The sequence below is a fragment of the Actinoplanes couchii genome (assembly GCF_016862075.1).
GTDB classification, from domain to species: Bacteria; Actinomycetota; Actinomycetes; order Mycobacteriales; family Micromonosporaceae; genus Actinoplanes; species Actinoplanes couchii.
This window is the reverse complement of record NZ_BOMG01000008.1, coordinates 1-57,671: the sequence shown is the minus strand read 5'-3', so window position 1 is coordinate 57,671 and position 57,671 is coordinate 1. Positions and strand designations below refer to the sequence as shown.

General features: G+C 71.1%; 45 protein-coding genes (1 of these 45 running past the window's edge). 23 read left to right on the top strand and 22 right to left on the bottom strand.

Going from position 1 to position 57,671, the window contains the following annotated elements:
• Nucleotides 1-228, bottom strand: partial view of a PP2C family protein-serine/threonine phosphatase gene (locus tag Aco03nite_RS02325; RefSeq protein WP_203792887.1) — the 5' portion only. 492 nt of this gene lie to the left of the window's left edge; only the first 228 of its 720 coding nucleotides appear in the window; its start codon is at nucleotides 226-228; its stop codon lies beyond the left edge, outside the window.
• A 379-nt stretch (nucleotides 229-607) separates the two neighbouring features.
• Here Aco03nite_RS02325 and Aco03nite_RS02320 point away from each other — a divergent pair, with 379 nt between their 5' ends.
• Entirely contained in the window at nucleotides 608-3,001 is a 2,394-nt protein-coding gene (locus tag Aco03nite_RS02320; RefSeq protein ID WP_203792886.1) for a Tex family protein, read from the top strand.
• A gap of 48 nt (nucleotides 3,002-3,049) precedes the next feature.
• Here Aco03nite_RS02320 and Aco03nite_RS02315 read toward each other — a convergent pair whose 3' ends face one another.
• A complete protein-coding gene (locus Aco03nite_RS02315; protein ID WP_203792885.1) occupies nucleotides 3,050-4,840 on the bottom strand; it encodes a serine/threonine protein kinase in 1,791 nt (596 codons plus the stop codon).
• Nucleotides 4,841-5,015: 175 nt separating this feature from the next.
• Between Aco03nite_RS02315 and Aco03nite_RS02310 the strand changes: the two genes are divergently transcribed.
• Nucleotides 5,016-5,237: a PspC domain-containing protein gene (locus tag Aco03nite_RS02310; RefSeq protein ID WP_203792884.1), complete on the top strand. Its 222-nt coding sequence runs from the start codon at nucleotides 5,016-5,018 to the stop codon at nucleotides 5,235-5,237.
• A gap of 35 nt (nucleotides 5,238-5,272) precedes the next feature.
• Complete coding sequence (locus Aco03nite_RS02305; protein WP_203792883.1) at nucleotides 5,273-5,932, top strand: hypothetical protein; 660 nt, start codon at nucleotides 5,273-5,275, stop codon at nucleotides 5,930-5,932.
• Here the strand turns inward: Aco03nite_RS02305 and Aco03nite_RS02300 are convergent.
• From Aco03nite_RS02300 to Aco03nite_RS02290, 3 genes are read right to left on the bottom strand one after another with little or no spacing between them, the layout of a single operon-like run.
• Entirely contained in the window at nucleotides 5,914-6,513 is a 600-nt protein-coding gene (locus tag Aco03nite_RS02300) for a redoxin domain-containing protein (protein ID WP_239144848.1), read from the bottom strand. The genes Aco03nite_RS02305 and Aco03nite_RS02300 overlap by 19 nt on opposite strands.
• Before the next feature lie 9 nt (nucleotides 6,514-6,522).
• Nucleotides 6,523-7,998, bottom strand: coding sequence for an NADH-quinone oxidoreductase subunit NuoF family protein (locus Aco03nite_RS02295; RefSeq protein WP_203792882.1), 1,476 nt, complete (start codon nucleotides 7,996-7,998; stop codon nucleotides 6,523-6,525).
• Entirely contained in the window at nucleotides 7,995-9,731 is a 1,737-nt protein-coding gene (locus tag Aco03nite_RS02290; RefSeq protein WP_203792881.1) for a translation initiation factor III, read from the bottom strand. Before Aco03nite_RS02290 ends, Aco03nite_RS02295 begins: the two co-directional genes overlap by 4 nt.
• A 392-nt stretch (nucleotides 9,732-10,123) precedes the next feature.
• On the opposite strand from Aco03nite_RS02290, the gene Aco03nite_RS02285 reads away from it, so the two are divergent.
• Nucleotides 10,124-10,939 (top strand): hypothetical protein, encoded by an 816-nt coding sequence (locus Aco03nite_RS02285; protein ID WP_203792880.1) that lies wholly within the window; start codon nucleotides 10,124-10,126, stop codon nucleotides 10,937-10,939.
• Between the two features lie 88 nt (nucleotides 10,940-11,027).
• Complete coding sequence (locus Aco03nite_RS02280) at nucleotides 11,028-11,633, top strand: DUF3455 domain-containing protein (RefSeq protein WP_203792879.1); 606 nt, start codon at nucleotides 11,028-11,030, stop codon at nucleotides 11,631-11,633.
• Here the strand turns inward: Aco03nite_RS02280 and Aco03nite_RS02275 are convergent.
• The 3 genes from Aco03nite_RS02275 to Aco03nite_RS02265 all read right to left on the bottom strand — a co-directional run bounded on the left by Aco03nite_RS02275 (nucleotide 11,606) and on the right by Aco03nite_RS02265 (nucleotide 15,860).
• Entirely contained in the window at nucleotides 11,606-12,214 is a 609-nt protein-coding gene (locus Aco03nite_RS02275) for a hypothetical protein (protein ID WP_203792878.1), read from the bottom strand. The genes Aco03nite_RS02280 and Aco03nite_RS02275 overlap by 28 nt on opposite strands.
• Before the next feature lie 110 nt (nucleotides 12,215-12,324).
• Complete coding sequence (locus Aco03nite_RS02270) at nucleotides 12,325-14,079, bottom strand: glycoside hydrolase family 6 protein (protein ID WP_203792877.1); 1,755 nt, start codon at nucleotides 14,077-14,079, stop codon at nucleotides 12,325-12,327.
• 1,118 nt (nucleotides 14,080-15,197) lie between these two features.
• On the bottom strand, nucleotides 15,198-15,860 hold the full coding sequence (locus Aco03nite_RS02265; protein ID WP_203792876.1) for an HAD family hydrolase: 663 nt from the start codon (nucleotides 15,858-15,860) through the stop codon (nucleotides 15,198-15,200).
• 128 nt (nucleotides 15,861-15,988) lie between these two features.
• Between Aco03nite_RS02265 and Aco03nite_RS02260 the strand changes: the two genes are divergently transcribed.
• Nucleotides 15,989-17,512, top strand: a complete 1,524-nt coding sequence (locus Aco03nite_RS02260) for a sensor domain-containing diguanylate cyclase (RefSeq protein WP_203792875.1) — start codon at nucleotides 15,989-15,991, stop codon at nucleotides 17,510-17,512.
• Between the two features lie 98 nt (nucleotides 17,513-17,610).
• Nucleotides 17,611-18,444, top strand: a complete 834-nt coding sequence (locus tag Aco03nite_RS02255) for a hypothetical protein (protein ID WP_203792874.1) — start codon at nucleotides 17,611-17,613, stop codon at nucleotides 18,442-18,444.
• Nucleotides 18,445-18,501: 57 nt separating this feature from the next.
• On the opposite strand, the gene Aco03nite_RS02250 is transcribed toward Aco03nite_RS02255, so the two are convergent.
• On the bottom strand, nucleotides 18,502-19,644 hold the full coding sequence (locus Aco03nite_RS02250) for an acyl-CoA dehydrogenase family protein (protein ID WP_203792873.1): 1,143 nt from the start codon (nucleotides 19,642-19,644) through the stop codon (nucleotides 18,502-18,504).
• 45 nt (nucleotides 19,645-19,689) lie between these two features.
• Here Aco03nite_RS02250 and Aco03nite_RS02245 point away from each other — a divergent pair, with 45 nt between their 5' ends.
• From Aco03nite_RS02245 to Aco03nite_RS02235, 3 genes are all read left to right on the top strand, one after another.
• Entirely contained in the window at nucleotides 19,690-22,644 is a 2,955-nt protein-coding gene (locus Aco03nite_RS02245) for a glycine--tRNA ligase (protein ID WP_203792872.1), read from the top strand.
• A 31-nt stretch (nucleotides 22,645-22,675) separates the two neighbouring features.
• Nucleotides 22,676-26,224: a hypothetical protein gene (locus Aco03nite_RS02240; RefSeq protein WP_203792871.1), complete on the top strand. Its 3,549-nt coding sequence runs from the start codon at nucleotides 22,676-22,678 to the stop codon at nucleotides 26,222-26,224.
• A gap of 763 nt (nucleotides 26,225-26,987) precedes the next feature.
• Nucleotides 26,988-28,151, top strand: a complete 1,164-nt coding sequence (locus Aco03nite_RS02235) for a glycerophosphodiester phosphodiesterase (RefSeq protein ID WP_203792870.1) — start codon at nucleotides 26,988-26,990, stop codon at nucleotides 28,149-28,151.
• 465 nt (nucleotides 28,152-28,616) lie between these two features.
• Here Aco03nite_RS02235 and Aco03nite_RS02230 read toward each other — a convergent pair whose 3' ends face one another.
• The 4 genes from Aco03nite_RS02230 to Aco03nite_RS02215 all read right to left on the bottom strand — a co-directional run bounded on the left by Aco03nite_RS02230 (nucleotide 28,617) and on the right by Aco03nite_RS02215 (nucleotide 33,071).
• Nucleotides 28,617-28,925, bottom strand: a complete 309-nt coding sequence (locus Aco03nite_RS02230; RefSeq protein ID WP_203792869.1) for a hypothetical protein — start codon at nucleotides 28,923-28,925, stop codon at nucleotides 28,617-28,619.
• A gap of 14 nt (nucleotides 28,926-28,939) precedes the next feature.
• On the bottom strand, nucleotides 28,940-30,184 hold the full coding sequence (locus tag Aco03nite_RS02225; protein WP_203792868.1) for an inorganic phosphate transporter: 1,245 nt from the start codon (nucleotides 30,182-30,184) through the stop codon (nucleotides 28,940-28,942).
• Between the two features lie 192 nt (nucleotides 30,185-30,376).
• Nucleotides 30,377-31,672, bottom strand: coding sequence for an aspartate aminotransferase family protein (locus Aco03nite_RS02220; RefSeq protein WP_203792867.1), 1,296 nt, complete (start codon nucleotides 31,670-31,672; stop codon nucleotides 30,377-30,379).
• Between the two features lie 22 nt (nucleotides 31,673-31,694).
• On the bottom strand, nucleotides 31,695-33,071 hold the full coding sequence (locus Aco03nite_RS02215; RefSeq protein ID WP_203792866.1) for an aminotransferase class I/II-fold pyridoxal phosphate-dependent enzyme: 1,377 nt from the start codon (nucleotides 33,069-33,071) through the stop codon (nucleotides 31,695-31,697).
• 191 nt (nucleotides 33,072-33,262) lie between these two features.
• Between Aco03nite_RS02215 and Aco03nite_RS02210 the strand changes: the two genes are divergently transcribed.
• From Aco03nite_RS02210 to Aco03nite_RS02180, 7 genes are read left to right on the top strand one after another with little or no spacing between them, the layout of a single operon-like run.
• Entirely contained in the window at nucleotides 33,263-34,105 is an 843-nt protein-coding gene (locus tag Aco03nite_RS02210) for a nitrilase-related carbon-nitrogen hydrolase (RefSeq protein ID WP_203792865.1), read from the top strand.
• Nucleotides 34,102-35,505, top strand: coding sequence for a dihydropyrimidinase (gene hydA, locus Aco03nite_RS02205; RefSeq protein WP_203792864.1), 1,404 nt, complete (start codon nucleotides 34,102-34,104; stop codon nucleotides 35,503-35,505). Before Aco03nite_RS02210 ends, hydA begins: the two co-directional genes overlap by 4 nt.
• A gap of 11 nt (nucleotides 35,506-35,516) precedes the next feature.
• The gene (locus Aco03nite_RS02200; protein ID WP_203792863.1) at nucleotides 35,517-36,512 is read left to right on the top strand and encodes a TIGR03842 family LLM class F420-dependent oxidoreductase; all 996 of its coding nucleotides are present in this window, start codon (nucleotides 35,517-35,519) and stop codon (nucleotides 36,510-36,512) included.
• Complete coding sequence (locus Aco03nite_RS02195; RefSeq protein ID WP_203792862.1) at nucleotides 36,509-37,351, top strand: ABC transporter permease; 843 nt, start codon at nucleotides 36,509-36,511, stop codon at nucleotides 37,349-37,351. The genes Aco03nite_RS02200 and Aco03nite_RS02195 overlap by 4 nt, the downstream gene beginning before the upstream one ends.
• Complete coding sequence (locus Aco03nite_RS02190) at nucleotides 37,348-38,106, top strand: ABC transporter ATP-binding protein (protein ID WP_203792861.1); 759 nt, start codon at nucleotides 37,348-37,350, stop codon at nucleotides 38,104-38,106. The genes Aco03nite_RS02195 and Aco03nite_RS02190 overlap by 4 nt, the downstream gene beginning before the upstream one ends.
• Nucleotides 38,103-38,858 (top strand): ABC transporter permease, encoded by a 756-nt coding sequence (locus Aco03nite_RS02185; protein ID WP_203792860.1) that lies wholly within the window; start codon nucleotides 38,103-38,105, stop codon nucleotides 38,856-38,858. Before Aco03nite_RS02190 ends, Aco03nite_RS02185 begins: the two co-directional genes overlap by 4 nt.
• Before the next feature lie 12 nt (nucleotides 38,859-38,870).
• On the top strand, nucleotides 38,871-40,001 hold the full coding sequence (locus Aco03nite_RS02180; protein ID WP_203792859.1) for an ABC transporter substrate-binding protein: 1,131 nt from the start codon (nucleotides 38,871-38,873) through the stop codon (nucleotides 39,999-40,001).
• A gap of 16 nt (nucleotides 40,002-40,017) precedes the next feature.
• Here Aco03nite_RS02180 and Aco03nite_RS02175 read toward each other — a convergent pair whose 3' ends face one another.
• From Aco03nite_RS02175 to Aco03nite_RS02155, 5 genes are all read right to left on the bottom strand, one after another.
• A complete protein-coding gene (locus tag Aco03nite_RS02175; RefSeq protein WP_203792858.1) occupies nucleotides 40,018-40,782 on the bottom strand; it encodes a hypothetical protein in 765 nt (254 codons plus the stop codon).
• A 75-nt stretch (nucleotides 40,783-40,857) separates the two neighbouring features.
• Nucleotides 40,858-41,337, bottom strand: coding sequence for a hypothetical protein (locus tag Aco03nite_RS02170; protein ID WP_203792857.1), 480 nt, complete (start codon nucleotides 41,335-41,337; stop codon nucleotides 40,858-40,860).
• Between the two features lie 21 nt (nucleotides 41,338-41,358).
• A complete protein-coding gene (locus Aco03nite_RS02165) occupies nucleotides 41,359-43,650 on the bottom strand; it encodes a putative bifunctional diguanylate cyclase/phosphodiesterase (protein WP_203792856.1) in 2,292 nt (763 codons plus the stop codon).
• Nucleotides 43,647-45,140 carry a GGDEF domain-containing protein gene (locus Aco03nite_RS02160; protein WP_203792855.1) on the bottom strand — a complete coding sequence of 498 codons (1,494 nt, stop codon included), beginning with the start codon at nucleotides 45,138-45,140 and terminating at the stop codon, nucleotides 43,647-43,649. The genes Aco03nite_RS02165 and Aco03nite_RS02160 overlap by 4 nt, the downstream gene beginning before the upstream one ends.
• Before the next feature lie 146 nt (nucleotides 45,141-45,286).
• A complete protein-coding gene (locus Aco03nite_RS02155) occupies nucleotides 45,287-46,087 on the bottom strand; it encodes a hypothetical protein (protein WP_203792854.1) in 801 nt (266 codons plus the stop codon).
• Between the two features lie 208 nt (nucleotides 46,088-46,295).
• Here Aco03nite_RS02155 and Aco03nite_RS02150 point away from each other — a divergent pair, with 208 nt between their 5' ends.
• Nucleotides 46,296-47,741, top strand: coding sequence for a serine/threonine-protein kinase (locus Aco03nite_RS02150; protein WP_203792853.1), 1,446 nt, complete (start codon nucleotides 46,296-46,298; stop codon nucleotides 47,739-47,741).
• Between the two features lie 109 nt (nucleotides 47,742-47,850).
• Here Aco03nite_RS02150 and Aco03nite_RS02145 read toward each other — a convergent pair whose 3' ends face one another.
• Nucleotides 47,851-48,861 carry a LacI family DNA-binding transcriptional regulator gene (locus tag Aco03nite_RS02145; RefSeq protein ID WP_203792852.1) on the bottom strand — a complete coding sequence of 337 codons (1,011 nt, stop codon included), beginning with the start codon at nucleotides 48,859-48,861 and terminating at the stop codon, nucleotides 47,851-47,853.
• Between the two features lie 78 nt (nucleotides 48,862-48,939).
• Between Aco03nite_RS02145 and Aco03nite_RS02140 the strand changes: the two genes are divergently transcribed.
• From Aco03nite_RS02140 to Aco03nite_RS02130, 3 genes are read left to right on the top strand one after another with little or no spacing between them, the layout of a single operon-like run.
• Nucleotides 48,940-49,944 carry a GlxA family transcriptional regulator gene (locus tag Aco03nite_RS02140; RefSeq protein WP_203792851.1) on the top strand — a complete coding sequence of 335 codons (1,005 nt, stop codon included), beginning with the start codon at nucleotides 48,940-48,942 and terminating at the stop codon, nucleotides 49,942-49,944.
• Nucleotides 49,941-50,912 (top strand): type I glyceraldehyde-3-phosphate dehydrogenase, encoded by a 972-nt coding sequence (gene gap, locus Aco03nite_RS02135; protein WP_203792850.1) that lies wholly within the window; start codon nucleotides 49,941-49,943, stop codon nucleotides 50,910-50,912. The genes Aco03nite_RS02140 and gap overlap by 4 nt, the downstream gene beginning before the upstream one ends.
• 9 nt (nucleotides 50,913-50,921) lie before the next feature.
• Nucleotides 50,922-51,944, top strand: coding sequence for a LacI family DNA-binding transcriptional regulator (locus tag Aco03nite_RS02130; RefSeq protein WP_203792849.1), 1,023 nt, complete (start codon nucleotides 50,922-50,924; stop codon nucleotides 51,942-51,944).
• A gap of 229 nt (nucleotides 51,945-52,173) precedes the next feature.
• Here the strand turns inward: Aco03nite_RS02130 and Aco03nite_RS02125 are convergent, their stop codons facing one another.
• Nucleotides 52,174-52,740 carry a helix-turn-helix domain-containing protein gene (locus Aco03nite_RS02125; protein WP_203792848.1) on the bottom strand — a complete coding sequence of 189 codons (567 nt, stop codon included), beginning with the start codon at nucleotides 52,738-52,740 and terminating at the stop codon, nucleotides 52,174-52,176.
• A gap of 246 nt (nucleotides 52,741-52,986) precedes the next feature.
• On the opposite strand from Aco03nite_RS02125, the gene Aco03nite_RS02120 reads away from it, so the two are divergent.
• Nucleotides 52,987-53,790 (top strand): class I SAM-dependent methyltransferase, encoded by an 804-nt coding sequence (locus Aco03nite_RS02120; protein ID WP_203792847.1) that lies wholly within the window; start codon nucleotides 52,987-52,989, stop codon nucleotides 53,788-53,790.
• A gap of 302 nt (nucleotides 53,791-54,092) precedes the next feature.
• Here the strand turns inward: Aco03nite_RS02120 and Aco03nite_RS02115 are convergent, their stop codons facing one another.
• Nucleotides 54,093-56,285, bottom strand: coding sequence for an MFS transporter (locus Aco03nite_RS02115; RefSeq protein ID WP_203792846.1), 2,193 nt, complete (start codon nucleotides 56,283-56,285; stop codon nucleotides 54,093-54,095).
• Nucleotides 56,282-56,716 carry a hypothetical protein gene (locus Aco03nite_RS02110; protein ID WP_203792845.1) on the bottom strand — a complete coding sequence of 145 codons (435 nt, stop codon included), beginning with the start codon at nucleotides 56,714-56,716 and terminating at the stop codon, nucleotides 56,282-56,284. Before Aco03nite_RS02110 ends, Aco03nite_RS02115 begins: the two co-directional genes overlap by 4 nt.
• A gap of 181 nt (nucleotides 56,717-56,897) precedes the next feature.
• Here Aco03nite_RS02110 and Aco03nite_RS02105 point away from each other — a divergent pair, with 181 nt between their 5' ends.
• Entirely contained in the window at nucleotides 56,898-57,485 is a 588-nt protein-coding gene (locus Aco03nite_RS02105; protein ID WP_203792844.1) for a hypothetical protein, read from the top strand.
• Nucleotides 57,486-57,671 lie beyond the last annotated feature (186 nt).

Sequence of the window (57,671 nt, the reverse complement as noted above, 5' to 3'; positions counted from 1 at the left end):
CGTCTCCAGGGCGGAGATCAGGTCCTGCAGGGGCTCGCCGTTGTCGGGCGCGGTGTCGACGGAGCTGAGGGTCTGCACGACCATGTCGCTCGCCAGCTCACCGGCGGGGAGCCCGCCCATGCCGTCCGCCACCACGAAGAGTCGATTACCGACGAAGACCGCGTCTTCGTTGTTGGACCGGACCAGGCCCTGATCAGTGGCGGCGACCGCCCGGACAGCAAGCGTCATGCTGCAAGAGTGCCAAAGGCCAATTCCGTTGTCTCTAGTACCTCCTACCAAGTGTCGCGGCTTCCGTTTGATACCCCGGACGGCCACACACCCCCGGTAGCCGGATGATCGCGCAGGTCACAGCTCAGCCGGCCCCTCCGAAGGGCCGATCTTCGAGCCTTTCCCCGCCGTACGGCAGCAAAAAAGGTCGTTGATCCGGACCGGGAAGCCACAGTGACATTCGCGACATCGGGGTACGGACGGGCCGCCCTGGGCGGTTCATGAGCGATCCGGGCATCCCCCGCGAGAGGGACGCCGCGACGTGCGGTTCATGATCGCGGGCGGGTGACAGTCCGGGGCGGCGCGACAAGCCGGGGCGGCGTCGGTGACAATCGTCGACGTGACGACAGCTATCCATCAGCGCATCGCCTCGGAGCTCGGGGTACGGGAAGGGCAGGTCACCGCCACGGTCGAGCTGCTCGACGGTGGGGCGACGGTGCCGTTCATCGCCCGATACCGGAAGGAGGTGACCGGCACACTCGACGACGCCCAGCTGCGCACCCTCGAGGAGCGGCTGGGTTATCTGCGGGAGCTGGAGGACCGCCGCGCCGCGGTGCTGGAGTCGATCCGCTCCCAGGGCAAGCTCGACGACGCGCTCGAGCGGCAGATCCTCGAGGCCGACACCAAGGCCCGCCTGGAGGACATCTACCTGCCGTACAAGCCGAAGCGCCGCACCAAGGCGATGATCGCCCGCGAGGCCGGTCTGGAGCCGCTCGCCGATGGCCTGCTCAGCGACCCGACCGTGGACCCTAAGGCGGCCGCCGCCGCGTTCGTCGACGCCGACAAGGGTGTCGCCGACCCGCAGGCCGCCCTGGACGGGGCCCGCGCCATCCTGATCGAACGGTTCGCCGAGGACGCCGACCTGATCGGTGAGCTGCGCGAGCAGATGTGGACCCGGGGCCGCCTGGTGGCGAAGGTCCGTGACGGCAAGCAGACCGACGGCGCCAAGTTCTCCGACTACTTCGACTTCGCCGAGCCGTACGGCAAGCTCCCTTCGCACCGCATCCTGGCGATGCTGCGCGGCGAGAAGGAGGACGTCCTCGACCTCACCATGGAACCGCACCCGGAGGAGGACGAGGGCTACTTCGAGGGCCGCATCGCCGGGCGCAACGGGGTCACCGACCACGGCCGCCCGGCCGACAAGTGGCTGGTCGACACGGTCCGTTGGGCCTGGCGCACCCGGGTCCTGATCCACCTCGGCGCCGACCTGCGGGTGCGGCTGCGCGAGGCGGCCGAGGACGAGGCGGTGCGGGTCTTCGCGGCGAACCTGCGGGACCTGCTGCTGGCCGCCCCGGCCGGCACCCGCGCCACGATGGGCCTGGACCCGGGTTTCCGTACCGGTGTGAAGGTCGCCGTGGTCGACGCGACCGGCAAGTGCGTCGACACCGCCGTGATCTACCCGCACGTGCCGCAGAACAAGTGGGACGAGTCGATCCACAAGCTGGCCGCGCTGGCGTCGAAGCACAACGTCGAGCTGATCGCGATCGGCAACGGCACCGCCTCGCGGGAGACCGACAAGCTGGCCACCGAGCTGATCAAGCGGCACCCGGACGCCAAGCTGACCAAGGTGGTCGTCTCCGAGGCGGGCGCGTCGGTCTACTCGGCGTCGGCGTACGCGTCGCAGGAACTGCCCGGCATGGACGTCTCGCTGCGCGGCGCGGTGTCGATCGCCCGGCGCCTGCAGGACCCGCTCGCCGAGCTGGTGAAGATCGACCCGAAGTCGATCGGTGTCGGCCAGTACCAGCACGACCTGTCCGAGGTGAAGCTGGCCCGCTCGCTGGACGCGGTGGTCGAGGACTGTGTGAACGGCGTCGGCGTGGACATCAACACCGCCTCCGCGCCGCTGCTGACCCGGGTCTCCGGCATCACCGCCGGCCTGGCTGAGAACATCGTGCTGCACCGGGACGAGAACGGTCCGTTCAAGAGCCGTACCGAGATCAAGAAGGTGGCCCGGCTCGGGCCGAAGGCGTTCGAGCAGTGCGCGGGCTTCCTGCGGATCCGCGACGGCGAGGACCCCCTGGACTTCTCCAGCGTGCACCCGGAGTCGTACCCGCTGGTCCGCACGATCGCCGCGGACGCCGGCTCGGACGTGTCGACGCTGATCGGCAACAGCCCGCTGCTCAAGGGCATCCGCCCGGACAAGTTCGTCACCGAGGCGGTCGGCCTGCCGACCATCACCGACATCCTGAAGGAGCTGGAGAAGCCGGGCCGTGACCCGCGGCCGGCGTTCACCACCGCCACCTTCGCCGAGGGCGTCGAGAAGATCGCCGACCTGCAGCCCGGCATGGTGCTGGAGGGCCAGGTCACCAACGTGGCCGCGTTCGGCGCGTTCGTCGACATCGGCGTGCACCAGGACGGCCTGGTGCACGTGTCGGCGCTGTCCGACAAGTTCGTCCAGGACCCGCGCGAGGTGGTCAAGTCCGGCGACGTGGTGAAGGTCCGCGTCCTGGAGGTCGACCCGGTCCGCAAGCGGATCTCGCTGACCATGCGGCTCAGCGACGAGGCGCCCAAGGGCCGCCCGCCGCGCGACGACCGCGGCCAGGGCGCTCAGCGCGGCCAGGGCGGCGGCGGAGGCCAGCGGGGTGGGCAGGGTGACCGCCGGGGCGGCCAGGGCGGCCAGCGTGGCGGTCAGCCCCGCCAGGGCGGCGGCCAGCGCGGCGGCGGCGCCCCGGGCAGCATCGGCAACAACGCGATGGCCGACGCGCTGCGCCGGGCCGGCCTCGCCAAGGACTGAAAGCGGGCGGTCAGCCGGGGCCCCGGAGGCTCCGGCTGACCGCGCGGGTCACAACTTCCAGATGTCGAGGTCGCTGAAGGCGACCTCGTACGGCCCGGGCGCCGGATCGCGCTCGTTGTAGATGCCGAGCACCACCCGGCCGACCGTGATGCCGGCCTCGTCGAGCGGCGCCTCGCCGACCGGGACGCCGTCCCGGAGGATCTGCACCACGTCACCCTTGGCCACGAGCGCGATCCGGGTGGCCACGGCGATCTCGATCGGGCCGCTGGTCAGGGGGAACGTCCGCTTGACCGTGACATCCCGGGACCGGTGCACCCCCAGGTACAGGTTCCGCTCGCAGACCCGGAGCTGATAGCCGGTGTTGCCCTCGTTGCGGAACCAGACGGTCGCGCAGCTGTCCGGCGTGTTCAGCCGCACCGTCACGTCGATCCGCAGATCGGCGGGGAGCTGGTCGGACGGGCCCTTGCACTTGAAGGTGCCCTCGGTGGCCCGCCGGGCGACCAGCCCCTGGGCGGCGTCGAAGTGGCACTCCCCCTCGCCGGCCTGGTCGCTGGGTTTCCAGTACTCCTGCTGCCGCAGCGCGTCCTTGATCCACGGCGCGACCGCGGGCACCGACGGCGCGACGATCAGGGTCGGGTCGGCGGCCTGCTCGGACTGTCCGTCCCGGTCGCGGACCGACAGCGCCAGCATCACCGCGCCGGCGATGATCGCCAGGATCAGGAAACCGACCGCGGCGGGCAGCGCCCAGCGCCGGGCCGGTTCCGGGGGCGGCGGGCCGGGCAGCGGCAGCGGGCCACCGGGCGGCGCCGAGATCGGCACCGTGACGATCGAGTTCTCGTCGTAGCCGACCAGGCCGGGCGGGATGCTCAGGGTCGGCACGGCGGTGGTGCCGGCGGTCGGCGGGCCGGTGACCCCGGTGACGGCCTGCGCCTCGACCGCGGCCGCGCGCAGGTCGGGCTGGTCGGCGAAGGCGGCGGCGGTCGCGGACGGCCGGCCGGACCCGGACACCAGCAGATCGAGCAGCTCCCGGGAACTGGGCCGGTTCTCCGGCTCCTTCTCCAGGGCGTGCCCGACCAGGTCGCGCAGCGGTCCACTGAGGCCGTCCAGCCGGGGCGGCTGGGTCAGGATGCGGGCCGCCAGGGCGGGCGGCGAGTCGGCGTGGAACGGGGTCTGGCCGGTCCCCGCGTACGCCACCACGGTGCCCCAGGCGAACACGTCGGCGGCCGGGGTGATCGGGGTGTCCTCCTCGGACCCGAACCGCTCGGGCGCCATGTACGCCACCGTGCCGACCATCTGGTCGGTGCGGGTGTTGGCGCTGGTCGCCTCCATGGCCCGGGCGATCCCGAAGTCGATCACCTTGGGGCTGCCCGGCGCCAGCAGCACGTTGCGCGGTTTCAGGTCGCGGTGGATCACCCCGGCGCCGTGGATCGCGGTCAGCGCGGTGGCCACCCCGATCGCCACGCCGTGCAGGTTGGCGCTGGTCAGCGGGCCGCGCTGCTCGACCACCTCGGCCAGGGTGGGGCCGTCCACGAACTCCACCACGAGGTAGGGCTGCTCGTGGTCGGGGTCGGCGTCCAGCACCTCGGCGGTGCAGAACGGCGGGACCTGCCGGGCCCGGTTGACCTCGCTGCGGAACCGGCGGCGGAACTCGTCGTCGTGGGCCAGATCGGCGCGCACCACCTTGACCGCGACCAGCACCCCACCGGCGGTGCGCCCGAGGAAGACCGTGCCCATCCCGCCCTCGCCCAGGCGGCCGACCAGCTCGTAGTCGCCGAGGGCACGAGGATCCCGTGGGCGCAGCGGTTGCGTCCGCTCACCCGGCAGTGTGCCGTCGCCCATTCCCGTCCCCCCGAAGCGTGCCGCTCGCACTTTATAGGGCGCTGTCTCTACCCGGGCAGGCGGTCTCATGGAGATCCCCGAGTCGGAGATCGGGGGGAGACCCGATGCGCAAGCACCCGTCCGGAGGACACCATGGAGTCATCAGTTCACACCTAGTGAAGGCAGGGATCACCGAATGAACGCCGTGCACGACTCTCTCGCTCGCCAGGGCCTGGTCCGCCCTCTGCAGGGCCGGATGATCGCCGGCGTCTGCGCCGGCCTGGGCCGCCGGTTCGGCCTCGACCCGTGGATCGCACGACTGCTGTTCGTGCTGATCCTCTTCCTCATCCCGGGCAGCCAGATCCTGGTCTACCCGATCCTCTGGTTCCTGATGCCGAACGAGAAGAACGCCTACTGAGGAACCACGCGCGGGCCGGGCGCGTCCTACCGGCCATGAAGCCTCCAGTCGCAGCGGCCACCCTCGCGGTGGCCGCTGTTCTGCTGTCCGCCTGCGCCTCTTCTTCAGCGCCCTCGACTTCCGCGCCCTCGCCGGGGGAGGCCGTCGAGACCAGCTTCTTCGAGGCGGTCCGGCCCGGCCCGGCGATGGATCTCAAGGCGCCGCCCGCCAGTCTGAAAGCCGCCTACGCCGAGACCACCGCGGTGATCGAGGCCGACGTCACCGGAGTCCGGACGGGTCGTGAGATCGGTGGCATGAGCAGCGTGATCGTGACGCTCGCCCCGGTCCGGGTGCTGCGCGGGGAGCTGCGGCCGGCACTGCCGGTCGGGGTCGAGTTCGGCCCGCACTTCGAACCGGCGGCGGTGGAGCGGATCGCCGCGGAGATGAACGCGTCACCGGCCGGCCGGGGTGTCTGGCTGCTGCGCTGGCAGGGTGAGCCGCCGCCGGCCCGCAAGCCGGGTACCCCCAAGATCGACACCACTGCTGACGTACGCCTGTACCGCACCGTCCACCCGCAGTGCGGCGTCTTCGTCCAGGGCGCCGGCCACGTGGACGCGGCCACCGCGCGCGACGACGGCGAGAGGACCGGCGCCCGGGTCGAGGGCGAGCGTTTCGCCACCCTCGCCGAGCTGGCCGATCACGCCGTGATGGCCTGAACCCGCTGGGTCAGCTGGAGGTCGTCCAGGTACCCCTTGTAGGTCTCCTTGCCGTTCTCGTCCAGGAACACATACCAGCTCTGCTGCACGATCCCGAACCGTTTCCACAGCTTGCCGGGCGCGTCGTTCAGGTGCGGCACGCCCTGCAGCTCGAAGTCGGCGACGAACCGCTTCATCTCGGCGTTCTTGCCCATCCCGGCGATGCCGAGGATCTGCAGACGGTCGCCGTACTCGTCCTTGAGGTCGCCGATCGACTGGGCCTCACTGGCACAGGTGGCGCACCAGGGCGCCCAGAACCAGAGGATCGCCGGTTTGCCGGCCAGACTCGCGGCGTCGAACTTCGCCCCCTCCAGGGTGGTCCCGCTGAAGGTGAGGTTCTTCGGCACGGTCTTCTGCACCGGGGCTGCGCTCGCGGAGGCGGTGCTCCCGGAGGCGGCGACGGCCGGGGACGTGCCGGCCGCCGCCACCTCCGGAGGCGAGGAAGACGCGACAGGTGTGGTGCCACAGGCTGCGGCCGCGAGGGCGGTCGTCAGTGCCATCAGGGCCAGCTTTGGTACGCGTACCGAGTCGCGTTTCCTCATGTCACTCCGTCATTTCGCCGGGGTCGGCTCGGTCAGGCGCAGGGCCAGGGCCGGGCAGACGTTGACCGCCTTGCGCGCGCCGTCCTCGAGCCACGGCGGCAGCGGGGTCTGCGGGAACGCGGGGAACCCGTTGTGGTCCAGCCGGATGATCTCCGGGGCCACCGCCGAGCAGAGCCCGTGCCCGTCGCAGCGCGACCAGTCCAGGGCCAGCTTGCGGGCGCCCTTCTCGGCCGTGTACGGCAGCGGCAGGATGCCGCGGACCGACTTGCCGCAGCCTTCGCCGTTGGCGTGCGCCTCGACGTCGGCCTTGAACACCTCCAGCGCGGACAGCGCGAACCGGCCGGTGCCGTCCGGGTGCGAGCACGCGCCACGGCCCTTGACCAGACCGGCCGCCTGCCGCACCTCCTTGACCGCGTTGCCGCCGAGCGCCACCAGGGTCACCGCGCGGGCCAGGTCGGGCAGGCCGATGCGGCACGGGCCGCACTGACCGGCCGACTCGCCGGCCAGGTACTGCACGACCTGGGCGACCTCACCGATCGGGCACGTCTTCGAGCCGATCGGGATGAGCATGCCGGCGCCCAGGGTGCCGCCGACCTTCGCGAACCCCTTACGGGAGATCTTGATGGTCTTCGCCTGCTCGGCGGTGACCCACTTGCCGTGGTAGCCACCGACCAGCAGTCCCGGGCCGACGTCGGCGCCGCACATCTCCAGCACCTCCATGAGCGGGGTGCCGCTGGGCGCCTCGACCACGGCCGGCGCGGTCGCGGAGCCACCGACGGTGAGCATCACCGTGCCGGGCTCCTCGGGCATGCCGACCGCGTTGTACTCCCACGGCCCGAGCCGGGCCGCGATCGCCAGCTGCGAGTACGTCTCCGCGTTCGACAGCAGGGTGGGCAGGCCCATCACGCCGTTCTCGCTGGACCGGACCTTGCGGCCGGGCGGGATGTGCGCCTCGCCGTTGATACCGCGGACCAGCGCGCCACCCTCACCGGAGATGAACCGGTGGGGCACCACGACGATCCGGGTCGGCGCGGGCATCTTGCGCTCGGCCAGCGCCGCCGCCAGGGACTCCTGGCCGACACCGTCGTCGGCGACACCGATGACGATCTCCTCGGCGTCCAGGGCGGCGGCGGCCAGGGCCGCGCCGTCCAGGATCAGGTGCGGGCCGCGGGTGAGGACGGCCTTGTCCTTCCACGACGGCGGCTCGCCCTCGGTGGCGTTGACGACGATCACCGGCGGGAGCTCCTGCCGGCGGCAGGAGTCGACCACCGCGCGCACCTTGCGGGCGAACGGGAAGCCGGCGCCGCCACGGCCGCGCAGCTCGATCCGGTCGGCGAGACCGATCAGCTCACCCGAGGAGAGGGCCGCGAACCCGCCGTGCACCTCCTGGTGCGCGATCAGGTCGAGACGGCCGTACTCGTCGAATCCGGCGGTGATGCGTGGTGTCCCGACCGCGGTGACCGGGGGAACCTGTTCCGCGCTCAATTCCGGTCACCACGCAGCTGGGAGAAGTACCCGTCGTCGGCGTCGTCCCGGCCACGGCGACCGCCACGGCCGCCCTCCTCCGGCTCGCCGCGGCGGGACCGCCGTGAACCGGTGTCGACCAGGGTCGGGCTGTCGTCGGCCGGGGCGTCGGCGAAGTCGACGAACTCGCTACGGCTGGGCCGCCGCGGCGGCGGCTCCTCGTACCGGGGCTCCTCGTACCGCGCGGACCGGGCGCCCCGGGGGGCGTCGTCGTAGTCCTCGGCACGGCGGCGGCTCGGACGGGCCTCGTACTCCGGCTCCGGCTCCCGGCGGCGCGACCGCGGGGCGTCGTCCTCCTCGTACCGGCGCATCCGGCCACTCGGGGACTCCAGGTCGTCGCGGCGCATCCGGGCGCCGGTCGGCTCCTCCTCCTCGTAACGGCGCATCCGGCCGCTCGGGGACTCGAGGTCGTCCCGGCGCATCCGGGTGCTCGTCGACTCGAGGTCGTCGCGGCGCATCCGGGTGCTGGTGGACTCCAGGTCGTCACGACGGCGCGACCGGGTGGGCGGCTCGTCGTCCTCGTAGCGGCGGCCACGCGGGGCGGGCTCGTCGTACCGCTCCGGGGAACGACCGCCACGGGACCGCGGGGCGGGCTCGTCGTCGTACCGGTAGCGGTCGTCCTCGACGTCCCGGCGCGACATCCGGGTCTGGGTCTCGTACCGCTCGTCGTCCTCGGCGGCCCGGCGCTGACGCGGGGCGGGCGCCTCCAGCTCGGGCTGGCGACGGCCACGGGGCTCCTCCTCGACCACGGCGACCGGCTCGGGAAGCGGTTCCGGGGCGGGTGGGGCGGGCGGCGGGACCGGGGGTGCCGGCGGAGCGTCCATGCTCCAGGACTGGGTGACCTGCCCGCCGCCGCCACCGGCCGGGGCCAGCAGGTCGGGAGCGGGCTCGGCCCGGCGGCCGGCGGCGCCACCCGGGCGGCGGATCGGCGCCGTGGCGGTGGGGACCAGGGTGCCGGTCTCGTTCGACCGGACCGCGCCGACACCTGCCGGTGAGGCGAAGTCCTTGCGCCGGTTGAGGCTGACCGAGAGCCGGACGGCGAGGCCGATGATGACGCCGACCACGCAGAGGATGTAGCTGACGATGACCCAGGTGGCGGCGGGGCGGCCGGCACCGAGACCGTGCAGCAGGGCGATCGGCCAGATCAGGTAGGAGACGGCGTGCAGACCACGCCACATCCACGGCTTGCCGCGGCCGATGAACTTGGCGCGGGCCAGGCCGGACCACATCACCAGGACCATCACCCATCCGGAGATGGTGCCCATGCCGATCCAGCCGTTCACCAGGAACGGGATGAAGACGTCGATGATACCGACCAGGCCGTCGGTGACCTTCGTCCAGACGTGGACGAACAGACCGCCGACCGCGATGACACCGGTGGTGCGGTGCGCGGACTGGAGCAGTACGCGCTGACGGATGCCGAGTACCAGTCGGTCGGTGGCGACCAGCCCGATCATGATCGTGATGGACAGCGACACCAGGGCGACGACGCCCATGTAGTACTTCAGGTACTCGAAAAGGATGTAATAGCCGACGCGACCCGGGCCGGTCATCATCGCCACGGCCCAGACGGCGGCCACGATGCAGATGATGAGTACGGCTACCGCACCTTTGGGGACCGTACGGACACCGGTTGATCCGACGTCTACCGCCGCCCGGGTGGGGGCTGCCTTGTTGTTCTTCGAGCGGGCCATGGACTCCTCGTTTTCCTTGGTGCGGTCACGTCCCGTGGGCGGTGGGACGCCGGCGTCCGTGGGGAACGCCCCGCGCTCAAGCTCTGCGCTGGACCCGGGCCCCCGGCGGTACTTCCCCTGCGTGCCGCGGTCCGTGTCCTCCCCGGATTACGTGCCGGACCCGGGATCGGATGAACACCGTCCGAACTTTTTGCGTAATTGCTTGATCACCCTCCGCGCAGGGCGGCTGAGCTGCGGTAATGCCCGAACGGTTGTTCAGTTAAGGAAAAATTAACGAGATTGCCAGGAGTGACTCAGGTCGCCTTTCCGGGTGTGACCCAGGCCACTGAGTGAACCATTCGCGCTCCGTAGGCGAACTAAGTAATGCAGACGCATGTAGAAGGGGGATCGTCATGCGATACCGGATCGCCGCGCTCACGGGCGCGGTAGTCGCCGGCGCCGTGGTGAGTGCGGTGCCGTTCGCGACGCCGGCCTCGGCTGACGAACGTGGATTCAGCGTGCGGGTGAGCGCGCCGGGCGACTTCACGGCCGGCCGGTCGGCGGAGACGCTGACGGCGGTGGTCACCTCGGACAACCGGCGTTGCCGCAAGGTGCGTTTCGTGCTGCTGATGCGCTCCCGGATCGACGCCGGGCAGTACCGGGTCACCCGGGTCGAGGAGGACGGGCCGTTCGCGACCACCGACCGGACCGAGGGCACCACGACGACCTTCGTCGACAACGACCTGGACCCGGGCACCTCCTGCCGGGGGCGGACGGTGACCGGCCGCTGGCAGGTCGGGTTCGAGGGCCCGGCCGGCGGTGACGTGCAGTTCGAGGTGCGCGCCTTCGACGAGCAGAACACCCTCCTCTCCTCGGCCGGCGCGAACGCCTCGGTCGAGGGCGAGGAAGAGGAAGAGGAGGAGGAGCGCTCCCCCTCCCCGTCGCCGGAGCCCTCCGAGTCCGAGGAGGCACCGGTGGAGGAGGAGAGCGACCAGCCCGCCGCGCCGATCGAACAGGAGCGGACCGCGGACACCGGCGGCAACAACGCCGACGCCGCGCTCATCGCCAACCAGTCGTCGCTGCTCGGGCCGGGCCTGATCGTCGGCGGGATCTGCGTCTTCCTCGGCGTGATGCTGCTGATCCGGTTGCGCTCGCGGGCCCGCCGGACGCAGATGGCCGACCGGGCCGCGCCGACCGGTTTCTACTCCTCGTCGGGTAACTACCGCTAGCGGGTGATTTCACCTGACAACGGGCCTGTCCGGGGCCGGTGGCCGTTAGCGTGAGAGCGCAGCGGCACCGTCCATAGGGGAGGACTCCGTGGCCCTTGCCAGGAAAGACATCAAGGTCGCCGTAGCGGTCGGCGGGCTCGCGCTGGTGTCCGTCGGCGTACCGGCGGGTGTCTCGTTCGCCGGGACCGACCGTGTCCCGGCGCCGGAACGGCCGGCGACCACCCAGGCCGACAACTACGGCGCGGATCCCCGGGTGCCACCCGAACTGGAGCCCCCACCCGGCCACCGGGTGCACGCGGTCCTCAAGGCCCGGGGTGTCCAGGTCTACGCATGCCGGTCCGGCGCGTGGGCCCCGCTCGAACCGGCCGCCTCACTCACCGGGGTCACCATGCGCCCGGTGAAGAAGGTCTCGGTCCTGCACTTCCGGGGGCCGAGCTGGCAGTCGGACCAGGACGGATCCCTGCTGGAGGGCGACCCGGCGTCGGTGGTCCGGGCCCCGTCCGGGCACCGGGACAGCATCCCGCAGCTGCGGATCACCGCGAAGTCCACGCGCGGCGGCGGACTGTTCGGCCGGGTCACCTACGTCCAGCGGCTGGACACGGCCGGCGGGCTGGCGTCCGGGCCGTGCGCCGGGGACGGGACCGTCGCGGTGCCGTACCGGGCGGTCTACCGGTTCTTCACCGCCGACTCCTGATATTCCCGGGCCGCCGCGACCAGGGCCTCCGGGTCGTCGGCGTGGAATCGCACGGTGCTCACCGGCTCGCCCTTCGTCTTGCGGACCGGCAGGACCAGCGGGGCGGTCAGGCGTACGTCGATCGAGGTCTGACTTGCCATGCCGAGAGACAGCACGCCGTCCTCGAGCTGGGTCTGACCGCCCGGCGGCATCGAGCGGCGCCGCACCTCGATCGTGTCGATCGACGCCCAGTCCAGCGGCAGGTCCAGGCTGATGCCGTTGCGGACGCGCAGCCCGGCCGGGCCGACCAGGTGCGGGTGCACGACCATGGTGGCGGCCAGTCCGATCATCCAGATCAGGCCGTAGACGCCGAGGAACAGCGCCGCGTTCGCCACCGGCCGCCAGGGGATCATCAGCTCCAGGATCGGGATCTCGATCGCGGAGACGACGATCAGACAGATCAAAATCATCTTCACCGCGCCGATGTACGGGTGACGAGTCGTGCCCGCCGCGACCGGCACCGGACGGCGGGCGATCCAGCGGAACAGCGCCGCCCAGAGCCGCAGCTCGTAGACGGCCACGAACTTCAGCAGTCTCCACATGCCTAGTACGGTAGGTTGCAATGCAGTCGCATTGCAATAGCCGTTCGGACATGACGGACCGGCCGGCACCCCTGGTGAGGGCACCGGCCGGTTTGTCGCTTGTTGATGCCTTACAGGGCCGGGTAGGCGTTCGCCATCAGCTGCGAGAACTGGGCGGCGAACCAGGCGCCGGAGATCGGGGCGCCGGCCAGCGCGCCCGACATGCTGTTGCCGTTACGGGCGTTACCGGTGTAAGTCGGGTCGCACATCCGGTCGAAGCCCTTGCCCTCGTCGTTCGGGATGAGGGTGCTGGAGCCGTCCGACTCACCCGGCGGCTTCACCCAGACGTAGGCGTCGATACCGGCGGCCGGGGCCGCGGTCGGGCGCTCGCCCAGGCCGGCGCCGGACTGGTTGCACCAGTTGCCGGCGTGGATCCGGCGGTCGATGCGGGACTCGTTGACGAAGGTGTCCACGTTCGTGCTGGTGCTCGCCGCGGTCGGCCGGGCCGAACCGCCCCAGCCGTTGCGGGAGGTGTCGATCAGCATGCCGATGCCCGAGTCGAAACCGATCGAGACCAGCTTCGTCCGGAACGCCTGGGCGAAGCTCAGCTCGTCCACGTACTGGTTCCAGTCGACCCACTTGGACTGCCGCACCGAGGTGCCACCGACGTTCGTACCGACGGTGAAGAAGGTCTCGCGCAGCGCCGAGTAGTTGGCCGTGTTGGTGATGAAGCCGTGCACGTTCTTCACGTTGCCGGACGCCTGGGCGGCCTGCAGCATGATGTCGGCGGTCGGGGCGAAGTTCGAGTCCCAGCCGATCCAGCCGTGGTGGGCGGCGTCCACGTAGTTGTAGGTGTTGGCGAGCGCGCCCAGCTTGTTCAGGGCGTAACCGATGCCCTGGACGTAGCCGCCGTTCGCCTTCATCGTGTCGCAGGCCGCCGTGGCGCCGGGAGCGCTGCCCACGTTGGTGACCAGGTTCGGCAGCGAGTCGATCTCGACGATGTTGATGATCCGCAGCGCCGCGTACTTCGGGTCGGCCTGGATCGCGGCGATCGGGTCGATGTACGCGGTCTTGTACCGCGGCAGTTCGGACGGGCCGAGCTCACCGTTGGAGGCCAGCGCCGCGCAGTCCCGGCCGGGCAGGTTGTAGATGACGAACTGGATGTAGCCGGCGCCCTGCGTCAGCGCCCGGTCCAGGTGGTCCCGCACACCCATCGAACCGTTCGAGCTGCTGCCGTCGGTGCCCTCGATCGCGGCGATCCGGTCGATCCAGACCGCGGTCGGGTTGTTCGAGACCCGGCTGCCACCGGAGACCGACTCCGCCTTGGCCTTCCACTCCGGGTTCACATAACCCCGGGCTCCGGCGTACGGGTTGTCGACCTTGTTGCCGGGCGGCGGGTTGCTCGTGCCCGGCGACGGTGAGGTGCTCGGCGACGTGCTCGTGCTCGGCGACGGCGAGCCGCCGGTCGAGCCGTTGCAGACCGTGCCGTTCAGCGAGAACGACGTCGGAGCCGTGTTCGTCCCCGGGTAGTTGGCGTTGAAGCCGAAGGTGGCGGTGCCGCTGGTGGGCAGAGAGGCCGACCAGGACGGGCCGACCGCGGTGACGTTCGCCCCCGACTGGGTGATCGTGGCGCTCCAGCCCTGGGTGACCGTCTGACCGCTGGGCCAGGCCCAGGTGAGCGTCCAGCCGTTGGTGATCGCGTCACCGAGGTTGGTGACCGTCACGTTGCCGGTGAAACCGCTGCTCCACTGGTTGACCGAGTAGTCGACGCGACAACCGGCCGCGGCGCTGGCACTGGTGGCGACGGCGACGGCCCCCGAGGCGGCGACGACACCGACGGCGGCAGCGGCGGTGAACGCCCTGGCGCGGGTGGGGATGGGTCTCATAGAGAACTCCTCGAGACGGGGACGGCGTGGGAGCACGCCGGGGAACGGGTTCGACGTGGGAGCACGCCGGGCTCGACCGACCAACACATCGGTGGGGATCGTTGGCCGATGTGGACAGCTTCGCATGGGAGCGCTCCCAGCGCAATCATTCAGAAACAGCAAGGCAACTGAGAGTTCACGCCGCCGGGAGGGGTCGCTTTCCAGCACGCCAGCCCCACTCACCGGGCGTCCAGCACCCCACGGCCCCCACGGCCCCACGGACGTCACGGCCCCCACGGCCGTGACGGCCGTCACGGCCGTCACGGCCTGAGCCCACGCCACCCCGGCCACCCCGGCCACCACGGCCACCACGGCCACAGCCCATGGCACCACGAGCAACCGCGGCCTGAACCCAGGCCACACAAGCCACCACGGCCTCACCCCATAAGCCAACACGGCCTGAACGGCCTGAGCCCACGCCACCACGAGCCATCGCGGCCTGAGCCCACGAGCCACCACGCCAATACGGCCTCAACCCCGAGCCACCACCGCCAATACAGCCTCAACCCACGAGCCACCACCGCCAACACGGCCTGAGCCCACGCCGCCACGAGCCATCGCGACCTCACTGCGACGTCAACCCACGCCACCGCCGCGGGCTCGCCGGTCACGGATGCCGGCACCAGCCCGGTCGCCCCTTCCCCGAGGTCTCGTCCCTCCGCGCGGTCTCATCCCTTCGCCCGGTCCGGCCCCCTCGCGATCTCACCGATTCGCGGTTCCATCCCTTCCGCGCCGCCCAGCCCTTTTCAGCCACCCCTCCTCCTCGCGCAGTCCTCCACCCCTCCCCGGCCGCGTCCCCATCCGCTCCGGGCAGCCCCCATCCCTTTCGCACCGCCCAGCCCTTTTCAGGCGCCCCTCCTCCTCCCGCGGTCTTCAACCGTTGCCGCTCGGCGGTTGCCGGTTGCTCACGACGTTAGGCGCTTCTCGGTGGTAGGCCGCTGGTTGTCCACAGCGGCGACTTATCCACAGGGCCGCGCCCGGCCCGGCACGATCGGCGTAACTTCGGAGCCGAAGCCGAAGCGGGACGGGCGCCAGGTCGGGGCGGACTCGACTTCTCGGTGCCGTACGACGGAGAGGGGTCACCAGGTGTTGATCTGGGTCAGGACGTCGGGCAAGGCAGCCGCCGTGGCTGTGGGCAGCAGCAACGTGGCGTGGGGGAAGCGGGACGGGTCGGTGTGAGCGTTGGGGATCGCCACGCACCGGAGGCCGGCCCGGGTGGCGGCCGTGACCCCGTGCGGGGTGTCCTCGAACGCGAGCGCCTCCGACGGCTGCAGACCCAGGCGCTGCAGGGCCAGCAGGTAGACCGCCGGGTCCGGTTTGGGGGCGGCCACCTCGTCACCGCCGGCCAGGACCTCGAAGCGTGGCAGGTCACCGGTCCGTTCCAGGTTCGTGGTGAGCCAGATCCGGGCGGAGCTGCTGGCCACCGCGAGGCGCAGGCCCGCGTCTTCGGCTTCGGCGAGCCAGGTGGCGATGCCGGGGGCCAGGCCGAGTGTCCGGTGCAGTTCGTCGCGGTACGCGGTTCGCCGCGTGTCCCCGGCCGTGCGGTCGAAGGCGGGGCCCACCGCGGCGGCCAGTTCCGCGTACCGCGCCTCGCTGATGTTGCCGCCGTGGTCGGCGAAGAACCGGGTCTCGTCGAGGGTCAGCCCGTGCCACCGCCACAGTTGCCGCCAGCTGTCCAGCAGGGTGGTCTCGGTGTCCATGAGCAGGCCGTCGAAGTCGAAGATGAGTGCTTTGATCCCCATCCGCCGATTCAATCGTGCCGCGGCCGACGGGGCCAGATCGGGCCCGGACCCGGAACCGCACCCGTATTGCGACCTGTGGCATGCGCTCGGCTTCTCAACCGTGGCCCGCGAATGCCGACCCTACTGCCATGAGCGTGGGCAGCGAGATGCACACCGCCGGTCCCGTCGCGGGCGCCGGCGGCGAGTTCGTGACACCGGACCGGCATGGGCTGATGCTCGCCGAACTGGTGGCGTTCATGACCCGGGACACCCCCTCGGCGCAACACGTCCTGGACCTGACGGCCCCGCATCTGCGGGCGATCGCCGGGCTGACCGCCGCGACCGTCTTCGAGCTGGACTCGGAGACCGGCATGATGACGGTCAGTGCCCAGGTCGGCGAGCCGGGCCGACGGGACCAGATGGTCGCCGGCAAGGTGTTCCGTGCCCCGGCCGGCGGCAAACCGGTGGTCTCCGGCGAGCAGATGGCGATCCGGTTGCGTATCGGCGGGCAGACCGTCGGTGTGCTGCTGCTGACCGCCCCGGCTCTGGAGGAGCTGCAGCTCGACACGATCTCGACGATGGCCCTGCACTTCGCGACCACCCTGCAGGGGCTGGCGGCGGAACGGCAGCGGCAGTTCGTCGCGCACAGCAGCTCCACCATCCGGGACATGTTCGAGCAGGGCATGAACGCCGGCGACGTGGAGGCGGCCGCGGAGCTGCTGGCCCGTTCGTGCGCGGCCGCGTTCCGCACCGAGCACGCGGCGTTGCACCTGATCGACGCGGACGGCCTGATCCGGTACGTGCACGGGGTGGGTTTCCCCGACGAGGTGCTGCGGTCGGTGGCCGTGAATCTGCTGGGGCAGCCGGCCGACGAGTCGCCGGTGTGGCGCAACGCCGCCGGGAAGGGTGAGCCGCTGCTGGTCGCCGACGCCGGCTCGACGAAGGTGCGGGCCGGTGGTTTCGTCCAATCGATCGGTTTCCAGTCGTTCATCGCGATGCCGCTGATGTCCGCACAGGGCCCGGTCGGCATGGTGATGTGCGGTGACTCCAGCGGCGCCCGGGACTGGAGCGCCCAGGACCGGATCTTCGCGCAGCAACTCGCCTTCGAGGGCACCCTGATCATGGACAGCGCCCGGATGCGGGAGGCCGCGGCGGCGCACATGAGCGAGCTGACCCGCCAGGCGAACCACGACTCGCTGACCGGGCTGCCGAACCGGAAGATGCTGCTGGACCGGGCCGGGACCGCGGTGGAGATCGCCGCCGGCACCGGTACCCGGGTGGCTCTGTTGCTGCTCGACCTGAACGGGTTCAAGCAGGTCAACGACACCATCGGGCACCATGCCGGTGACGTGCTGCTGCAGTTGGTCGCCAAGCGCCTGCAGGGTGTGGTGCGCCGCCCGGACCTGGTGGCACGGCTCGGCGGTGACGAGTTCGCGGTGCTGCTGACCGGTGATCCGGACGAGAGCACGGCGAACATCGTCGGCAAGCGGATCTGCGAGCGGCTGCGGGAGCCGTTCGACATCGAGGGCGAGCCGGTACGCATCGGCGCCAGCATCGGGGCCTCGCTGTTCCCCGAGCACGGGACCGAGGTGACGCAGCTGATCCGGGCCGCCGACGCGTGCATGTACCAGGCCAAACGCGCTGGTGGCGGGGTGTGCGTGGCCGAGGGGTGACCCGGCCCGCAGTGAACCCGTCATAAGTGACTTAAGGCCTATTCCACCCTGGTAGTTTCCGGTTGAAAGATCATGAAACTACCCCACGGGAGGACAAGGTGGGCGTATCTCGCTGGCTCGTCGCCGGCACCACACTGGCCGTTTCGATGGCCGGTGCGACCCCGGCATGGGCGGCCCCGGACCCGCCGCCCCCGCCTGCCGTCTCGGAGGAGCCCGGAGCAGCGGCGGACGTGCCGGAACCGGAGCCGGAGCCGCAGGCCGACATCGAGTTCACCGCCGCGCCGAAGGAGACCACCCCGGGCGCGACCGTGGTGTTCACCGGTGTCGCCGGGATCATCGACCGGGACAGCGGCAATGCCGGCCGGGTCGATTTCTATTTCGTACGCGGACAGAAGGGCCCCCGGAAGTTCGCGGGGTCGGCCACCGCGAGCAACTCCGGCCGGTTCCGGTGGTCCACCAAGGCCACCGTCTCCGGTGACTACATCGCCGAGTACCGGAACCGGAAACTGGCGATCGTCGCGAACGCCACCGAGTACCTGAGCGTCTACACGCATCGCGCGACCGATCAGAAGCTCTACTCCTGGACGGCCGGCAAGATGTCCTGCCTGCCCGCGTGCAAGACGGTCGGGCCGGAGCAGTTCGTCGACGCGGCGCCCATCCACGTCACGCTGTCGCGGGAGTGTCTCCAGCCGAAGTCCGGTGGCCGGATCGGGTTCGCCGACAGCCAGCAGAACGCCTTCAAGCCCGGTGATCCCGGCTGGCGTGACTTCCCGGAGGGCCAGGGGCCGGCCGAGTTCGACCTGAACCCCGGCCTTACCCGGGGCCGCTTCTACTTCGAGTGGACCAGCGCCCCCGCCCCGGCGGGTGAGCTGACCCAGTGCAACCTGTCGTTCACCGCCACCCAGCGGATCGTCCGCAAGGTATACCTCTGACCGTTCTCCCGCTGGTCGCGGGCCGGTGCGTCCGGTCCGCGACCACGGGCGCCGGGCTCAGACGAAGGCTCCGTGACCGGTGATGGCACGGCCGACGATCAGCGAGTTGATCTCACGGGTGCCCTCGTACGAGTACAGCGCCTCCGCGTCAGCGACGAACCGGCCGATGTCGTACTCCAGCACGATGCCGTTGCCGGCCAGCAGCTCACGGGCCCAGCCGACCACCTCTCGCATGCGGGTCGTGCAGTACGCCTTGGCCAGCGCCGAGTGCTCGTCCTTGTAGATTCCGGCGTCCTGCAGCTGGGCCAGGCGCACGCACATGCCCATCGAGGCGGTCACGTTGCCGACCATCCGGACCAGCAGATCCTGCACCAGCTGGAACTTCGCGATCGGGCGACCGAACTGCTTGCGCTCCCCGGCATAGGCGAGGGCGATCTCGTACGCCGCGAGCATCACGCCGACCGACTGCCAGGCCACGCCCGCCCGGGTCTGCTGCAGCACCCGCGCGGTGTCCTTGAACGAGTGGGCCTCCTGGAGCCGGTCGGCCTCCGGAACCCGCACCCCGGCCAGTTCGATGTCGGCGTTCTGCACGATCCGCAGAGCGATCTTGTTGTCGATCTTGGTGGCGGTGAACCCGGGGGTGTCCTGCTGCACCACGAAACCCTTGACCTGGTCGTCCGCCTCGTCCCGGGCCCAGACCACGATCAGGTCGGCGAAGGTCGCGTTGCCGATCCAGCGCTTACGCCCGTTCAGCACCCAGGTGTCGCCCTCGCGCCGCGCCACCGTCCGCAGGCCGGCGGCCACGTCGGAGCCGCCGGTCGGCTCGGTCAGCGCGAACGCCCCGATCTTCTCGAACGACGCCATCGACGGCAGCCAGCGCTCCCGCTGCTCGGCGGAACCGCACTCCTGGATGCTGCCCATCGCCAGACCGGCGTGCACCCCGTAGAACGTGGCCATCGACGCGTCCGCGTGCCCCATCTCCAGCGCCAGCCAGCCGTCGAGCAGGGAGGACCGTTTCGTCCCGGCCAGACCCAGCCCGGCGAACCGCTTGATCAGGTGGTGCGGGAACTCGGCTCGCGCCCAGTAGTCGTTGGCGATCGGTGTCACCTCGGTGGAGAGGAACTCGCGCACCCGTTTGACGGTGGCGGTCTCCTCATCCGTTAGGAGGTCCTGGAAGGTGTAAAGGTCTCCGGCGAGCATATTTGCGTACCTACCCCCGTGCGGGCGCACCTAGACTTCGGTCCCATGCTCACCATGCAGGACGCACTGGCCCGGTTGACCACGTATTGGACAGATCAGGGGTGCCTGGTCGTTCAGCCGATGAACACCGAGGTCGGTGCCGGAACGCTCAACCCGGCGACTCTCCTGCGGGTGCTCGGGCCGGAACCGTGGCGTGTCGTTTACCCCGAGCCGTCCGTGCGGCCCGACGACTCCCGTTACGGCGAGAACCCGAACCGGCTGCAGACCCACACCCAGCTCCAGGTGATCCTCAAGCCCGACCCGGGCAATCCGCAGGAGCTTTACCTCGGCAGCCTCGCCGCCATCGGCATCGACGTGACCGCGCACGACGTGCGTTTCGTCGAGGACAACTGGGCCGCCCCCGCGGTCGGCGCCTGGGGCCTGGGCTGGGAGGTCTGGCTGGACGGGCTGGAGATCACCCAGTTCACCTATTTCCAGCAGGTCGGCGGGCTCAACCTCGACCCGGTCAGCGTGGAGATCACGTACGGCATCGAGCGCATCATCATGGCGCTGCAGGAGAAGACCCACTTCAAGGAGATCGAGTACGCCCCCGGCGTCAGTTACGGCGAGGTCTTCGGCCAGTCCGAATACGAGATGTCGCGCTATTACCTCGACGACGCCGACATCGAGGCCAACCGGCGGCTGCTGGAGCTTTACGCCGGTGAGGCCCAGCGGATGGTCGACGCGGGGCTGCCGGTGCCCGCCCACTCCTATGTGCTCAAGTGCTCGCAGGCCTTCAACGTGCTCGACTCCCGGGGCGCCGTCTCCACCTCCGAGCGGGCCGCCGAGTTCGCCCGGATGCGGCGGCTCGCCGGAGAGGTCGCCAAGCTCTGGGTGGACCGCCGCACCGAGCTGGGCCTGCCGCTCGGCACGGTCGCCCCGCCCGACGCCGCCCGGCCGGCCGCCGCCGTGCAGACCGCCGACGGCGCGCGCACCCTGGTCTTCGAGATCGGCACCGAGGAACTGCCGCCGGCCGAGCTGCGGTCGGCCCGTGAGCAGGTGAAGCGACTGCTCTCCGAAGGACTCGCGGGCACCCGGCTGGAGCACGGCGAGGTTCGTGTCTTCGGCACCCCACGGCGGATCATCGCCGTGGTCGCGGCCGTCGCCGCCCGTGAGGACGATCACGTGCGCACGGTCAAGGGCCCCAAGGCACAGGCCGCTTACGGCGCCGACGGCGCTCCGACCAAGGCCCTCGAAGGCTTCGTCCGCGGGCAGGGGGTGACGATCGCGGAGGTCACGGTCGAGGAGGTGAACACCGTACCGACAGTGGTGGTCAAGAAGCACGAACCCGGTCGCGCGGCACCCACCGTGCTCGCCGCCGTGCTCGCGCAGGTCGTCACCGGTCTGCGGGCCGCCAAGAACATGCGCTGGAACGACCCGAAGCTGGCTTTCAGCCGGCCGGTCCGCTGGCTGACCGCGCTCTGGGGCGATGACGTGGTGCCGGTGGCGGTCTCCACCCTGGCCGCCGGGCGGCGCACCCGACTGCTGCGCACCGCCGTGCCGCCGCACATCGACGTCGACTCGGCCGAGACCTTCCTCGAGACGCTCGGTGTCAACGGCATCGTCGCCGACCACGAGGACCGGCGGGAACTGATCGTGATCGGTGCGCAGGACCTCGTCTATCCGGACGGGAAGATCGACGTCAAGGGCGAGGCCGCGCTCATCGACCAGATCACCGACCTGGTGGAACAGCCGCTGCCGCTGCTCGGCACCTTCGACGAGAGCTATCTGTCGCTGCCGGACGCGGTGCTCACCACGGTGATGCGCAAACACCAGCGTTATCTGCCGGTGCGGGACGCGGACGGGGCATTGCTGCCGATGTTCGTCACGGTGGCCAACGGGCCGGTCGACGTGGAGCTCGTGCGGGGCGGCAACGAGGCGGTGCTGCGGGCGCGTTACGAGGACGCGGCCTTCTTCTACCGTGCGGATCTCGCGACGCCGATCGCCGAGATGAAAGCCCACCTGAATCGCCTCACCTTCACTGACAGACTCGGCTCGATGGCCGACCGGGCCGACCGGATCTCGTCCCTTGCTCTCTCTATCGCCGAGCGCGTCGGTTTTGGTTCACCTGTTCTAAAGAAGGCCGCTGAGCTGCTGAAATTCGACCTCGGATCGCAGCTCGTCACGGAGATGACCAGTTTGGCCGGCGTGATGGCGCGCGACTATGCTCTGCACGCCGGGGAGGACCGGCCGGTGGCGCAGGCCGTCTACGAGGCGGAGTTGCCGCGCAACACCGGTGACGTGCTGCCCGCGTCGGTGCCCGGTGCGCTGCTGTCGCTGGCCGACCGGCTCGACCTGGTCGTCGGCCTGGCGGCCACGGTCGGCCTGCCCACCGGCTCCAGCGACCCCTTCGCGGTCCGGCGTGCCGTGCTCGGCCTGCTCGCGGTGCACCGCGCCACCCCGGCGCTGGCCGACTTCTCCCTGGTCGAGGGCCTGCGGATGGCGGCCGCGGCCCAGCCGGTGCCGGTCTCCGACGAGGTGCTCACGGCGGCCGGTGAGTTCCTCGCCAAGCGCCTGGAGCAGGTCCTCACCGAAGATCAAAATCCGATTGACCGGGTACGGGCGGTGTTGCCGCACTTCGCGCGTCCCGCACAGACCGACGTGCTGCTCGGACAGCTCGCCACCGCGGTCACCGACCCGGGCTTCCTGGCCGTGGCCGCGGCCGTCCAGCGGTCCCGCCGGATCGTGCCGGCCGGGACGCCCGCCGGGTACGATCCGGCGCTGCTCAAGGAACCCGCCGAACTGGCGCTGCACGAGGCCGTCGTCGCGGTGCCCGCCTTCACCGACGTGTCGTCGTTCGTCGCCGCGACCCAGGGCCTGGTCGGCCCGGTCGGCACCTTCTTCGACGAGGTGTTCGTGATGGCCGACGACCCGGCGTTGCGGGCCGCCCGCCTGGGCCTGCTCGCCACCGTCCGCGACCTCGGCGACGGCCTCCTCGACTGGGATCACCTGCGGCTCTAGAAATGTCGTACCCCGGCTCTAGGGTTCGGTCATGTCCTTCGACTGGGCCGGGATCGACCGGTGCGTGCTCGACGGCGACAGTGGGGCGGCCACCGCCCTGCTGCTCGCCGCGAGCGACGCCGAGCGCCTCGCGGCCTTCAGCGAGCTGACCGCGCGCATCCGGTCGGAGCACGACGTGTGGTGGCGCCGCGGCCGCCACTTCACGCGCATCCACGCCCTCGCGGTGATCGCCTGTGCCCCGTCCGCGGCCCGCGCCGCCGTCCTGCTCCGGCATCGCGACATGGCGAACTGGAACGGCATACCGATCACCGACTTCGTGGCGATCGCCCGCGCCCGGCGGCTGACCTGGACCGCCGACCTCGGGGTCCGCCTCGCCACCAAGCTCCCGGCCGAGGGGGTTCGGCCCCGGGAGTGGGAGTTCCTGACCACCCTGCTCGCCGAGGACCCCGCCGAGCCACCGGTCACCCTCGGTGTCGTCCGCTCCTGGGTCGGTGCGGCCTTCCACAAGGACCGCGACCTGGCCGCGGTGCCCCATCTGGACCTGCTGCTGCCGGCCGCCTTCGAGATCGACGGGGTCGGCGCGTCACTCACCGACCCACGCGTCGCGGAGAGTCTGCTGGCGCTGGTCGTCGACGGGCGGATCGATCGGGAGTGGCTCCTCGGCAGGACCCTGGATCGGCTCGTGCGCGGTGACCGGCCCGGGCATCTCCGGCCGTTCCTGGCTCTGCACGACCGGATCGCTCCTGGTCCGGCCGAGATCAGCGGGCATGCGGCCGACTACGGCCGTCTGCTCGTCTCCGCCCCGCCGGTTGTCGCGGGTTTGGCGCAACGCTCCCTGCGGGTTGCCGACGAGGCCGGGCTACTGGCGGTGGAGGTGCTGCTCCCGGTCAGCGCTGAAACCCTGCTGCGGCCGGAGAAAGGGCTGGTCAAGGCGCAGCTCACCTGGTTGGGCCGGGTCGCCCGGCGGGAGCCTTCCCGGGTCGGGGAGATCGCCGCCACGGCTGCGGTGGCGTTCGGGCATCCGGCCCTTGACATGCAGGAGCAGGCGCTCACGCTGGTTCTGCGCCATCTGAACGACCTCGATCCCGGGGTTCTGGCCGACCTCGCGGTGGCGGCCACCGCTCTTGCTGACGTCCTGCGGCCTCGGGCGGGGGCGCTCCTCATCACTCCCCCGTCGGTTTCGGCTCTCGCTGGTCCTGTTCCGGCGCACTCCTCCGGGGCGGTCGTGGCTGCTTTCACCACCGAGTCCGCCTCCGTCGCCATGTCTGCCATTGCCTCTGGGCCGGCCTCCGTCATGGGGCCCGCACGCGCCACCCTCGCGCTTTCCTCCGCCGTGCCTTCCTCCGCTGCGCCTTCCTCTCGCGGCGTTCCGGGCGCTGGCGGTTTTGCTGTCCCTGTGGACGGGTCCGCCATCGCCGTTGAAGGGGCCGGCGGTCCACAGGTGGCTGGGGTCTCGCTCATGCCGCCGGGCATCGGGAGCGCTGCCGAACTGGCTGAGGAAGTGGTCGCTCTGGTGACGGCCGAGAGTGCGATCGGGTGGGAACGGGTCCTGGACGCTCTGGTCCGGCTGCACGCGGCGGGCGAGCGCGAGACCTTGGCCACGGCCCTGAAACCGGTGATGCACCGGTACGATTCCGCGTTCGCCGATCGGGACGGTGGGCGGCTCGCCTTCCTGGGCGAGACGATCCGTACCGTCATCGGCCACCAGCCACGCCCGGCGATCCGGCGGTTTCTGCTCTCGGTCGCCAAGGCATCCACCCGTGACGTCCTGGATCGTGCCGTCTTCACCGGTCCGGAAGTCGTGCTCACCCTGCGGATCGCTGAACTGGCCGTGAGGTTGTCGCCCTCGTCCGGCACCAACTCCCCACCCTCTTCGGGCGCCACCTCCCCGGCCTCCTCGGGCACCACCTCCCCGGCCTCTTCCGGCACCGATTCCCCGGTCGGGCCGTCCCGCGATCCGCTCCCCTTCCTGCTGGCCACACCTACCCATGTCACCGGCGCCATCGACGCCGACGTCCTGATCACGCGGCTGGCCCGGGCCGAGGCCGACGGCTGGGATCCACCGGCCATCGATTTCGAACAGGCACTGCTCCGGGTCACCCCGACCACCGGCCCAGAAGTCCGTGCCAGGGCCGAGACCTTGAGTTCCCCATCGGGCAGACGCCTCGCGGACTGGCTGGCGGCCGGCGGCCTACCGGCACCGATCAGTACTCGTCACGACCAGACCACCACCGACAGCGTTGGAGAGGTGATCGCTCGCCGGGCTGTGGTCGACTTGCGCCCCGCACACAGCCTCAGCCTCGCAAACGGCCTCAGCCCCACGCACGGACTCGGACCCCCGGGCAACCTTGGAACCTCAGGCGGACTCGGACCCCCGGGCAACCTTGAAACCTCAGGCGGACTTGGAACCGCGAGCGACCTTGGAACCGCGAGCGACCTTGGAACCGCGGGCGGACCTGGAACCGCGAGCGACGTTGGAACCGCGAGCGACGTTGGGCCCGCGAACTGCGTCCGCCCGATAGCCGACCTTCGCTCTGCCCCGGGCACCTCGACGTCTGATTCCGCCGATAGATCTACGGCTGGTTCTCACCCCACCGGCACGGACTCGGCACCGCGACTCTCCAGTCCGGGCATTCCCGACAGCCGAGCGACCCACGCCGGCCCATCGTCCGACGGAGCCGAGGCCGGCCTTCAACCTGCGTACGCCGGCCCGCCACCACCCTCCAAACCGGTCACCAGCCTTCGACCTGCCCTCGGTGATTCGGGGACTCTGCTCTCCGAGCGGGCCGGGAGTGGTTCGGGGATTCTGCTCTCCGAGCGGGCCGGGAGTGGTTCGGAGACTCTGTTCTCCGAGCGGGTCGGGAGCCGGTCGAGGACTCTGCTGTCCGAGCGGGTCGGGAGTGGGAGGCTGGGGCTGGCGGTGTCCACTCTTGTCCGGTCATCGGGGCTCTACCAGGACGGCTACTGGTTCTCGGGGGACAGTGGGCGGATTCTTGCCATGGTGCTGCCGCATCATCGTGAGGTGGCGGCTGCCTGGATGCTGCCGGAACTGGCCGTTCTCTCCGGAGACGACGGGCTGGACGGGGCTCTGCTGCCTGTTCTCGCCGAGGCCTCCGGGCCGGTCGGGCCGGCTATGGGGCTCGCACTCGCCTACGGGCTCGGCGCACGCGGGCACTCCGGGCGGGTGGCAGCGGTCGACGCGTTTCTGCTGCTGGCAGCTGGGAGCGAGCCATTTGCCGAACAGATCGGGATCGCGCTCGGCGACCTGGCGGCCGACGGTACGGTCAAACTTCTCCGGGTCGTCCCGGCACTCACCGAGGCCCATCAGGCGGGAGCTTCGGCTGCGGTCTGGACCGTTGTGCGGACCGCGCTGCCACCGTTGCTGGCCACGGGTCCGCGCGGTCTTCCCGATCTTGTCGAACTGGCCACTCTGGTAGCCGGATCCTTCGACAGCAGCGCCGAGATCGCCGGGCCTGGCGAAACCGACAAAATCGCCGGGCTGGCGGAGACCGCCGCCCGCCGGGGTTCCTCCCGCCTGGTTCGCGAAGCTCGCCGCCTGAGCGAAGTCCTCACACGCTGACCTCAGCGCAGATCTCAGCGCTGGCCTCAGCCCGGATCGGCGGACATGTGGGCCTGCGCAGCCGGTGGAACGGGAGACCACGGCCAAGAGGCAGGGCAAGCAGGTCGCAAGAGGGTCGGCGGCAGATCGAACGGATCGGCGGCAGGACGAGCGGATCGGCGGCAAGTCGGAAGGATCGACGGCAGGACGAGCAGGACGCCGCCCGCCGACGTCCCACGCCATGCGGTGTGGATGGGGTGATGGCGAATCGCGGGGCTCGGAGCTGCGGACATGACCAGGCCTGGAGGTTGTGTAGCGACGGGGATGAAGCGCGGCACCGGGAAGCCGGTGGGCGAGCGTCATCCGGGCCGAGCTTACGATCACGGCGACCACGCCCCGGGCCGGACAGAAGGGCTTGGAGGTTGGTAGCGGTGGAGGTGAACCACGGCACCGGAAAGGGCCGGGACGCTACGCGGTGGCGAGAGTGAAACGCCGCAGCGGGAAAAGCCGGGACGCTACGCGGTGGCGAGAGTGAAACGCCGCAGCGGAAAGAGCCAGGACACTGCGTGGCGGTGCAGGTGAAACGCGGGAGCGGGAGGGGCCGGGACGCTGCGTGGCGGTGCGGGTGAAACGCGGGGGCGTGGGCTGGATGTCCGGGAACGACCATTGACCCGGCGTTTGCGTGGATGCCATGCGATGGTCGTCTGGGGGATGGATCGGTCGCGTTGATTCTGAGCGGATCGCCGGTGACGGACGCCGGCCTGTGGGAACCGTGGAGGACACCGTGGCAGATCGCCGTCAGGTGCTGCGTATCGGGGCTGTCGCCGCCGCCGCTCCGGCTCTGGCCGGGGCCGCCGTCGCGCCCGCCCATGCCGCGACCGGGCCGAACGGGACCGGTGCGGACAGCGCTGCCAGTGCGAACGGCGCTACCGGCGCCGCGGCACAGAAAGGGCACGGGAAGAGCAAGGCGCTCGTCGTCGGGCACCGGGGCGCGTCCGGGTACCGGCCGGAGCACACACTCGCGTCGTACGAGCTGGCGGCCCGGATGGGCGCCGACTACATGGAGCCGGACCTGGTCATCACCAAGGACGGGGTGCTGGTCTGCCGGCACGAGCCGGAGATCGGCGGCACCACCGATGTGGCGTCGCGGCCCGAGTTCGCCGACCGGAAACGGACGGTTTCGCTGGACGGGGTGAGCGTCACCGGCTGGTTCACCCACGATTTCACCCTGGCCGAACTGAAGACGCTGCGGGCGATCGAGCGGATCCCGGCGGTACGGCAGCGGAACACCCTGTACGACGGGCGGTTCGAGGTACCGACCTTCCAGGAGGTTCTGGACCTGCGTAAGCGTCTTTCCAAGGAACTGGACCGGGATCTGGGCGTCTTCCCGGAGACCAAGCACCCCACGTACTTCCGGCGCCTCGGTCTTGAACTTGAGAAGCCCCTGGTCCGGGTCTTGCGACGGAACGGCCTGGACCGGCGGGGCGCCAAGGTGTTCCTGCAGTCGTTCGAGGCGGTGAACCTGCGGATCCTCGCCGACGAGCACCGGGTCGAGGTGCCGCTGGTGTTCCTGAGCAGCGCGGCCGGGTCGCCGTTCGAGGACCCGCGCAGCTACGCCGACTACCTGACCCCCAAGGGCCTCAAAGAGCTTTCGCAGTACGTGGACGGCCTCGGCCCCGACAAGAGCCAGATCATCCCGCGGAACGCCGACGGCACCCTCGGTTCACCGACGTCGCTGGTGCGGGACGCGCACGCGGCCGGCCTGCAGGTGATCCCCTACACGTTCCGGGCGGAGAACTCGTTCCTGCCCACCGAGCTGCGTGTCGGCACCGACGTGGCGGCCTACGGCAAGGCGATCGACGAGCAGGTGACGTTCCTCCGCACCGGCATCGACGGCCTCTTCACCGACAACCCCGACGTGGGAGTCCTCGCCCGCTCTCTCGTCTGATAAACCTATAAATCCCAAAAAACGGACAAAGGGGTTGAGTCCACGGCCTGAAACGCACGAGCGGCGGGCGGCGGGCAGCGGGCCGAGGGCGAAAAGGTGAGCACACGGCCCGGGCTCACGCGAGGGCAGCGGGCAAGAAGGTGAGCCCGGTGAGCCCCCGGCCCTGGCTCACGCGAGGGCCGAGGGCCGAGGGCAAAAAGGTGCGCACACGGCCAGGGCTCACGCGAGAGCGGTGAGCAAGAAGGTGGGCCCCCGGCCCTGGCTCACGCTAGGGCCGCGGGCAAAAGGTGGGCACGCACGAGGGCCGCGGGCAGAGGTTGGCCTCGTGGGCCAAGTGCACGTGAGGGCGGCGGGCGAACGCCGGGCTCACCGACCAGGCAGAGCTGTGGTGGCACTGAACGGTGCGGGCCCGGCACACATGGTGTGCCGGGCCCGCACCGTGTGCAGCGGGAGACCTGGGTCAGGTCACTTGGCGACCAGGGTCGGGTAGATGTGGGAGAAGTCGAGCTTGTAGCCGAAACCGCTGGAGACGATGAAGGTCAGGCCCAGGAGTACGCCGATGATCACGACGGCGAAGAGGGCGTACCCGAGGGCCGTGCCCAGCGGGCGGCGGCCGGCCGGAGCCGACGTCGGTGTGGTGACCGTTGCGGCTCCGGCGCCCCAGGCCAGGGAGCGGATGCCGAGGGCGAACAGGATCGGCAGGCCGGCTCCCAGGGCCAGGCCGGCGATCAGGACCTGCCAGGCGCCGTCGAGGGCGAATCCGAGGTTGTGCATGAGGGGCTCGCCTTTCAGTTCGCCGCGACGGCGGGGACGGACGACGTGGTGGCCGGGGTGCCGGTGGTGGACGGGGAGTCGCCGTCCCAGTCGTCGTTGACGTTCTCGTGGTCGACCTTGCCGGTGCGGGAGCGCAGGTACATGGCCACCGAGGCGATGCACAGCAGGGTGAAGACGACCAGGGCGCCGGCCGTGCCGCCGACCGCGTCGCCGACCCAGAACATCAGCGCGCCGATCAGAGCCGCCGACGGCAGGGTGATCAGCCAGGCCAGGGCCATCCGGCCGGCGACCGCCCAGCGGACCTTGGCGCCGGGGCGGCCCAGGCCGGAGCCGATGACCGAGCCGGTGGCGACGTGCGTGGTGGAGAGCGCGAAACCGAGGTGGCTGGACGCCAGGATGACGGCGGCGGCGCCGGACTGGGCGGCGGTGCCCTGCGGCGGGTTGATGTCGGTGATGCCCTTGCCGAGGGTGCGGATGATCCGCCAGCCGCCGAGGTAGGTGCCGGCCGCGATGGCGAAGGCGGCGGAGACCTTGACCCAGAGCGGGATGTTCTCCAGGTCGCTCCAGTGGCCGCTGGCGATGAGGGCGAGCGTGATGACACCCATGGTCTTCTGCGCGTCGTTGGTGCCGTGCGCGAGGGAGACCAGGGAGGCGCTGCCGATCTGGCCCCAGCGGAAGCCCTGCTCGGTGAAGCGGGCCGCGACCCCGGTGGTGATCTTGAAGATGACCCAGGTGCCGAGGGCGGCGACCGCACCGGCGATCACGGGTGAGATGACGGCGGGCAGGAGGACCTTGCCGACGACGCCGTCGAGTTTGGAGCCGTCGCCGTTCCAGTTGACGCCCGCGATGCCGAGACCGGCGAGGGTGGCGCCGACGAGGCCGCCGAAGAGGGCGTGCGAGGAACTCGACGGCAACCCGAGCAGCCAGGTCAGCAGGTTCCAGACGATGCCACCGACCAGGCCGGCCAGGATGATCAGCAACAGGGTGCTGCCGCCGTCGGCGAGGAGTTCCGCCTTCGGGGCGCCGCTCTTGTCCTGGATCTTCACGACGGCGTTGGTGACGGTCAGCGCGACCTCGACCGAGAGGAAGGCGCCGACGAGGTTCAGGGCACCCGACAGGGCCACAGCCGTTTTCGGTCTGAGCGCCTTCGTCGCGATGGAGGTGGCCATCGCGTTGGCGGTGTCATGGAACCCGTTGGTGAAATCGAAGGCCAGGGCCGTGATGACCACCAGCGCCAAGATCACGGATGTTTCTGTCACGACGTGATCGTGACCGAGTTACGGGCGCACTGCCAGAGCAGAAACGGGACATGTACAAGCTTCCGCTTCCGTTAACCTCCCGTTTTCCATTTTTCAACGCTGCGCAGTCAATCGATCACACAGCGTTGACGTCAACCACCTCTAAATGAACTTTTTTTTAGCTATGCGCCACCTAGAAAACGTACAAACTGCTTATACGGTACGAATCTCCGCCTCGGCCATCGCGACGGCTTCCCGCAGGATTCGCAGCCCCTCGCCCGCTTCCTCCTCGGTCAGCGTGAGCGCCGGACCGATTCTGATCACGTTGCCGTGCAGTCCGCCCTTGCCCACCAGGAGACCGTTCTCGCGGCAGAGGTCGAAAACCCGTACCGTCGCGGCCGGATCTGGATCTTTGGTTCCCGGCCGGACGAACTCGAGACCGATCATCAGGCCCCGGCCCCGCACCGCGGCCACGATCGAGGTGTCCAGCGCGCGCAGCCCGTCGAGCAGGATCGTGCCCACCCGCTTGGCGTTGGCCTGCAGATCGTGGCTGAGCACGTAGTCGAGGACCGCGTTGCCGGCCGCCGCGCTGATCGGGTTGCCGCCGAACGTGGAGAAGCTGATCGCCGGGACCGCGTTCATCACCCCGGCCCGGCCGACCACGCCGCCGAGGGCGTATCCGTTGCCGATGCCCTTGGCGAAGGTGATCAGGTCCGGGACGACGTCGTGCGCCTGGTAGCCCCAGAAGTGGTCACCGGTCCGCCCCCAGCCGGTCTGCACCTCGTCGGCGATCAGCAGGATGCCACTCTCGTCGAGCACCTTGCGGTACGCCCCGAGCAGCCCGTCCGGCCCGTGCACGAACCCGCCGACACCCTGGATCGGCTCGGCGATCAGCGCCGCCACGTCGCCGGCGGTGACCGTGGTGAGGACCTCGCGCAGGTCGTCGACGGCCGCGTCGATCAGGTCGGCGTCGCTCAGCCCGGCCATCCGCCCGCGCAGCCGGTCCGCGGAGGCCAGCCAGTTCACCGAGAACGGGTTGAGCGAGCTGGACGACCAGCTGCGGTGCCCGGTGATCGCCATGGTGCCGAACGACCGGCCGTGGTAGCTGTTCTTGATCGCCAGGATCTGGTTGGACAGGCGCACGTTGGTGGCCATCAGCAGGGCGGTCTCGTTGGCCTCGGTGCCCGAGTTGGTGAAGAAGACCCGGGCGTCCGGGATGCCGGAGACCCGGGCGATCTTCTCGGCCAGCTCGACCTGCTGCCGGATCAGGTAGAGGGTCGAGGTGTGCGCCACACCGGTGTCGACCTGGCCGCGGACCGCGTCGCTGATCTCGGCGACGTCGTAGCCGACCATGTTGGTCAGCACCCCGCCGAAGAAGTCCAGGTAGGAGCGCCCGGTGGCGTCGGTGACCCGCCGCCCGCTGCCGGAGACGATCTCCAGCGCGTCCTCGCCGTAGTAGACGGGCATCCAGCTCGGCATCACCGCGCGGTGCCGGTCGAGCAGGCTCATGGTGGTTCCTTTCAACAGGTGCTTACCGCCAGCCGGGCGGGTGGGCGAGCCCACGCCGGCCGCTGCCGCGGGTGGTCGGGAAGGTGGCCGCCGCGAGCACGTCGGCCAGGTCGTCGTAGCCGTCGGCGACCAGGCCCACGGTGATCCGCAGGTGGTCGCTGTCCAGCGGGGTCACGCAGAACGGGGCTCCGGGCGCCGCCGCGACGCCGTGGGCGGCCAGCGCGACCATGGCGTTCTGCTGGTCCGGGACCTCCATCCAGAGGTTGATCCCGTCCGCGGCGGTGGCTGTCACACCGCGAGCATGCAGGGCTTTCAGGAGCGAGGAGCGGCGTTCGGCGTACGCCGACCGGGCCGCCGTCACCCGCGAGACGGCCGCCGGGTCGGTGAGCAGGTCGACGAGCACCCCCTGGAGCAGGCGGCTGGACCAGCCGGGCCCGAGCAGCCGCCGGTCGGCCAGCGCGTCGATCACGTGGGCCGGACCACCGACGGCGGCCAGCCGCAGGTCGGGCCCGTGGCTCTTGGAGAACCCGGCCACCCGTACGGTCCGCTCCGGCAGGTAGCGCCCGAGGCTGACCACCGGCGCGGTGGCGATGTCTCCGGCGTGGTCGTCCTCGACGATCAGCAGATGCGGCGCCTCCAGGAGGACGTTCGCCAACAACGCCGCGCGGGCGGCGTCGGTGCTGGTACCGGTGGGGTTGTGGGCACGGGGCTGAAGGAAGAGGGCGACCGCGCGGTAGTCGCGGATCGCCTGCCGCAGGGCGTCCGGGACGAGGCCGGCGGAGTCCATCGGCACGCCGATCACGGTGGCGCCGACGGCCTGGAGCAGGTCGAGCAGGGGCGGGAAGGCGGGGTTCTCGACGAGCACGTGGTCGCCGTAGCGCAGCACCGCCCCGGCCACCCGGTCCAGGGCGTCCATCGCGCCGTCCACCACGGTCAGGCGTTCCGGCGGGTACGGCCACCGCTCGCGCAGCAGGGTGTCCAGTTCGGGCAGCACCGGCACGTCGAGGTAGCTGCCGGACCACCTGCCGTCCCCGATCCGCCGTAACGCGCCGCTCAGGTCGGGCAGCAGCAGCGGGTCGGGCACGCCGGTCGACAGGTCCCGGGGCAGGTTCAGCCGGGCGCCGCTGAGCTGGGCGTACCGCAGCCGGGCCCGGGGTGGCAGCGGCCCGGACACGAAGGTGCCGGACCGGCCGCGGGTCTGGATGGCCCCGGCCAGGATCAGGTTGCGCCAGGCCTCGCTGACCGTGGTCGGGCTGACCCCGAGCCCGGTCGCGACCACCCGGACGGTGGGCAGCCGGACACCGGCGGGCAGGTGGCCGGACGTGATGAGCCGGCTCACCGCGGCCGCGATTCCCCGGGCGCTTCTGTCCTGAACCGCCCCGGTGATCAGGGTCAGCAAATTATCGTCTCCGAAACATTCCGTAACGTACGGGCAATTGTTCGCCTCAATGTGTGTCGTTAGTGTCCTACGGCATCCGGCATCGACAAGCAAGACCTGGCGCAGGACCTATGACGAGGAGTAAACACACGATCACAGGCGCTTCGAGGCGCACTGCGCGTGCATGAATTGATCAAAAGAGAGGGGCCGCCATGACGACCGGAGTCGTCCGCGCCGCCCTCGTCCAGACCACCTGGACGGGCGACAAGGAATCGATGATCAAGGCACACGAGGATTACGCTCGTGAGGCCGCCGCACAGGGCGCGAAGGTGATCTGCTTCCAGGAACTCTTCTACGGGCCGTACTTCTGCCAGGTCCAGGACGCCGCGTTCTACGAGTACGCCGAATCGATCCCGGGCCCGACGACCGAGCGTTTCCAGGCGCTCGCCGCCGAGTTGGGCATGGTCATGGTCCTGCCGATGTACGAGCAGGAGCAGCCGGGAGTCCTCTACAACACCGCCGCCGTGGTCGACGCCGACGGTAGATACCTCGGTAAATACCGCAAGAACCACATCCCGCAGGTGAAGGGGTTCTGGGAGAAGTTCTACTTCCGGCCCGGAAACCTGGGATATCCGGTTTTCGACACCGCGGTCGGCAAGGTCGGCGTCTACATCTGTTACGACAGGCACTTCCCGGAGGGCTGGCGGGCGCTGGGCCTGAACGGCGCGCAGATCGTGTTCAACCCGTCGGCCACCAGCCGGGGCCTGTCGTCGTACCTGTGGCAGCTGGAGCAGCCGGCCAGCGCGGTCGCCAACGAGTACTTCATCGGCGCGATCAACCGGGTCGGCGTCGAGGATCTGGGTGACAACGACTTCTACGGGCAGACCTACTTCGTCGACCCGGAGGGCAAGTTCGTCGGCGAGGTGGCCGACACCCACAACCCCGAGCTGATCGTCCGCGATCTCGACCTGAACCTGCTGACCACGGTCCGGGACCGGTGGCAGTTCTACCGGGACCGCCGGCCGGACTCGTACGACGGGCTGGTGGCCCCGTGAGCATCAAGCTGATCAAGGGCGGGACCGTCGTCGGGCCGACCGGGGCGATCCTGGCGGACGTGCTGATCGACGGCGAGACGATCGCCGCGCTGTACGCGCCGGGCCGGGCTCCCGAGGTCGAGGAGACGATCGACGCCTCCGGGAAACTCGTCATCCCGGGCGCCGTGGACGCGCACACCCACATGGAGCTGCCGTTCGGCGGCACGCACGCCAGCGACACCTTCGACACCGGCACCAAGGCGGCAGCGATCGGCGGCACCACCACGATCATCGACTTCGCGGTGCAGCGGACCGGCGAGGTGATCCAGGACGGGCTGGCCGCCTGGCACGGCAAGGCCGAGGGCAACTGCCACATCGACTACGCCTTCCACATGATCATGGGTGGGGTCGACGACGAGTCCCTCAAGGCCATGGACCACCTGGTCGCCAGCGAGGGCATCAGCAGTTTCAAGCTGTTCATGGCGTACCCGGGCGTCTTCTACTCCGACGACGGGCAGATCCTGCGGGCGATGCAGAAGGCCCGCGACAACGGCGCCATGATCATGATGCACGCGGAGAACGGCCCTGCCATCGACGTGCTGGTCAGGCAGGCCCTGGAACGCGGCGAGACGGATCCGATCCACCACGGGCTGACCCGGCCGCAGGAGTTGGAGGCGGAAGCCACCAGCCGGGCGATCTGGCTCGCGTCGGTGGCCGCGGACTGTCCGCTCTACATCGTGCACCTTTCGGCCTCGAAAGCGCTCGACCAGGTGAAAAACGCCCGTGACCTGGGGAAGAACGTCTTCGCCGAGACGTGCCCGCAGTACCTCTACCTGACCCTGGAGGACCAGCTCGGCGCGCCGGGGTTCGAGGGCGCCAAATGGGTCTGCTCGACGCCGCTGCGCAGTAAGCACGAGACGCACCGGGCCGACCTGTGGCAAGGGCTGCGCACCAATGACCTGTCGGTGGTGTCGACCGACCACTGCCCGTTCTGCTTCAAGGACCAGAAGGAACTGGGCCTCGGCGACTTCTCCAAGATCCCGAACGGGATAGGTTCCGTCGAGCACCGGGTGGACCTGCTCTATCAGGGTGTCGTCGACGGGAAGCTGTCGCTGAGCCGCTGGGTGGAGACGATCGCGACCACCCCGGCGCGGATGTTCGGCCTCTTCCCGAAGAAGGGCATCATCGCGCCCGGCTCGGACGCCGACGTGGTGATCTACGACCCGGCCGGGCGGACCCGGATCAGCGCCGAGACCCATCACATGAACATGGACCACTCGGCCTGGGAGGGCTGGGAGATCGACGGAAGGGTCGACACGGTCCTCTCCCGCGGCGAGGTGATCGCGTCCGGCGGCGAGTACCTCGGGCGGGCCGGGCGCGGTCAGTACGTCAAACGCGGCCTCAGCGACTACCTGATCTGAGGAGGACCGACGTGGACATCGGAGTGGTGTTACAGAACGACCCACCGGCCCTCGAGATCGTCGAGTGGGCGAAGAAGGCCGAGGCGGCCGGCTTCAGCCACTTCTGGACGTTCGACTCGCACGTGCTCTGGCAGGAGCCGTTCGTCGTCTACTCGGCGATCCTCGGCGCCACCGAACGGATCGTGGTCGGGCCGATGGTGACCAACCCGGGCACCCGGGACTGGACGGTCACCGCGTCGACCTTCGCGACCCTCAACGAGATGTACGGCAACCGTACGGTCTGCGGGATCGGGCGTGGTGACTCGGCGCTGCGGGTCCTCGGGCTCACCCCGCAGACCCTCGGGCAGCTGCGGGAGAGCGTACTGGCGATCAAGGGTCTGGGTAACGGCGAAAAGGTCACCGTGCGTGGTCAGGAGCTGCAACTCGCCTGGGCCGCGGACAGCCGTTTGGAGGTCTGGGTCGCCGCGTACGGCCCGAAGGCGCTGGCGATCACCGGCGAGGTCGGCGACGGCTTCATCCTGCAGCTCGCCGACCCGGACATCGCCGAGTGGATGATCAAAGCGGTCCGGACGGCAGCGGCCAAGGCGGGACGGGATCCGGACGCCATCAAGTTCTGTGTGGCGGCCCCGGCCTACGTCGGCGACGACATCGAGCACCAGCGGGAGCAGACCCGGTGGTTCGGTGGCATGGTCGGCAACCACGTCGCGGACATCGTGGCGCGCTACGGGTCTTCCGGAGCGCTCCCGCAGGCGCTCACCGACTACATCAAAGCCCGCGAGGGGTACGACTACGCGGAGCACGGACGGGCCGGCAACAGTCACACCGCGTTCGTACCGGACGAGATCGTCGACCGGTTCTGTGTCCTCGGCCCGGTCGAGGCGCACACCAAGAAGCTGGCCGAGCTGAAGGATCTGGGTGTCGACCAGTTCGCGGTCTACCTCCAGCACGACGCCAAGGACGAGACCCTCGCCGCGTACGGGCGGCACGTCATCCCGGCGTTCACGTGAGGCGCGTCCTCTCGGTGATCGCCGGGCTGGTCGCCGCCGCGCTGGTCTGGGAAGGCTACAAGGCGGTCGGCGATCCGGAGGGGACGGTGCTGTTCGGCGTGCGGGTGCTCCCGCGCGCCGACGACCTCTCCATGCCGCACCTGTGGACGGTTCTGCAGCGGCTGGCCGATCCGGAGATGACCGGTGGCCGGCCGGTGTGGCTGGTGGTCGCCGAGGCCTGCCTGTTCACGCTCGGCATCACCGCGGCCGGGTTCCTGGCCGGGGCGCTGATCGGCCTGCTGCTCGCCGCGATGATGCAACGGTTCCAGATCATCGAGCGGGGCCTGCTGCCGTACGTCATCCTCTCCCAGACCGTCCCCCTGGTCGCGCTCGCGCCGCTGATCGCGGGCTGGGGTGGCACCCTGATGCCGGCCTGGGCGACCGTCTCGGTGATCGCCGCCTACCTGGCCTTCTTCCCGGTCGCGGTGGGCATGCTGCGCGGACTGCAGTCGCCGTCCGCCGCCGGCGCCGAGCTGATGCGCAGCTACGCCGCCGGATGGTGGCGGACGCTGGTGAAACTGCGGTTCCCGGCGGCGCTGCCCTACCTCTTCCCGGCGCTGCGGCTGGCCGGGGCGGCGGCGGTGGTCGGCGCGGTGGTCGGCGAGATCTCCACCGGCACCCGCGGCGGCATCGGCCGGCTGATCATCGAGTACTCCCGGGAGGCCACCTCGGATCCCGCCAAGGTCTACACGGCGATGCTCGGCGCGGCGGTGCTCGGCCTGCTCGTCGCCGGTCTCGTCGCCCTTCTCGAACTGCCGTTGATGCGGCACCGGCGCCATGTGGAGGTGGTGACCCTGTGACCGCGGTTTCCGTCGAAGGCCTGACCAAGATCTTCAACCAGGGCCGGTCGGACGAGGTTCTCGCTCTGTCGGACGTGGACCTCACGGTCGGTGACGGGGAGTTCGTCTCCCTGATCGGGCCGTCGGGGTGTGGCAAGAGCACTCTGCTGCGGCTGATCGCCGATCTGATCGAGCCGACCACCGGGAGCGTCACCGTCGCGGGCAAGCCGGCCGCGCAGGCCCGCCGCGATCAGGAGTACGGCATCGCGTTCCAGCAGGCCGGGCTCTTCGAGTGGCGGACCGTGTGCCGCAACGTGGAACTGCCCCTGGAACTGCGCGGGGTGTCCAAGGCCGAGCGGAGGAGCAAGGCCGAACAGATGCTGGAGCTGGTCGGGCTCGCCGACTTCGCCGGGCACTACCCCGGTCAGCTCTCCGGTGGCATGCAACAGCGGGTGGCGATCGCCCGTGCCCTGGCCGTACAGCCGCCGCTGTTGTTGATGGACGAACCGTTCGGGGCCCTGGACGAGATGACCCGCGAACGCCTGCAGTCGGAGCTGCTCGGGATCTGCGCCACCACCGGCAGCAGCGTCGTCTTCGTCACCCACTCGATCTCCGAGGCGGTCTTCCTCTCCGACCGGGTGGTGGTCATGTCCGCCCGGCCGGGCCGGATCACCGCCTCCATCGAGGTCAAACTCCCCTCCCGGGACGAGGTGGGACGGCAGGCTCCGGTCTACTTCGAGAAGATCACTGAGGTACGACAGGCGCTGCGGTCATGAGACGCGTACTGCCGCCGGTGATCTTCGGTGTGATGGCTCTTGTCCTGTGGGAAGTCTTCGTGACCCTGGGGCGGGTCGCGCCCTTCATCCTTCCCGCACCGTCGGCGATCGGGGCGCAGATCCTGGAGCAGCGCGGCAACATCTGGGACGCGGCCCTGGCCAGCGGCACGAACGCCCTGGTCGGCCTGATCGGCGGCACGCTGCTGGCGGTCCTGGCCGCGCTCGCCGCCAGCCGGTCGCGACTGCTCGGCGAGGTGTCGATCCCGTTCGCGGCGGTGATCAACGCGCTGCCGATCATCGCGCTCGCCCCGATCCTCAACAACATGTTCGAGTCGACCAGCAGCCTCCCCCGCCGTCTGGTCACCGGCATCGTGGTGTTCTTCCCGGTCTTCCTCAACCTGCTGCGCGGGCTGCGCGAGGTGAACCCGGTCCATCAGGAGCTGATGCGCACCTACGCGGCGAGCGGCTGGACGTTCGCGGCCAAGGTGCGGCTGCCCGGCGCGCTCCCCCACCTCTTCACCGGCCTGCGGCAGGCGTCGTCGCTGGCCGTCATCGCCGCGGTCGTCGCCGAGTACTTCGGCGGGCTGCAGGACGGGCTCGGCGCGCGGATCACCTCCGCCGCGGCGTTCACCGCCTACCCCCGTGCCTGGGCCTTCGTGGCCGGCGCCTGCCTCCTCGGACTCACCTTCTACCTGGTCACACTCCTGCTCGAACGTGTGGCCATGCCCTGGAAACAACGGCTTCTCAGCTAAGGGGTTCGCGTCTTGAAGTTCTCCCGCATCCTTCTCGCGTCGGTGCTCGCCCTGGGCGCCTGCGGTACCGCCGATACCCCCACCACCCCCGCCCCGGGCGCCAGTGGCGCGCTCACCCCGATCAAGCTCCAGCTGCAGTGGTTCTTCCAGGCCCAGTTCGCCGGCTACATCGCCGCCGTCGACCAGGGCTTCTACCAGCAGCAGGGCCTCGACGTCGAACTGCTCGAAGGCGGCGTCGACATCGTCCCGCAGACCGTGCTGGCCACCGGCAAGGCCGACTACGCGGTGGCCTGGGTGCCGAAGGCGCTCGCGTCCCGGGAGCAGGGCGCCGGGATCACCGACGTCGGGCAGATCTTCGCCCGCTCCGGCACCTACCAGGTCGCCTGGAAGGACAGCGGCATCGGTTCGGCCGCCGATCTCAAGGGCAAGAAGGTCGGGAACTGGGGCTTCGGCAACGAGTTCGAGCTGTTCGCCGGGATGACCAAGGCCGGGCTCGACCCCAGCAAGGACGTCACCCTGGTGCAGCAGCAGTTCGACATGCAGGCGCTGCTGAAGAAGGAGATCGACGCCGCCCAGGCGATGAGCTACAACGAGTACGCGCAGTTGCTGGAGGCCAAGAACCCGGCGACCGGGCAGCTGTACACGGCCGACGACTTCGCGATCATCGACTGGAAGACCGAAGGCTCCTCGATGCTGCAGGACGCGGTCTGGGCCAACACCGAGAAGCTGAGCGACCCGAACTACCAGGCACAGACGGTGAAGTTCCTGACCGCCACCATCCAGGGCTGGGCGTTCTGCCGGGACAACGCCGAGAAGTGCCGGGACCTGGTCGTCGCCAAGGGCTCCAAGCTCGGCAAGAGCCACCAGCTGTGGCAGATGAACGAGACCAACAAGCTGATCTGGCCGGCCCCCGGCGCCGGGATCGGGACGATCGACGACGCGGCCTGGAAGCAGACCGTGGACATCTCGATGACCACCAAGAACCAGACCGGCGACACCGTGCTGACCAAGACCCCGGAGGGACTGGCCTTCACCAACGACTACATCAGCCAGGCGATCGAGCAGGCCAAGGCGGCCGGGGTCGACGTCACCGGATCGGCGTTCCAGCCGGCCACCGTCACCCTCACCGAGGGCGGCGCGTAGGGCCCTCAGGCCCTACCTACACCGGGATGAGACGAGCCGCCAGGGCGACCGCGGTCAGGTCGCCCTGGCGCAGTTTCTCCGCCGCCTCCGCCTCGCCCAGGCCCTCCAGCCGGATCGCGGACGCGTCGACCAGGGCGTCCTCCCCGGCGAGCAGGCGGCGGGCGATCCGGGACTGGGCCGGGGTCAGCTCCGCGTAGGCGCACCGGTCCAGGGCGCTGACCGTCTCGTCGTCCAGATCACCCGTCATCGCCCGCTCGGTGACCACGCCGATCAGCCAGCTCGGCCACCAGCTGTACTTCCCGACGACCAGGCCGGACTGCATCGCGGCGGCCGGCTGGTGCCCGGCGGCCAGCATCCGCACCGCCAGGTTCACGTCGAAACGCTCCATCCGCAGCGCGGCGACGAACAGACGCAGGATCTCCTGGGTCTTCAGGAACGCCTCGGCGGCGTGTGCGGCGTCCCCGAATCGGCCCTGCAGCAGCAGCGCCACCGCGTGCGCCTCGACCAGGGAGAACCCGTCACCGGACCGCTCCTCCAACCGGGCCACCGTGGCGACCAGCCGCTCCGCCGACTCCCGCGCCTGACGGGCGAACTCCTCCGCCTGGGGCCGCTGGAGGTGCCGGACCACCGTGTAGGTGGCCAGCTCGGCCTCCCGGCGCAGCAGCGGCGAGGCGATCCGCGGGTTGATCAGATCGCCGAGCCCCTCGGTCAGCTGGGCGGCGTCGAAACGCTCGGAGGCCTCGGGGAACTGCGCCCACCATGACGCCGGGTGTGAAGTCACGCGACCTAGCGTGACCTATCCACCACCGTCCGGCAAATGATTCGAAGGGGTGGAATCCGTGACCAATGCCATGGTTCACACCTCCCACAGCGGGGCCTCCACCCCGTCCGTGCCGCTCGCCGAGTGCTGCGGGGCGGGCCGCTGAGCCGTCGCGGTACGCCAGCGGCCGGACTCCCGGGCCGCCTCGACCGTGACCAGGTGCACCGGCAGCGGCGGGGCCGGGAACGGGCCGGCGCCCCAGCGCACCCAGATCGCCAGCCGGCCGGCGGCGGCCTCGGCGAGCAGCTTGTCGACGGTGCGCTGCCGGTCGGTGCGGTCCACCTCGATCACCACCGGCTGCTCACCGGGGCGGGCGCAGGCGACGTCGATCACCGAGTGGCCGCGCAGCGGCGGGGGCAGCGGGAAGACACTCGGCGCGCGCCGGTAGACCCGCCAGCCCTGCCAGTCGGCCCACCGGGCGATCTCGCCGGTGATCCGGGCGGTGGCGTCCCCCTCGGACAGGCCCTCGAACGCGAGCCGGCCCAGCCACTCGGACAGAGAGTCGGCGGCTTCCATGGGCCGTACGATATCGGGCTCTCAAGCGGCGGCTCCGAGGTGGCGGGTGGCCAGCAGCTCGGTGATCCGGTCGGCCGGCATCGGGCGGGCCAGGTGGTAACCCTGGCCGACGGTGTAACCCAGCTTGAACAGGCGGTCGGCCTGCTCCTGGTTCTCGATGCCCTCGGCCACGGTGTCCAGGCCGAGAGCGCCGGCCAGCTGCACCACCGCGCGGGCCACCGCCTGCCGGGCGTCCGCCTCCGGGGTGCCCGGCTCGTCGTCCTCGATGTGGTCGACGAACGACTTGTCCAGCTTGACGATCGCCGCCGGGAACGACCGCAGCAGGCTCAGCGACGACTCGCCGGTGCCGAAATCGTCCAGGGCCAGGCGTACGCCCATCGCATGGATCTCGTGCAGGACCTGGGAGACGTGGTGCCCGCGCAGCACCGCCGACTCGGTCAGCTCCAGCGCCAGCCGGGTGGCCGGCAGTCCGGTGTCGGCCAGCGCCGCCGCCACGTCGGCGACGAAGTCCGGGTCGTGCAGCTGCCGTACCGACACGTTCGGCGACACCTTGTCCAGGGCGTCCGGGCCGAACTCGGCCAGCCACGCGGCCGCCTGCCGGCAGGTCTCGCGCAGCACCCACCGGCCCAGCGGCACGATCAGCCCGGTCCGCTCGGCCGCCGGGATGAAGTCGATCGGCGGCACCGTGCCGCGTTCCGGATGCTCCCAGCGGACCAGCGCCTCCACCCCGACGATCCGCCGGTCGGCGAGCGCCACCAGCGGCTGGTAGAGCAGGGTGAACTCGCCGTCGTCGAGGGCCCGGCGCAGGTCGCCGCCGAGCCGTACGTGCGCCGACACCGGGCGTTCCATGCCGTCGGCGTACCGCGCCCAGTTCCCCCCGCCCCGCTCCTTGGCGACGTAGAGGGCGGCGTCGGCGCGGCGCAGCACCTGACCCACCTCGGCGCCCCGTGGCACGGTGTCCAGGCCGGCGCTGAACCGGACCAGCAGCCGCTGCGCGCTGATCGGCATCGCGGTCGCCGCCGAGATCCGCCCGGCCACCTCCTCGCCGGTCGTGCCGGGGGAGCCGCCGGGCAGCAGCACCGCGAACTCGTCGCCGGCCAGCCGGGCCACCTCCGCGCCCGGGCCGGCCGTCTCCCGGAGCACCTGCGCGAACGCCACCAGCAGCCCGTCCCCGGCGTCGTCGCCGAGCGACTCGTTGACCGTCTTGAACTCGTCCAGGTCGGCCAGCAGCACGGTCACCGGGCCGGTCGCCAGCGCGGTCTCCAGGGCCTGCCGGAACAGCGCCCGGTTGGCCAGCCCGGTCAACCGGTCGTGGGTGGCCTCGTGCCGCAGCCGCGCCTCGGACTCCCGGTTCTCCCGCAGCAGGGCGGTGTTCTCCCGCCACACCACGTACTGCCGCAGCGCCACCAGGGCGGTCACCACGACCGCCGCGCAGACCGCCAGCCGGCCCTCCCAGACGCCGGGCGCCCAGAACCCGGGGCGGATCAGCACGTCCACGACCGGCACGTCGACCGCGAGCACCGCCAGGTAGGGCAGCCAGACGTTGCCGGCGCTGACCGGGCGGGTGCCGGTCGCGGCCACCCGCTGGCGGCGGGCGGCGAGCGTGATCAGCAGTCCGCAGACCGGCAGGCAGATCGCGGTGCCGGGCAGGATCCCGCCGGGCCCGCCGAGGACGGCGAGCAGCAGCATCACCGCGATGGCCAGGCCGGTCGAGGCGACCAGGCGGAGCGCCGCCCGGTCCACCGGGCCACCGGCCACGTAGGCCACCTTGGTGATCGAGCCGGCCGTCAGCAGACAGCCCGCCACCAGGGTGGTCACCGCCGCCGGGGTCCACGGATGGTCCGACCACAGGATCGGGGCGATGCCGAGATGCCACAGCACGGCGGTGCAGCCGAGGAACGCGATCGCCCGGTCCAGCCACTGCTTGCCGCGTTCCGGCCAGGTGGTCACGCCGAGCGGCACCTGCCCCACCGCCCACATCGCGACCAGCGCGCCGGCCCCGATCAGCGCGGCCGACGCCGCCGGCATGGTGGCCAGCTCCGGGGCGTCCCGGAACGCGGCGAACGCCAGCACGACGTACCCGGCGGTGAGCAGGTGGCAGCCGATCTCCAGCAGCAGCCAGAACCGGCGGGCCGCCGGGACCAGCGGGGTGCCCCGGCGCATCCGGCCCACGGCCAGGCCGGCGCAGGCCATGCTGACCGGCATGAACAGGTAACCGGCCGCCACGGTGCCGGGAGACGCGATCATCCAGCTCAGGTACCAGAGGGCACCCAGCAGGCAGACGACTCCCGCCGCGACGGGCCGGCCTCTCATGGCGTCAGAGCCCGGCTGCGTTGTTTCTCCTCGTACATCCGCAGGTCCGCGGCGTGCAGCAGCTGGTCCGGATCGGCGGCCGGTCCGGTGGCCAGGCCGATGCTGGCGCCCGGCCGGACCGGGCGGCCGGCGATCTCCGCGGGCCGGAGCAGGGCGGCGCGCAGCCGGGCGGCGATCCGCTCACCCGCCGCGGTGTCCCCCGCGACCAGGACGGCGAACTCGTCACCACCCAGACGAGCCGGCAGGTCGTCCGGGCCGGCGCACTCCCGCAGCAGTCCGGTCACGTGTCTCAGCATGGCGTCACCGGCGGCATGCCCGTACGTGTCATTGATCTGTTTGAAACCGTTCAGGTCGATCAGGAGCACGGTGACGTCCCCGGAGTGCCCGGCCATCGCCGCGGTGAACTCGCGCCGGTTCGCCAGCCCGGTCAGCTCGTCGTGCCCGGCCTGGTGACGCACCTGGTCGAGGAGTTCGGTGAGCCGCCGTTCGCGGTCCCGGATCTCCTCGACCAGACTGTTGTTCTCGGCCAGCGTGACCAGCTGCCGGGCGATCACCAGGGCCACGTTGACCAGCAGCCCGGCCAGGGCGCCCCAGGACGGCACGCCCAGCCCGCGGGTGGCCAGCACCAGCACCAGGGTGATCGCGCAGACCAGGGTGCCGGTGTACGGCAGCGCGCTGTACCGCCGGCCCCGCAGCCCGGACCACTGCCGGTTCAGGCCGGACCGGCCCTGCAGGACCTGGATCCGGGGCGCGAACAACAGCAGGAGGCAGGGAGTGAGCACCAGCGCCGCCTGGGTGCCGAGATCCGCCACGGTGCCGGCTGGCACCACGACGTCGGCCACGGCCAGGGCGATCGTGGACAGCATCAGCGGGACGGCCGCGGACAGACCGGCCGGGGCGTCACCGGTGAGGGCGGCCCGGAGCCCGGCGTACACCGCGCACAGCATCACCCCGCATTCGAACAGGGCCGTCGCGTACGCGCCCGGCCCGGCGCCGGCCCGGCTGACCAGCGCCCAGGCCACCACCACCGAGGCGCTGCTGACGATCATCAGGTCCAGCGTCATCCGGACCCGCTCGCGGCGGGGGCGGCCGGTGGCCCGGTCCGGGCGCATCGCGGCCACGCAGATGGTCGCGATCCCGGCGATCGTGGTGACCGACTGCAGCGGGCTGAGCGCGATCGTCTCGGCGCCCGGATCGCTCAGGGCCGACACGAGCCGCGTCCCGTCGCCGATCAGGTAGAGCAGACCGGCGACCGAGATGGCCCGCCAGAACCGGCGGGCGTACCGGGGCAGACCGGGAATCCGGCACACTCGCCCGGCGAGGTGGAACTGCAGGACGTCCAGGATCACCGCGATCGTCCAGCAGGCCACCAGCTGGGTGCGCGGGGTGCCGGCGCCGGACAGGAAGGCGCCGGTCACCAGCACCGCCGCGACGGTCAGAGCGATCAGTCCGGGATCACGCAGCAGCCTGGCATGCGGCGCCGGCGTCATAGCGCACTCCGTCCTGTGGGGCCTTCCCCGCCAGGTATCGGCCGGATCGCGGCAAGAATTAACGAACACCGCCGGCCGGTACGCCCCGGATGGTGATCGCGGGTGGGGGCGTACCGGCCGGCGGTGGTCCCGGTGACGGCTGGTGCTCAGTTGCCGCCGGGCTCGATCGAGACGGTCGGGGTGGGCGTGACGGTCTTGGTGGCGGTCACCGTGACGGTCACGGTCGGGTTCGGGGCGGCGGTCGTCGGGGTGCCGCCGGGCTCGACCGAGGTGGTGGGGGTGGGCGTGACGGTCCGGGTGGTGGTGACGGTGACGGTGACGCCCGGCTTCGGGGAGGTGGCGGTCGCGGTGGGCGCCGGGGTCGGTGACGTGCTGGGCTTCAGGCCACCGAGGTTGATGCCGGCCTGGATCAGGCCCGCGGTGTAGGTGTCGCCGGTCCGCAGACCACCGACCGTGACCTTCAGGTCCTTGGGCGAGGTGCCCACCTTGATCAGGTTGTCCACGCCCTTGAGCAGGTCGTCGGTGAGCACCTTGGTGCCGTTCGTGACGACCTGGGCGATCTTCGGGACCTTCACCGTGACGTCGGTGCCGATCAGTTCCTTGGTGCCGCCGGTGGTGTCCACGGTGATCGTGCCGGCCGCGAGGTTGACCGCGTCGATCGTGCCGGTGGCGACGAACGGCAGGATCAGGCCGGCGCCGGTCGAGCGGCTCGCCGAGGGGCTGACCGACACCGAGGGGCTGACCGTCGGGTTCACGGTCGCCGTCACCGACACCGATGGCTTGGGCTTCGCCGATTCGGTGGGCTTGGGCTTCACCGAGTCGGTCGGGCAGGGCTTGCGATCCTTGCCGTTGCCGTTGTGGGCGTAGGCGGCGGTCCCGCCGGCGACGGAGACGGTGAGGGCGGTGGCCACGGTGGCGACGGCGACTGCGGTGCGACGCATGCGCATCGGGGAGCTCCTTGGTGGGGTTCGTAGCTGGGGTTCGTTGCGGTCGTTCTCTCGGGGAGGACCTAAGATTCGCCAGCGCAGGGTTCAAACCGGGGGGCCCTGCGGGTGCGGATCGGTTGCGCGACTTTGTGCCTTTCGACGGTGAGATGCGCCCCGTGGAAGCCCCGGAAGTGTTGACATGCCCGCCGCACTACGTGAATGTCCTGGGATGCACGAAGTTTGGCCGGACACGGGCGTCCTGCTCGCCTCTCGATACCGCCTGGTGACGCTGTTGGAGACCGGGGGGATGGCACAGGTCTGGCGGGCGACCGACGAGCTGCTGGACCGGCCGGTCGCGGTCAAGCTCCCGGCCGGTGACACCCGGGCCGCGCACCTGGCCTGGCGCGAGGCCCGGCTGGCCGCACGGCTGTCGCACCCGGGCATCGCTGCCGTGCACGACTACCGGGAGGCGGTCCGCCCGGACGGCTCGGTCGCCCCGTTCGTGGTGATGGAGCTGCTGGCCGGCGAGACCGTCGCGGCCCGGCTCTGCGACCTGGGCGGGCCGATGCCGTGGGGCGAGGCGGTGTCGATCGGGACCGCGGTCGCCGAGGCGCTGGCCGCCGCGCACGCCGCCGGGGTGGTGCACCGCGACATCAAACCGGGCAACGTGATGCTCTGCCCGGGCGGGGTGAAACTGCTCGACTTCGGGATCAGCGCCGCCGCCGGTGAACCGGACGACGACGAGACCGGCGCCAGCTTCGGCACCCCGGCCTACGCGGCGCCGGAACGGATGGACGGCAAACCCGCCGAACCCGCGACCGACCTGTACGGGCTGGGCGTGCTGCTGTTCGAGATGGTCACCGGTGATCCGCCGTACGACGTGAACACCTGGGAGGAGCTGGCCGCCGCCCTCACCCACGGGCCGACCCCGCTGCCCGAGGCGCTGCCCGGCCGGCTGCGCGAGCTGATCATGCGCTGCCTGGACGAGGACCCGCACCGCCGGCCGACCGCCGCGCAGGCCCGCCGGGTGCTGTCCCGGCTGATCCCGTCGGCACCGGCCCGGCTGACCATCCCGCTGCCCGGCCGACCACCCACCGGCCACGCCAAGGTGCTGCCGTACGCCGCCCGGGAGGGCTCGCCGGTGCTCAAGCGGGTGGGGGTCGGCGCGGCCCTGGTGGCGCTCGCGATCGCGTTCGTCTTCGTGGTGCAGGCGGTCGGGACGTCCAGCCGGGAGGGCGACTTCGCGGCCGGGCCGGGCAACACCACCGAACCCGCTGTGCCGGAGGCCACCGTCACCGGGAGTGCTCCCCCGCCCGCACCGCCCAGCCTGTCACCGCGACCGTCGCCGACGGAACCGGCCGAGTCGCCCAGCCCGTCGGCCGCCGTCACGTCGGCCAGTCAGGCGGTCACCGCGTCGCTGAGCGTCGACACCGCGCTGCGCCGGGTGCAGAACGCCGTCGACCGGGGTGAGGAGCAGGGCGAGATCCGGCAGGACGTGGCCCTGGACTTCCGCAACCTGCTGCGCCTGATCGACCCGGAATCCGACGCCGACCTCGGCGATCAGGTCGACCAGCTGCGGCGCAAGGTCCGCCAGCGGCTCAACGAGGGTGGGCTCACCGAGAACCAGGCGGCCATCCTCCAGGAGCGGATCGCCGACCTGAAAGCGGTGGTGTAGTCCCGCGGGACCACCGCGTCCGGCCCGGCGGCCGCTGGTCGGTCCCGGCCCCGCGCCGACCTTGCGGGGTCGGAGCGGGGCTGTTGACGGGCGTACAAAATGAAAGGTTTTAAGCGGAGCCCCGCAAGATCAGGCGGGTGGGCAGCACCGTCTCCCAATCGGTGTGCTCCACGCCGTCGATCTTGGTGAGCAGCAGCCGGACCATCTCCTGGCCCATCTGCTCGACCGGCTGATAGACGCTGGTCAGCGGCGGGTCGGTGTGCCGGGCGACGACCGAGTCGTCGAAGCCGATCACGGCGACGTCCTGCGGCACCCGGCGACCGGCCCGGCGCAGCACGCGCAGCGCGCCGGCGGCCATCATGTCCGAGGCGCAGAACACCGCGTCGATCTGCGGGTACTGCTGCAGCAGCCACTCCATCGCGGTCGCGCCGCTCAGCTCGCCGAAGTCACCCCGGGCGGCCGGGCCGTCGCCGACCACGTCGCGGTACCCGTCGAAACGGGCGATGCCGACCGCCATGTCGAGCGGCCCGGTGATCGTGGCGATGCACCGGCGGCCCTGGTCACGGAGGTAGGTGACGGCGGCGCGGGCCCCGGCCCGGTTGTCCGCGTCGACAAAACTGACCGGCTCCGGGTGGTAGGGACGGCCGGCGCGCACCGTCGGCACACCACGCTCCTCCAGCACCGCGGGCAGCGGGTCGTCGCCGTGCAACGACAGCAGCAGCGCGCCGTCCACGTGCTGGCGGGTCAGGTAACCCTCCAGCTGGCGGCGCTCCTCGGCGGCCTGCGCGATCATCAGGACCATCTGCAGGTTGCGGGCCACCAGCACGGTCGATATCGACTGCACGATCCGGCCGAAGAACGGCTCGGCGAAGAAGCGCTCTCCCGACTCGAACGCCACCAGAGCGATCGAATCAGTACGCTGCGTGACGAGGGCCCGCGCGGCCCGGTTCGGTACGTAACCGAGCGCGTCGATGGCGTCCTGCACGGCCTGCCGCGCTCGCGGGCTGACCTGCGCCGACCCGTTGACCACCCGGGACACGGTCCCGCGGCCCACTCCGGCCCGGGCCGCGACCTCTTCCAAAGTCGGGCGCCCGGTCGAGCGGTTCCGGTCTTCCCTCATCGCTGACCGTCCTTTCCGCGACCGACCCACGGTACACGCGCCACTAAAGCGTTTCCAGGCACCGGGCACGATTGTTGTGTGCGAGCACATCGAATCGCGGTCCTGGTCCTACCCGGCGCCAATCCCATGGACGTGGGGATCATCAGCCAGATCTTCGCGCCCCGGCACGGCCTGGGGTACGAACTGCGGCACTGTTCGGTCACCCCGGGCCAGGTTCCCGGGCGGGACGGGCTCGGCTTTACGGTCGAGCACGGGCTGTCGCTCCTGTCGTCGGCGGACACCGTGATCGTGACCGCTTTCAACACCTATCTCGATCCGCCCGCACCCCCGGTGCTGGACGCGCTGCGGCTGGCGGCGACCCGCGGCGCCCGGATGGTGTCGATCTGCACGGCGGCGTTCGCGCTCGCCGCGGCCGGGCTGCTCGACGGGCGGCGGGCCACGACGCACTGGCTGCGGACCGCCGACCTGCAACGCTTCCATCCCGAGATCTCGGTCGTCTCGGACGTGCTCTTCGTCGACGAGGGGAACGTCCTCACCTCCGCGGGGCTCGCCGCCGGCATCGACCTCTGCCTGCACATCATCCGGCGGGACCACGGCGTGCAGGCCTCCAACGAGGTGGCCCGGACCATCATCGCCGCACCGTACCGCAGCGGCGGCCAGCCCCAGGTCGTCCCGCGCAGCCTGCCCGAGACCCTCGGCGACACGCTCGCCGCCACCCGCGAGTGGGCGCTGCGCCGGCTGAACCAGCCGATCGGTGTCCCCGAGATGGCCCGGCACGCCCGGGTGTCGACCCGCACGTTCGGCCGCCGGTTCGTCGAGGACACCGGCTACACCCCGATGCAGTGGCTCCTGCGCGCCCGGATCGACATGGCCCGCTGGTACCTGGAGGGCTCCCCGCTCGGTGTCGACCAGATCGCCGCCCGGGTCGGGCTCGGCACCGGCGCCAACCTGCGGGTGCACTTCCAGCGCATCCTCGGCACGACACCGACGGCGTACCGGAAGGCGTTTGGCGCAAAGCTTGCGGAAACCGGCGCTCAGCCCCCTCCTGATCTGCGGCTGATCCACGGAGAGTCGACGGCATGAGAATCGCCATCAACGGGTTCGGCCGGATCGGGCGCAGCGTGCTGCGAGCGTCGGTGTCCAGCGGCGCCGGCTTCGAGATCGCCGCCGTCAACGACCTGGCCGACGCCCGGACGCTCGCCCACCTGCTCCGCTACGACAGCACCCTCGGACGGTTCCCCGGCACCGTCGAAGCGGGCCCGGACCACCTGATCGTGAACGGTCACAAGATCGCGGTGACCGCCGAGCCGGACCCGTCGAAGCTGCCCTGGCCGGACATCGACGTGGCGGTCGAGTCCACCGGCCGGTTCACCAGCGGGGCCGGGGCGCACGTGACCGGTAAGGTGCTGGTCACGGCGCCGGCCAAGGACGCGGACATCACCATCGCGTACGGGATCAACCACGGCGACTACGACCCGGCCCGGCACCGGATCGTCTCCACCGCGTCCTGCACCACCAACGCGCTCGCCCCGGTCGCGTCGGTCCTCGACGACCTGGCCGGGATCGAGGCCGGGTCGATGACCACGATCCACGCGTACACGCAGGAGCAGAACCTGCAGGACGCCCCGCACCGTGACCTGCGCCGGGCCCGGAACGCCGCGATCAACATCGCGCCCACCACCACCGGCGCGGCCACCGCGATCGGGGCGGTGCTCCCCCGCCTGGCCGGGCGGCTCACCGGCTACTCGGTGCGGGTTCCGGTGCCGGTCGGCTCCCTGGTCGAGCTGAACGCCCTGGTCAGCCGGGAGGTGACGGTCGAGGAGATCAACAGCGCGTTCGCGGCGGCGGCGTCCGGGCCGCTGCGCGGGATCCTGGTCCACTCGTCCGACCCGCTGGTCTCCTCGGACATCACCGGTGACCCGGCCTCGTCCGTTTTCGATTCCCTGCTGACCGCCGCGAACGGGCGGCTCGTCAAAGCGGTGGCCTGGTACGACAACGAGTGGGGATTCGCGAACCGGGTCGTGGACACATTGACGTTGCTGTCCCGCTAACCTGTGCGGATGGCGGTCACCCTGGCGGATGTTGCCCGGCTCGCCGGGGTGTCCCCGGCGACCGTTTCCCGCGTCATCAACGACAGTGCGAAAAAGGTCAACGAGCAGTTGCGGGAGCGGGTTCTGGCCGCCGTCCGCGAGCTGCACTACGTGCCCAACGCGCACGCGCAGAGCGTGGCCCGGCCCCGCAAGTCCGCGGTCGGGGTGATCGTGCACGACGTCTCCGACCCGTACTTCGCCGAGATCACCCGCGGGCTGCAACGCCAGGCGGGCGCGCACGACCGGCTCCTGGTGATCTGCAACAGCTACCGGGAGCCGGAGCGGGAGCTGGCCTACGTCGCCCTGCTGCGCGCCCAGCAGGTGCACGCGCTGATCCTGGCCGGCTCCGGCTACCACGACGACGAGTTCACCGAGCGGCTCAACGGTGAGCTGGGCGCGTATCAGCAGGCCGGCGGCCGGGTCGCGGTGATCGGCCGACACCGCCTGGTCGGCAGCGCGGTGCTGCCCGGCAACGAGGCCGGCGCGCACACCCTCGGCCTGCGGCTGCTCGGGCTCGGGCACCGCGAGGTCGGGGTGATCGCCGGGCCGCGCTACCTGACCACCACCACCGACCGGCTCACCGGCTTCCGGCACGCCTTCGACGAGCTGGGCGTGCCGCTGCCGGCGTCCCGGATCGTCTACTCCGACTTCACCCGCGACGGCGGGGCCACCGCCACCGCCGGGCTGCTCGACGCCCAGCCGAAACTGACCGCGATCATCACGCTGAACGACTCGATGGCGGTCGGCGCGATGGCCACCCTCCGGGAGCGGGGCATCCGCGTCCCCGACGACATCTCGGTGACCGGTTTCGACGACATGCCCATCGCGCGGGACGTGACACCCGCCCTCACCACGGTCAAGCTGCCCCTGGTGGAGATGGGTGAGCGGGCGATGGCGCTGGCTCTCGGCGACGGCGCCGAGCCGCACATCGAGTCGGCCGACGCCACCCTGATCTGGCGGTCCAGCTGCACCGCCCCCGCCGTCCCCGACTGACCCCACCGCCTCCGGCCTTCCCGATCAACTTCCGGCTGCGGTACGCGGGGAGCGGCCCCCGCCCCGGGATCTTTCCCCGCGCGCGTGTCCGCAGGCCGGGGTCATTCGTGCACGTCAGCTCGCTCACCGGCCGGGGCCACTCGCCCGCACCGGACCGCCGGCCGGGGCCACTCGCCCGCGCCGGACCGCCGGCCGGGGCCACTCGCCCGCGCCGGTCCGTCGGCCGGGGTCACTCGTCGACGTGGGTTCGTTCGCCGTCGGGGGTCAGGACCGCGATCACCTCGGCGGGGCCGCCGCGGGCGCCGAACGCGTGCGGGACCATCGTCGAGAACGACGCCGCCTCGCCCGCCTCGACCACCACCACCCGGTCGCCGAGCACCAGCTCGATCGTGCCGGACAGCACCGTGAACCAGTCCTTCCCCGGATGCACCCGCAGATCCTCGGGGCGCCGGGACGCCGGGCGGGTGATCCGGATCCGGGCCACCGTCATACCGCTGCGCCCCTCCTCCCCGGTCAGCACCCACGTCGTGATGCCGCGCTCCGGATGGTGATGCGGTTTGATCACCACCGCGTCACCCCCGGAGTCGACCAGCTCGTCCAGGCTGGCGCCGAGCGCCCGGGCGATCGTGGTCAGCTGGTCCAGCCCGATCCGCCGGTGACCGGTCTCGATCCGGCTCAGCGTGGACGGGCTCAGATAACAGCGGGCACCCAGCTCGTCGAGTGACCAGCCCTTGGCCAGCCGGAGCCCCCGGATGCGGGCCCGGACCAGTGCGTCGACATCAGCGTCTTGCGTCATACGCAAGACTGTATGCTCCAGACGCAAAGCCGACCTACAGTCGATCGCATGGCACACGAACAGCACTCCCCCGCCCACGGCCACAGTCACAGCCACAGCTCCGCCGCCGGTCACGCGGGCCCCGGTCACGGCGGTCACGGCGGTCCAGGGCACGGGCACGGTTCAGGGCACGAGCACGGTCACCATTCGGGGCACGGGCACGGGGGCTCCGATCACGGCGGGCACGGGCACGGGTTCTCGCACGACATGACGGAGATGCTCGATCTGGATGCCGAGGTCACCGCCGGGCAGTTGGCCGATCTCACCGCCACGGTGGCCGGGCTGGCCGGTGACCACCAGGTCCGCGACGTCGTCGACCTGGGCGCGGGCACCGGGACCGGGACGTTCGCGCTGCTCCGGCGGTTCCCGGAGGCCACCGTCACCGCCATCGACACCTCGGCGGACATGCTGAGTCATCTCGGCGGATCGGCGCAGCGGCACGGTGTCGAGGGCCGGATCCGGCCCCTGCTGGCCGACGTCGACGCGGGCTGGCCGGAGACCGGACCGGCCGACCTGGTCTGGGCGTCCTCGTCGATGCACCACATGAAGGACCCGGACCGGGTGCTGGCCGACATCCGCGCGACACTGCGCCCCGGCGGCCTGCTCACGATGATCGAGATGGATTCGGTGCCGCGCTTCCTGCCGTACGACATCGGTCTGGGCCGTCCGGGTCTGGAGGACCGCTGCCACGAGATCGCCGGCCGGGCCCGCGCCGAGCACATGCCGCACCAGGGTTCGGACTGGGCGTCCCGCCTGATAGCCGCCGGTTTCACCGTCCGGGAGGCCCGCGAGCAGGTGATCGACCTGTCCGCCCCGCTGCCGGAGCTGGCGGTCCGCTACGCCGTCACCACCCTGCGGCGCTTCCGCGCCGGCGTCGTGGCCCAACTCGCCGACGACGACCGCGAGGCCCTGGACACCCTCCTCGCCGACGACGCGAAACTGCTGCGCGACCTACCCGGCCTCCGCGTCCACAGCGCCCGCTCGGTCTGGATCGCCGCCCCGACCCGGTGAGGAACGTGGTTCCTCGGCCCCGCCCGATGGAGGCCTTGCCCGATGGAGGCCTTGCCTCCTCCGCCCTGGCCCGGTGAAAGCTTTTTCCTTCTCCGCCTCGGCCCAGTGAAACCTTGGCTTTTCCGCTCCCGCCCGGTGAAGGCCTTGTCCTCTCTCCTCCTAATCCGGTGGAGTCCCTGCCTTGTCTCCGCCAACCCGGTGGAGTCCCCGACCTCTCCGCCCCGGCCAGACGAAAGCGCGCCGCCCGGACCGTTGGTCCGGGCGGCGCGTGAAACACGGTTTGTGGAATGGAGAACGGCAGGTCAGGCGCTTGCGGTTTCGGCAGCCCGGTCCTCTATGGTCGCCTTGATCCGGTCGGCCTGGACCCGGCTCTTGATGCCGGTCACGGCCTGCACCTTGTACCGGCTGAGGCGGCCGGTGCTGCGCAGGTGCTCGAACAGCTCGGCGCCGTGCACCTCGAGCAGGTCCTCGTCGCTGGCCGGGCGGGCCGACTGCGGGCGGGGCATCAGTTCGGCCCACGGCTGGCCGGCGCCGGCGGCGGACATGCCGTTCAGCGCGAGCACGTAGTCGCCGATGAACGAGCGGACGGTCGCCGCGTCCAGGCGGGGCGCGCTCGGGGCGAGCACGTTGGTCAGCTCGTCCGGGTCCATCGGCTGGCCCTCGCCGAGCTCCTCCTCCAAGGCGGTGCGCAGGTCGGCGAGGGCGGCCAGCCAGGCGTCGGAGCCGGGCTTGGCGGCTGCCGGGGCGGGCAGGAAGTCACGCCACGGGTAGGCCGACTCGACGTGCTCGCCGTCCAGCTCCCGCACGTACTCGCCGATGAATGTCCGGACCACGCCCTCGCCCAGCTCGGAGACCCGGGGGTGGAGTTTGCGGGCCAGTTCGTTGATCCGCAGGTAGTTCATCTCCGGCAGCTCCTCCGGGGTGATCTCCGCGGCGACCAGCTTGCTCAGCCGGTCGACGGCCAGCCGCCACCAGGGCGATCCGGCGATGCTGACGGCCGGGCGGGCGCCGGTGCCGGTGGACGCCCAGGCCGGGATGGCGGGCGGGGCGGACGGCTCAGCGGCCGGCGGCTCGGCGGCGGGACGCCCGGCGGCCTGGGCGTCGGCGACCCGGATGACCGGAACCGTGGCGGTGTCCGAGACGCGCTGCGCCGGCACCACGACCTGGGCCGGAACCGGGGCCTTGGACTGCGGCGGAACAACGGCGGGCGCCGCGGCGACCGGCGAAGCGACGGGCTGCGGCTGAGCGACGGGCGCGGTCTGAGCGGCCGGCTGAGCGACCGGCGCGGACGGAACAACCGGCGCGGACGGCTGAGCGACAGGCGCGGACGGAACGACCGGCGCGGACGGCTGAGCGACGGGTGCGGACGGAGCGACGGGCTGGGGCGCGGGCTGCGGGATCGGCGGCGCCGCGTTCTGCTGGCGGGCGAGAACCGCGGCCATCGCGGCGGCCTGCTCGTCGGTCAGCGCCGAGTCGAGCGGATCCTCCATGACCGGCTCGGGGGCGGGCGGCACGAACCGCACCGGCTCGACCGTCTGCCGGCCGTTCGCCGTCGCGGGCGCCGGGCCCGCCGGGGTGGCCAGGGTCGCCGGTTCGAGTTCCCGGGCCGGGCCGGTGACCGGCTCCCCGATGGTGTCCGGCCGGGGCGTGGCGGCGGCCCGCAGCGCGTCCGGGCGGGCCGGCACCGGGATCCGGGCGGCGCCGGGGACCAGCAGATCCATCACCCGCTGGATGCGGGCGAGCTGCTCGATGACGTCGTCGACGACCGGTTCCCCGGCGGTGCGGGCGTCCTTGAGCAGCCGGCTGCGCCACCAGGCCTTGGGGAAACGGCCGCCGCTGACCCGGTGGTAGTTGGAGACCATGCGGCGGATCTGGCGCTCGGTGCCCATGCGTACCAGATCGGGGTCGTCGTCCGGAATGAGGAAGCCCCAGCGCTCGGCGAGACGGCGCGGGCTGTAGGCGAACCGGCCCCGGCGCACGCGCTGACCGGCGGCGGTCAGGGCCGCCCACCACATCAGGAAGATCATGCAGGGCACGGCGAGGCGGAGCAGCTGCTCGGTGAAGGTGACCGCGTTGCTGGCCACGATGACGCCGGAGAGCCCGGCGATGAGCGCGGCGATCCACAGCATCGGCCCGGGGTGGCCGGGTGTGACGATCGTCCCGTCCGGGGCGTAGACCGACGTCCGCCGGTACTGCTCGGCCGCCAGTGAGGTGGCGGTCAGGAAGCAGATCTCGAAGACGGCGAAGACCAGCACCGCGAAGATCGCCGGGAGTTTCAGCTGGTCGATCGCGATGACCCACATGCCCTCGGCGTTGAGCAGCAGTGCGAGGTTCATGCTGAACGCCAGGGCGAGCGGGCGCAGCGGCTTCTTCGACCGCTTGGCCCAGATCGCGAAGGCGATCAGCAGCACCACCCCGAGCAGGCCCGCGGCCAGCAGGACCAGGGCGGCATAGTCCCGCCAGAAGTCCGCGATCAGGTCGTTGAACTGCTTCACGGGGTCACGCCTTTCAGGGGTGCCGGGGTGCCGGCCGGGAGGAACTCGTCGAGCGCCGCGGAGATCAGCGCGGAGCGGTTGCCGGTAGTGTGCCGTGCCGCCAGCTCATCGATGACGGCGAGGTTGGCCGGATGGGGACGGATCGACACCTGCACCCGGTCCTCGGTGTGCCGGCGGCGGCCGGACCGCTGGGCCAGGAAGATGCCGTCGGCCGGTCCGGGCTGTTCGGTGAACGAGCCGAGCAGGCCACCGAGCCGGGTGTGGGTGGCGTTGAGGGCGTCGAAGACCAGCTGGGTGTGTGACCGGCCGGTGCTCGCGGCACGTTCCCGCAGGCGGGAGCGGAGGCTCACGGACAGATAGACGACCACGCTGCCGCCGGCCCGGACGCCCTCGCCGCCGGTTCCACCGATCGTGTCTGTGCTGCCTGGCAACCCGGCCCTCCCTGATCGATCTCCGTCGGCGCGATTTCTACCACGCCGTTGTTACGTGAGTGGCGCATGAGGCTATCGGACAGTGCTATCACTGAGCGATCGGGTCACACCGATTGGCGATCCGACGGGTGATCACCTTACGGTCGGGTGGATCGACGGCGATGAGGGAGGACCGGCAACGATGGACTGGACGTGGATGGCCGGGGCGGCCGCCGTCGTCGTGGTGATCCTGGGCAGCGTGGCGGTGGTGGCAGCGTGGCAGCGGCCCCGGCAGGCGCCCGCCGAACCGGATGAACGCCTGGTGGAGGCGGGTGCGGTGCGGGCCGCCGCGGGCCGTGCGGTGCGGGAGGCCGACGACGCCTGGTACAAGGCGACCGAGGCGGCCGGCGAGCGGGACCGGGCCGAGGATCGTTTCCTGGAGGCGCGCTGGGAGGCCCGGGTGGCCACCGCGGACGAGACGCATCTGCTGGTGCAGCGGGCGGCGCTGGCCGCGTACCGGCGTGGCGAGCTGTCCGTCGAGCAGCTCAACGGCATCTGGTCGGCGGCCGGCCCGGCGGCGGTGGAGATCGACGACGGCCGGGTGCGTGACGCGCTGCAGGCCTACGAGGAGGCGGTCGCCGAGGCGGCGCAGGTGCGGGAGCGTTCGCACGTGGCGTCGGTCGCGGCCGAGGTCCTGGTCGAGGAGGCGCAGATCGTGGAGCGTGACGCTCTGGAGGCCCGCGAGCAGGAGGCCGCGGTCTCCGGCCTGAACGGCCTGTTCGAAAAGTAGGCCCGGCTGTCGGGAAACAGCCGGGCCGGGTCGGGACTTACGTCAGGGGATCAGGAGTTCAGCGAGCACACCGACAGGGTCTCGGCGTTGAGGTCGGGCTTGGCGGCGTTGCGGCCGATCGCGGTCTCCATCCGGTTGATGGTGGAGAGGCGCTTGTCGGCCAGCGGGCCGAGGATCGCGTTGTCG

Coding starts and splice junctions, on each gene's coding strand:
- Aco03nite_RS02315 (WP_203792885.1), bottom strand. CDS start 4,840: ATGGGCGACGGCACACTGCCGGGTGAGCGGACGCAACCGCTGCGCCCA.
- Aco03nite_RS02310 (WP_203792884.1), top strand. CDS start 5,016: ATGAACGCCGTGCACGACTCTCTCGCTCGCCAGGGCCTGGTCCGCCCT.
- Aco03nite_RS02305 (WP_203792883.1), top strand. CDS start 5,273: ATGAAGCCTCCAGTCGCAGCGGCCACCCTCGCGGTGGCCGCTGTTCTG.
- Aco03nite_RS02300 (WP_239144848.1), bottom strand. CDS start 6,513: ATGAGGAAACGCGACTCGGTACGCGTACCAAAGCTGGCCCTGATGGCA.
- Aco03nite_RS02290 (WP_203792881.1), bottom strand. CDS start 9,731: ATGGCCCGCTCGAAGAACAACAAGGCAGCCCCCACCCGGGCGGCGGTA.
- Aco03nite_RS02285 (WP_203792880.1), top strand. CDS start 10,124: ATGCGATACCGGATCGCCGCGCTCACGGGCGCGGTAGTCGCCGGCGCC.
- Aco03nite_RS02275 (WP_203792878.1), bottom strand. CDS start 12,214: ATGTGGAGACTGCTGAAGTTCGTGGCCGTCTACGAGCTGCGGCTCTGG.
- Aco03nite_RS02270 (WP_203792877.1), bottom strand. CDS start 14,079: ATGAGACCCATCCCCACCCGCGCCAGGGCGTTCACCGCCGCTGCCGCC.
- Aco03nite_RS02265 (WP_203792876.1), bottom strand. CDS start 15,860: ATGGGGATCAAAGCACTCATCTTCGACTTCGACGGCCTGCTCATGGAC.
- Aco03nite_RS02260 (WP_203792875.1), top strand. CDS start 15,989: ATGAGCGTGGGCAGCGAGATGCACACCGCCGGTCCCGTCGCGGGCGCC.
- Aco03nite_RS02250 (WP_203792873.1), bottom strand. CDS start 19,644: ATGCTCGCCGGAGACCTTTACACCTTCCAGGACCTCCTAACGGATGAG.
- Aco03nite_RS02245 (WP_203792872.1), top strand. CDS start 19,690: ATGCTCACCATGCAGGACGCACTGGCCCGGTTGACCACGTATTGGACA.
- Aco03nite_RS02240 (WP_203792871.1), top strand. CDS start 22,676: ATGTCCTTCGACTGGGCCGGGATCGACCGGTGCGTGCTCGACGGCGAC.
- Aco03nite_RS02230 (WP_203792869.1), bottom strand. CDS start 28,925: ATGCACAACCTCGGATTCGCCCTCGACGGCGCCTGGCAGGTCCTGATC.
- Aco03nite_RS02220 (WP_203792867.1), bottom strand. CDS start 31,672: ATGAGCCTGCTCGACCGGCACCGCGCGGTGATGCCGAGCTGGATGCCC.
- Aco03nite_RS02210 (WP_203792865.1), top strand. CDS start 33,263: ATGACGACCGGAGTCGTCCGCGCCGCCCTCGTCCAGACCACCTGGACG.
- Aco03nite_RS02185 (WP_203792860.1), top strand. CDS start 38,103: ATGAGACGCGTACTGCCGCCGGTGATCTTCGGTGTGATGGCTCTTGTC.
- Aco03nite_RS02170 (WP_203792857.1), bottom strand. CDS start 41,337: ATGGAAGCCGCCGACTCTCTGTCCGAGTGGCTGGGCCGGCTCGCGTTC.
- Aco03nite_RS02165 (WP_203792856.1), bottom strand. CDS start 43,650: ATGAGAGGCCGGCCCGTCGCGGCGGGAGTCGTCTGCCTGCTGGGTGCC.
- Aco03nite_RS02160 (WP_203792855.1), bottom strand. CDS start 45,140: ATGACGCCGGCGCCGCATGCCAGGCTGCTGCGTGATCCCGGACTGATC.
- Aco03nite_RS02155 (WP_203792854.1), bottom strand. CDS start 46,087: ATGCGCATGCGTCGCACCGCAGTCGCCGTCGCCACCGTGGCCACCGCC.
- Aco03nite_RS02150 (WP_203792853.1), top strand. CDS start 46,296: ATGCACGAAGTTTGGCCGGACACGGGCGTCCTGCTCGCCTCTCGATAC.
- Aco03nite_RS02145 (WP_203792852.1), bottom strand. CDS start 48,861: ATGAGGGAAGACCGGAACCGCTCGACCGGGCGCCCGACTTTGGAAGAG.
- gap (WP_203792850.1), top strand. CDS start 49,941: ATGAGAATCGCCATCAACGGGTTCGGCCGGATCGGGCGCAGCGTGCTG.
- Aco03nite_RS02130 (WP_203792849.1), top strand. CDS start 50,922: ATGGCGGTCACCCTGGCGGATGTTGCCCGGCTCGCCGGGGTGTCCCCG.
- Aco03nite_RS02125 (WP_203792848.1), bottom strand. CDS start 52,740: ATGACGCAAGACGCTGATGTCGACGCACTGGTCCGGGCCCGCATCCGG.
- Aco03nite_RS02120 (WP_203792847.1), top strand. CDS start 52,987: ATGACGGAGATGCTCGATCTGGATGCCGAGGTCACCGCCGGGCAGTTG.
- Aco03nite_RS02105 (WP_203792844.1), top strand. CDS start 56,898: ATGGACTGGACGTGGATGGCCGGGGCGGCCGCCGTCGTCGTGGTGATC.